We start from the raw sequence: 40,399 nt of genomic DNA on the forward strand, positions 1-40,399 counted from the left end.
TGCGTTCACTGTAGGCAAGACCCAAGTTGTTTTGAGTCATTGCCCAATCTTGAGGAAAAGCTTCACGGGTGCGAACTTGCAAGGCTTGCTTATAGGCATCAATAGCTTGTTCGAGGTTGTCTGCCTTATCTCCTTCGATGCGTTGACTGTAGGCATTACCCAAGTTATTTTGAGTCATTGCCCATTCATAGGGAAAAGCTTCACGGGTATAGACTTTTAAGGCTTCGGTACAGGCATCAATCGCTTGTTTGAGATTATCTGCCTTATCTTCTTTTATGCGTTCACTGTAGGCAAGACCCAAGTTGTTTTGAGTCATTGCCCAATCTTGAGGAAAAGCTTCACGGGTGCGAACTTGCAAGGCTTGCTTATAGGCATCAATAGCTTGTTCGAGGTTGTCTGCCTTGTCTCCTTTGATGCGTTCTCTGTAGGCATTACCCAAGTTGTTTTGAGTCATTGCCCAATCTTCGGGAAAAGCTTCACGGGTAGAGACTTGCAAGGCTTGGGTATAGGCATCTATGGCGAGTTCAAGGTTGTCTGCCTTGTCTCCTTGGATGCGTTCACTGTAGACAATACCCAAGTTGTTTTGAGTCATTGCCCATTCATAAGGAAAAGCTTCACGGGTGTACAGGCCAAGAATACTTTTATACCCAATAATTGCAATTTCTAAGTTATGTGATCGATTGCCCAAAGGAAACTCTGCTATTAAATGGCTAAATGTAAATAATATAACCGCAGGAACTTTATCAGCTTCTTGCAGTGGGAGATTAAATAAAGTTTTACTAGCCCAGTCTTTTAGAATATATCCTAGATTTTCATCCAGTTTATCTAGATTTTGTTGTAGCAAGGGATAAACAATATTCGGATCGCCATTACTATCTAACACAGCGTGTAATACCTGCATCAAAAAGTTGTAATAAACTTCGATTTGTTCTTCGTTCATTTGCTGTTCTCCAAAACTAATCTTTTAACATTTTTTCAACTGACCCAAACACTCAGCTATTTCTGGTGTAGCATAAAATTAGAGCGGTAAAAATAATTATGGTTAATGTCACGGTTAATTTCAACTCAATTATTCAGTTTACAGACGAACAGTTTTATCAACTCTGCCGGGATAACCCCGATGTCAAGTTTGAACGCAACGCCAAAGGAGAAATTATCATTCTGTCTGCAACGGTCGGAATTACCGGAAACCTAAACTCAGAAATTGCTGCCGATTTTGCCATTTGGAACCGTCAAACTAAACTCGGAGTTTGTTTTGATTCTTCCACCTGTTTTAAGTTATCCAATAGTGCCCAGCGATCGCCCGATGTCGCTTGGATAAAACAAGAACGTTGGGATGCACTTACCCCCGAACAAAAAGAAAAATTTCCACCCATTGCGCCCGACTTTGTATTAGAGTTGATGTCTCCGAGTGATCGCTTAGAAGATTTGCGAGAAAAAATGCAAGAATACATTGAGAATGGTGTGCGGCTTGGATGGTTAATTAACCGTCAAGATCGCCAAGTCGAAATTTATCGCCCCGAAAAAGCCGTCGAAGTCTTAAACGCCCCAGAAGCGTTATCTGGTGAAGACATTTTGCCGGGATTTGTATTAAACCTCAAAGCAATTTTATCCTCAAGTTCGTAGTTGCGCTTTAGCGCCAGTCAAGGGCTGAAGCCCAACTACAAACTTTTTTATACCACCTCAAACGATTGATAAAATAATCGCCAGTTCTTATTTTTTTCCAACTGTTCCCACAATTTGACTAAATGTTTAGGCTCAAATTGCAGGTTTTCCGATAGCTTTAACCATTCTAACTCCAAAGGCTGTTCGATTACAATGCCTAAAAATTCTTCTGTTCCAGTAGTAATAAACTCAATAGATCCTTCAGTAGGCATTGACCAGGGAGTTTCTTCAATTTTATTATTAGGTGCAAATACTTCCGTTGGACAAATCAAATGAAAACCTTTTAAATTCTGATTAAACAGTAATAAATGATAGTTACAGTAATCAGGATCAACCTTGATTTCCAAATCTAATGATTGATTGATCGGGATAGTCTTGGGTTCTTTTTTAGCGGTTTTTATAATGAATTCCCGTTCGCTGGATACCAAGCTATCATCAACAAAACGAATCCAATCTTGATTTTTTTCGTCCGCTTCTTTTCTCAACGCTTCCCAAAGATAGCGGGGAAATTGCTTATCCCACAGCCAGCTATAAACCCGCTTCCAAACATCATTCTCTCCTCGTTTAGCATTCAGAATACTCTCAATATCTAATTCATCGGCTTTCATCTGTTGTTCGTATTTCTTAACAATGGCTGGAATTACCTTTTCTTTTTGAAACCTCTGAATATTACTCGGAGAATAGCCCAACTTTTGATTCATTAAACTAACAATATCGTTGTTATTCTTGTTTTGGTTATCTAGCTTCTCATTCTCCGGGTCAAAGCGCAACTTAAAAAAGCATTTTTCCTCCGAATCTTTTCCGTTAACTGATTGTTGAAAGATAGAATCCGCAATTTCACGGATAAACTGCTGTTGGATTGATTCCTGTTCGCCCATGTTGTTCACCAAAACTCATTCAATTGTTTTTTATCATAACCCCAACTTTAGGAAATGTGAGCGAGTTTAACAAGTTTGTCATTTGCTGTCATTTGATTGTATTTAACGTTATTTCATGTAATCTGCGGTCATTTATATTGATTTTGCCCTGAAAAATTGTCACCTGAATTAATTTACAAACCGGAATTAATTCAATAGGATAGAACTCAGTTGTTTAAATACAAGAAAACATGACTTATCCAAAGCTTTATCAAAAAGCAAACCTTCCCAAACCCAGAAAACAGCCCTACGCTTGGGTAACTTGGTTAGCCCAACTGTTGGCGGGAGAAAAGAACTGTACCTATGCTATTCAACAACAAATTCATCATCAGTTTGAACGAAATTCGAGCGATTATGACGCTTCCGAACACGATGAAAAAGTGATCAAACGGGCGGCAAAATTGCAAGCCGAAGGGTTTACCGTTTATGTAGAAAATGCCAACTCGTTCAAAGTTCAGGGTAAAAGTTTTAATATTTGTGTAGCGGGTAGACCCGATATTATTGCCGTTAAAAATGATTGGGTTGTCGTCGAAGATATTAAAACGGGAAAACAGAAATTATCTCACGAAATGCAGGTAAAATTGTATATGTTGCTTTTGCCTTTAGCACCAGAAACTCAAGAAACCTGTCAGAATAAAGTTCCTCACGGACGGATTATTTATAATAATGAAATTGTCGAGATTCCCGCTTGGAAAATTGACCGCAACTTCAAGCGACGTTTGCGGGATTTGATTGGGATTCTTTGTACTTCAAAAACATTCAAACCCTGTCCGAGTTTAGAAGAATGCCGTTATTGTCGGATTTCAGATCAACACTGTTCCCAACGAATTAATTAATTATTAAGAACGGTTTGACAGTACCATGCTACTGATAACTGATAACTGCCTCTTGCCTCTTGCCTTTTGCCTTTTGCCTTTTGCCTCTTGCCTAATAACTGGTCACTGTTCACTGGTCACTGTTCACTGAAATGTTACCCTACATGAGAGTACATTTGGGGGACAAAGAATAAAATCCATGAATACTGCATTTCTCGGTTTAGGAGTCATGGGGGGTTATATGGCGGCGAACCTCGCCAAGAGTGGCTATGCTGTTAACGCTTGGAACCGCACTCCTAACCGCCCTGGAATTGAAATCGCTGCCTCTGGCGGTGCTAATATTGTCTCAACCATTAACGAGGCGATCGCATCCGCAGAAGTAATATTTATCTGCGTGGGGGATGTTCCCGATGTCGAAGAAGTTGTTTTAGGAAAAAATGGTATAGTGCGATCGGCCAAACCCGGCGCTATTATTGTAGACTTTAGTACAATCGGCCCGGAAGCAGTACGCCGGATTACCTCTCAAGTTCAATCTCGCCAACTTTCATTTCTAGATGCGCCTGTTTCTGGAGGAGATATTGGGGCGAAAAATGGAACTTTAACGATGATGGTGGGTGGCGATCGCAACGCTTTTGAAACCTGCAAACCCATTTTAGAAACGATGGGGAAACAAATTTTTTATTGTGGCCCCAGTGGGAGCGGTCAAGCGGTTAAACTGTGTAATCAAGTGTTATGTTCTCTACACATGGTTGGTTTATGTGAAGCAATGTTGTTAGCCAAACGACAAGGCATAGATCCCAATTTAATGATTGAAGTGTGTAGCACGGGTGCGGCGGGTTCTTGGGCGTTAGCAAATTTAGGCGAAAAAGTCGCTAATTCTGATTTTTCACCAGGGTTTATGATTAAACATATTCTCAAAGATTTGCGACTGGTTCACGATGTTTTACCTTCAGACAATCCTTTACCGGGTGTAGAACTCGCCGATAAACTGTTTAAAATTGTTAGTCATCTCGATGAGGAAGGCGCTTCTCAAGGGACTCAAGCGATGATTCGCGCTTATTTGCAGTCAGTGGTTGAAAATGCAGAATAATCTATTTTCCGTCTAAAATTCAGGGGTAGGCGAAGCCAAGTTGATTCTCAGCTTTGCCCCCAAACCTTCTATCAAGGCTGAATCTTATTGAATTGAAGTCATGGTTAACGACAAACTAAAGCCCTAAATCTAGCTTCCACTGTTTCAATTTTCCGGTATTTTCCGGGGCGCAGTCAATGACTAAAAGTTGCCAACTGCCTTGAGATGAAAGATTAAGAAACTGCCTCAAATAGGGTGTTGTTTGCAGAGAATAGGTCATTTTCAACTCAGTTTGACGACCAAGCATCCGATTTTGTAATAACACTTTCTCGCCGTTTGGTGCAATTAACCACACCTCAAGATCACCTAAAAAACTATGTTGAATTTCTAGGGTGACTTGAATATCTTGCAGAGAAGCAGCTTCGGAAATGATGATCGAACTTTTAATTCCTTCCGGCTTGTCATCGGGAATATCAATAGTCTGATTATTCGCTTGTACCACACGCCGAGACGGTTTTTGGAAAGTGGCTCGTTGACTTTGAGCCATTTTAACAGCTTTGTAGGCATTCACTTTCCCATAGCCGAACCATTGAGAATAACCATTGCGATCGTAAGTTCCCATGCGAATTCCTAACTGCGGATCGGCATTAGGATCAACAATTTTATCAGTGCTTTGCTCTAAAATTCGCCGCACGTCTTGGGCGGTGAGATCGGGGTTCGCTGACAAGATTAAAGCCGCGACTCCGGCGACTACAGGAGTTGCACTAGAAGTTCCGCCGAAATAGGGTGTATAATCCGATTGGTCATAACCTGCGGCACCCATGCGATCGGTTGTAAACACACCCAATCCCTGTAAAGAACTACGAACAGCCGGAGGAGTGCCAATATATCCGGTTTCCGGTAGCCACATTCCTGGCGGAGCGTTATTACTGGGCGCACAGACGCAAATTCCAGTTCCCCAGTTGCTATAAGCTGATTTTTGATTAAGACTGTTACAGGCCGAAACCGCAATCACATCGGGATGAACTGCAAATCCCGCTAACCATTTTACTTGACCTGTAATGACGTTATTCGGCCAGCCTTGTTCATTGAGAATCCCGTTAATCGGACGGTTGGCGTTTCCGGCAGCGAAGAGAATCACACAGCCTTTGCCCTTGCGACCTTGTTTGGCGGCTTTTGTGATCGCGGCGCTTTGTCGCAGTGAGAGGGGGAAATAAACGGCGCTCGCTCCCCAACTACAGGAAATCACCGAAGCCCCTTTTTGGATCGCCCAGTTAAAAATTTGTTCGACGGATTCATCATCAAGATAACCCGTTGTGCGAATTGCCATTAACGCGCAACCGGGAGCAACACCGACAATTCCCTGACCATTTTCTTCGGCAAGGGCGACTCCCGCACAGGCGGTACCATGATTATCCGAAGCAGCTTCGGGTAAAGGTAGCAGATCACGACCTTTTAAGTCCAGGGGGGCGACAATTTTACCCAAGCCTTGAAAGTCGGGATGGTTTAAATCAACGGAGTCATCGGCAATCGCAATCACGACTGAACGCACGCCTCGAGTAATATCCCAGGCGGCTTCAACATTGACATGAGAGTTGATGCCCAGTTGAGAGGAACCGCCATTATTATGGAGATACCATTGTTTGGTGTAGAGGGGATCGCGAGGATGGTAATAGGATTGAGAGCGAACGATAATATTGGGTTCAGCGACTAAAACTTCCGGATTCCACTTGAGATGGTTTGAGATCTTGATTGGATTTTCACTCGCTTTCGACGTGACTCGATAAACAAAGGCATTGTCAACACCGTCTATGGGTTTGAGGTATTCTAAGCCCACCGCAGAGGCAATTTGGTTGCGCCGAGCCTCCTCTACAGACTCCTCAAATTGAATTGTGACTTGATCACTGAGGTAAAAAATCATGCCCGGATCGTTTTCTACTCGGTAGACATGACTAGCAAACAGGACTTGATCTGATCGCCGAAGCAGTTCTAGGGCTTCATCGAGTTGCTCAGGGGCGACTTCGATTTCCTCGAGTTGGGGAGGAGATTTCCGGGTATAAACCATCGGAATGGGCGATCGCGATACGTCTATTTTGTCGTTGTCTGTTGAGAGTCGCACGGTGAGGCGATTGGGTAGTTTCTCTACCTTGAGTTCTTCGCCTCCTCGCTGTAGAATCAAACCAATTTTGTCTTGTGAAACCCCAATTCCCCGGTGTTCTCGGGTGGTGATGCTTGATGAGTTCTCCTGTGATGCCATAATGAAGTATCCATTTTTTAAACCTAAATTCTCATTCACCACCTAAACTGATTAAATCTGGATGGTTAGCTGTTGGTTTTGGAAAAAATTCTGAGCCAGTAAAAACTATAAGCCGTGCGAGTTGAGCGTAGGCCCTCGAAAAAAATCTTAAAATGGGAAGCAAAAATGATAAAATCCTTTAAGTTTATACACTTTCCGTTGCGCGATCGCGCCTTGTCAGACATGGAATTTTCCGCAACTGTCTACCCTCTCCGCCTGATCGCCCGTTTACCCCTGGTCATCTGGGCGGTCGGAATGGTGCTGATTCCGATGAATGGATCTGCTCAAGAGTTAATGCCGGAAGGCTTGAACGACGGTTCATCGACAACAGATGAGTCATTGGAATTGAACCCTCCTAGTCCCAGCCAAGGGGTTCAGCCTGTCGATCCGAATCAAATGCGTCCTCTGGCTCTCGGAGAGAGTTTTCTCAGTATACAGGGCGGGAAGCGTTTGCTTGAAGAGGCGAGTCAAGCCGTGACTCGGGAAAATTATACCGAAGCTGCATCTAAGCTGCAAGAAGCTCGCCAGGTTTTTAATCAGTTGTCTAACTTCTACCAACAGTTGGCAACGAGCTTTTCAGGAATTGATAACCGTGTTGCTGACTTGCATCGCAATAATGCCCGACAAACGGCTCAAATGCGAGATGATGCGACTTATCAACTGGCTCTGGTTCATCGCGCTCAAAATCAGCCCGAACTGGCAGTTCCTCTGTTGATTCAGATTATTCGTTCCCAAGCGCCAACTCGAGATTTGGGCAAGAAAGCTTATCAGCAGTTATTTGAGTTGGGATTTGTGGATTCTCCCATCCCCGATGGTCAATCAAGTGAACAATCGACGTCTTCTGCTCAGTAATTTCGGTAAAATAAAGAATACGGTCGTCTATTGAGAAATTTCATGATCGCTTTAGAGCAGGTCGAGGCAATGATTAAGTCCAAATTGCCCAATTCTACGGTTCAGGTTCAAGATTTGGGAGGTGGCGATCACCTTCAGGCTATTGTGATCTCTTCTGAGTTTGAAGGAAAAACGCTCGTTAAGCAGCATCAAATGGTTTACAGTGCTGTAAAAGAAGCGATGGATACAGAAGTTATCCATGCTTTAGCGTTAAAAACTTATACTCCTTTGGAGTGGGAGAAAGCCAATCAAGTTGCTTAATATTGAGCAGAATTGATTTTAGGGGTTAGGCATTGAGGAGAAAGAATTCCTAACCTCTATTGTTTGATCTTCTTTCTCGAAAACCATTGATCTTAAGCTACTTCAGGAAAAACCATGACACCAGAACTGCAAGCTAGAATTGATAACTTGGTCAATAGCCACAAAATTTTTGTGTTTATGAAAGGCACAAAGCTGATGCCCATGTGTGGCTTCTCTAACAATGTGGTGCAGATGTTAAACAGCTTAGGTGTTCCTTTTGAAACCCTTGATGTGTTAGAAGATCCTGAAATTCGTCAAGGGATTAAAGACTACTCAAGTTGGCCGACCATTCCCCAAGTTTATATCAATGGAGAATTTGTCGGCGGATCAGATGTGATGATCGAACTCTACCAAAAGGGCGAGTTACAGGAGATGGTTCAGGTCGCTTTGGCTTCCTAAACCCCACTGCTGTAAAATCTTAGTTACACTGGCTCTCTTTGCCGACTCCCACCCTTCAAGAGTCGGCACTGACGAGTCTAAGGGTCTATTAAAACTCACATCTTGCACCATTCTCAACAACACCTGAGAAACCGGGTTTCTCAAGAAAAAATATAGGCAAGCTCAGGGCAGTAGCAAGAAACCCTGTTTCTGACACGGGTGCAGGATATCAGTTCAAATAGTCTCAGACTCAACTAACCTGGCTAATAGTAGTCCACTTCCGGTTGGGGCATCGGCATCGCCATCTCGAAGTTAGAGGGGTCATTGAGATACCGAAACGTTTCTTCTTCTAGCCGATGAACCAAGTAGGGTTCTAAGGCGTTGGAATGTCTGAGAGCTGCTAAATAACCATCAATATACATTCTCAAATCATCATAGCGATAACCACGGTTCCACATTTCGACGAGGGCGTCGGTGAGGTTTTGATAGTGGCGAATAGTCAGAGCGTCTTGCAGCATAGTTACCAATTGAATTTAGAGTTTGGGCAGAGAGTCGATCATCGGAATGGACAACGAATCAGGAGATTTTCCTCGTATTGGGCCAATTTCCAGCATCCAAGCCATTTAGATTTTAGATTTTAGCTCAATCTTCCCAGTATCGGGGGGAATTACCCATAGATGTGCAGCTCTTCAATGGATTTATGTCCTCGACACCGAACCATCAACCTTGAGCCTCGATATTGATAGAATAGTTGTGCAGTAGGCTTTTGAGTTCAACTCAACTTCTCACAGAGAAAGCCATAAGAATTGGCAGTCCCTAATTACGGGTTTCACGAGATTCACAACTAGACTATTGGGACTAATAACGACCGACTCCGGTTGATTGAGTCTTCCTATTTTGATCATAACCTGCCTGTCAAGAGTCTCGTAACCCGATCAACGGGTTGATATTTTCTCGGCAATAAATGTCAGAATTAGCCAAACTTGAATGAGGGTAGCATGGGTTACAAAATCAATCGGATTGGCTCTGTTAACCTGTAATCCAATATCAATAAGGATAACTGGCACCTGTGGGATCAGCTTGCATTTCTATTATTGAAGGAAATCCTCATTTGCGATCGCTTTTGGGCTGGCATTTACAGCAAGTTGGCTACTCTGTCTGGCAGTCAGCCGATTTCCATCAAGCGAGAGAGGTATTCTATACCCATCAACCCAATTTAGTCATTCTAGATGCTGAATTGCCTGGGGGAAACGGTTTGGAATTTTGTCGCTGGCTACGACAGCAACAGTCGTTGATTTTAATGCTGTCTTCTCGTCAAACCGAAGCTGATATTGTACGCGGCTTAAAAGCTGGGGCTGATGACTATCTGACTAAACCGTTTGGAATGCAAGAGTTTTTAGCTCGAACTGAGGCTCTGATGCGACGTAACCGCACGCTTGCTCCTCCTGCCAGTCTAGATTACGGCATTCTCAAAATTGATTTAGTCCAGCGACGGGTACGACTACGCGGACAACTGATTGAATTAACCCCTCAAGAATATAGTTTACTTTATGTTTTAGCTCAAGCGGATGGAGAACCTCTGAGCCGTTCGGAACTGCTCCGTCGCGCTTGGCCAGATTCCATTGATAATCCTCGCACCATTGATACTCACGTTCTCTCCTTACGAAAAAAAGTTGAAGTCGATCCTCGCCAACCCATCCTCATCCAAACCGTGCGGAATGTTGGATATCGGCTAAATTTAGAGATGCTCAAGCCTGATTCTTGGACTCCCCGGCTGAATGAGCAACATCCCCCTCTATCTGTCAGAGTGAGCAGTTAAGCTTCTGATTCCCATTCTTGAATATCCTGTTGTTGAGCGGTGATGAATTGCTGTTTTAAGGCTTGCCAGTTTACCTGTTGAGTCAAATTATCCTGAACTAATTTTCCTTGGGATAAATGCCACAATCGATTTCCCCAATCTTGGATGAGATCGAGGTAATGAGTCGCTAAAATCACTGTTATTGAATCATCAACGACTGTCTGTAAACTGTTGAGGATCTGGGTTTGGCTCACAAAATCTAACGCGGTGATTGGTTCATCCAGGAGTAAAATTTGCGGTTGAATCATTAACGCCCGAGCGATCGCAATTTTTTGAAGTTGTCCCCTCGACAGTTGTACTTCTGTGCGGTTTAACCAATCCGTTGGAATCTCTAACCGTTCCGTCCATTCTGTTAACCGTTGAGTGATTTCAGTCTCCGATAAACCCCGCAACTTTAGAGGATAAATTAACGCCTCTTTAACGGTCATTCCTAATAACTTTGCCTCTGATAAAACTAAAGTAATTTGTTGTCGAAGCTGAACAATTGGAATTTTATGATAACTTTCCCCTTGAAAAAAAATCTCCCCGTTTGAGGGACTATTTAACCGATTGAGTAACCGCAAAAGTGACGTTTTTCCCGCACCCGAAATTCCGACTAAAGCAATGCGATCGCCTGTTTTGACTTCAACTGAAATCTCCTGCAAGATCGGCTGAAAACCGATTTTTGGTTGCAAAGAGACATTTTCTAAGCGCAGTTGCGGAGGGGGAGAAGGATGAGAATTCAAATCGGTGATTGAGAGTGAGGTAATATTCCCATTCTAAATGATCTCAAACGGGGAGGATTTTGTCGAGCCTAATCCGAAGATTGTTGAGCGTGGAACGGACAACCGCTTGTTAGTTTTTGCAGAAAGGCACTATTATCAAAAAAATGCTCTAAAGAGATGATTTTCAAATCTTCTGTCACCCGAGCAATACTCATCCCGACAATTTCTAGGGTTTCTCCGGTGGGTGCATGGTCTTTGAACGGGCCGTTAAAGGTTCCCCAATGGCGCCACTTAAACGTCACGTTCGGAGGCCCTGATAAGACTTCTGTGACTTCCCATAAAAAGCCTTTGGGAAAGGCTTTGTGAAACACTTGAAAGGAAGATTCAAAGTTTTCTGCGGCTGAACTATAATGTTCAGTTTCTCCCATAAATAAATTATAGGTTCCGGCTTGGGCGACATCTTCTGCGGTATATTCTGGCCCGCCATTCGCTCTCATTCTAAACTGATCTTGAACAATAGACAACCATTGTTGCGGGTTAACTTTATTCGTCGCTTCTAACTCAAAAGTACGGACTAAATTTTCTGCAATGGCTTCTAAAGATCCCTGGGGATGATTGTATTGACTTTCTTTGAAAAGAGATTGATTTGTATAGGAATAGTCTGGACGTGTTCCGCCTCGCCATTCAACTCCGGTATCGTTAGCAATGACAGTTTCTCGATCATGAACCCAAAGCGGAAGATCGGGAGATTGGTTAGAACTCATAGAATAATTTTAGTCTGATTTTTGCAAAATGTCTTTTTTATTTTGAGCAATTTCTGGTTCTATTTTTCGTTAAAATCATCACAATTTTAGATTAAAATAATCTTTGGATGACCTAGAAATCCCTACTCAGTTTGATAAACTGTCTCAATACAGGCGACAAACTGTAAAAACGTCCTTGTGGTTCTATGAGACAACGCCGCGATAAAGATTGCAATGCGTTCAATAAATCAGAGGATGAAATTATTTTATGTTCTAATAATATTGCCAAATTAACGGGTTCACTTTCTTTAGCGACTAACGAGAGAACTTGTTTTTCAATTGCTGATAAACGGTTAAACTGTTGTTGTAAAACATCCTTTAAATCTTCAGGTAACAATAAACTTTCATCGGCTAACAACTCAGTGACACAGCCTCCCAACTCTTGAACAAAAGTTCCAACGATTTTTAACCATAACGGGTTTCCTTGATAATAATCAATTATTGTTTCCCAACTTTCGATTTCTGCTAAACCGCAATCTCTGATAATTTCCCGTGCAGCTAACGGATCTAAACCCCTCAGTCGTAGTGTCTGAACAGGAGAACTTTTGTTTTTAATATCCGTGACTTCTCTCGGTTGTTCCCACCCGATTAACAGAAAGCAACTTGGGTGAGATAATGTTTCTATCTGTTTAAATAAATGGCGATAATCTTCATATCCGGGTTGATATTTTCCGGCTAATTCACCGCTCACAAAAAGATTGTGAATATCATCTAATATAATTAAACAGCGATATTGTTGTAAAAACTTAATCAGGGTTAACGGTTTTTGATGAATTGTAGAGGATTTTTGCGGTTCTGACTCCGAGAAAAATTCAATCAGTTTTGCTTGTAATTCTGTTAAAGTCTGAGACGGTTCTAAGCTACACCAAAATACATATTGAAACTCATGTTTAATCTGTTGAACGAGTTGTACTGCTAAGGCTGTTTTACCAATTCCACGAATACCTGTAATTGCAATCAGGCGACAATGTTGTTGTAAAATCCAGGTGGTGAGGGTGTCAAGTTCGGGAGTGCGATCGTAAAAATTCCCCAACTCCGGCATTTCGCTTAAATCTTGATAGAAGGTTTGAGTGAGGTTTGAATTCAACTTTTCTTGATTTGGTAAAGGTGTATTGGGTATATCTGGGGGGTGTCTACCTTCTCCACAAAGGTTAAAACTACTACTTACATTTTGTGCAAAGTTGAAAACATTGGATAAATTAAACCTTTCTATTGCAGATCGAAAATTGGATTTATTAACTTCTTCTTCTAACTCATCTGAAAGTATATGCCACAGCTTTGATCCGACATCTCTCACACGACTTTCCGAACAATCAAACTCCTTTGCAATTTGTTTGTACGTATCACGTTGTAGAGTTCCTTGCAGTATCGCTTGCTGTAAATCATCAAGATGTTGTCCCGTTTTAGCAAAGACTATTTCATCAGCGACTTTTAACACTTCTTTCAGGTTCATAGAAGTCTGTAGATTCCAGTTTTTGGTATTATAGCTCACTGTTGCCGACTTTTTAGTACATTTTTAGACGTTTTTGTACAAAATTAGATTAAAGAGTGTAAAGATTAAGAAAATAGGGTGGCAAAATTGTACGTTTTAGGGGTGGGCAAAGTTTTAGTTTTTAAGAGATGATAGAAACGTATTCAAAATTTTTGAATATTGAGCAACTGACCAAAATTTTTGCAAAAAATGAGTTAGATGTAAAGAATGATCGAAAATTTAAAAAGTAATGGAAATATTACCATTTTTCAACAAAAAACAGTTATTACTGTTACAAAAAGAACAGTTAGATTTGGAAAAGATGTTTATCAAACTCATAATATTACCGGGTTTAGTGAAGGAGAAATTGAAATTGGAAGTATTCCTTGGATAGTTGTAATACTTTTGTTCATTGGTGGTTTAGTAGTTTTATCTTTCAATGAGACAGTTGGTTGGTTAGTAACTTTAGCGGGAATTGCTGGAGGAGTTTGGAACTTCATTAAACCCAAGCACTATGGCTTATTAATCACTCTCAATTCTGGTGATAAAAAGCTATTTGTTACACCCGACACACAAGCACTGAAGCAGGTAATAATGGAAATTTATGAATTTATTGAACAAGAGCAAGAGAACGATGCAGCTTATCAGATAACTATTACCAATAGTAAGGTTTCAGGGAACTTTATTCAAGGAAATGTTGGAGGCGATGCTTTATATAGATAAATCTCAATAACCGAGTAGTTTTCGTACTGAATTTTTAAAAAGTAATTGAGGAGGAAAATTAGACATGAATGGTAAATCTATGAACATCAATAACAGTGATTGCAAAGGAAACTTTATTCAAGGAGATGTTGGACGTGACGCAGTATATGATGGGAGTAAAGAAGAGAAAACCCTTGCAGAAGCAGCGAAAGAAATTCAACAGCTTTTAGATCAACTCTCTCAAAGCTACCCAACAAAAACCACTCCTGAAAAAATAGTTGTTGCTCAGAAAGCAATGGAAGAAATAGATAAAAAATCTGATACAAAAGACAAAATTATAAAAGCATTAAAAGCAGGCGGAATAGCCAGCATCACAGAACTTACGAATCATCCCGTTGTGAGAATATTAACCCCAATGCTAGAAAGTCTGCTAGAAGATCATAAATGACAAGGTGATCAATTGAGCAGCATTAAGAATTCCTGTCCTTTTTGACTATTTCAATACTTTGATTGACGAGAGGCGATCGCATAACTTAAAAAGAGCGATCGCCTAAAATGCGGGGGCTTTACGCTTCGCCACCGTAACAGTAGGGGCGGGTTCCGAATTTATCTATGTTTTCCCACAGACAACCTCTGTAAACCCGCCCGTCTTGAAGTTTTTAGTTGAAATTTAGTCCTCTTAAGAGGACTTCAGACTTTTAGACGGGGATTAAAATCCCCGATCAAAATTGGGGGGCGGGTTTAGCTGGGTTGAGTGTGGGAAAATCGAGATTTCGACAGAACCTGCCCCTACAAAAACTTCACGACTTCGGGGCGGGTTTAGCTGGGTTGAGTGTGGGAAAATCGAGATTTGGACAGAACCCGCCCCTACAACAACTTTTTTCCTCAAGATTGATATTTAGAATTAGAAATAAATTTCAACTCGTTAAGGAATGCTAACCCCTGAAAATGCGGTTGAAATCGTCCAAATATCAACTAAAACGAGGAGTAATGTAAACCCAAATAGGATAAAATACATCCAGGGTTGGGCTAAAGGGCGAACATCAGTTGTATCAATCCCTGTTTTTTGCTGTACAATTCTCACCAGTTGAGCAAAGCCAGCAATTCGCATGGGGAGTAAATACCCTTGTCCTGACTGACTGAGGAAATAATAGACTAATCCTCCCTGTCCGGTTGTCCGAGGTTTAAGTGCTTTGACTTCGTTCCAATTTAAACACCAACCTCTGCGAAAAATAGGTTTTACCCAACGAGGATAAGTGACTTGAATGCTTTGATCGTCAACCACGACTCGTTCAGTTAAAGCCGCATAAAGAGCGATCGCACCTAAACTAATTCCAATCCATAAAATTGTAGGAGAGACAGGTGCATTTACGGCCTGGGATAAGAAGGGTAAAGGCAGCATTAACGCAGCATACAGTCCTAAAAGCGTGATCCGAATAATCGGAGAAATGCTAAAAACAGCGTTCAGAGATGGGGATAAATTCCCGACATTCGATGATACAACAACGTTAGATTTCATGTTCTGCTCGGTTCAATCCTTCGTTTTACACGATAATTGATTTTCTCCGACTGCACCCCTACTCCTATCGCTGTTTCCCAAATTGATGACACCGATCATGCTTCTCTTGAAAAACAGAAGTCATTCAAATTGAAGTGCGATCGGTGTCAAAGATGGTTTCAAGATTGTTGTTTTAAAACTGGAATTCTTCAGCTAGATAGGAGATTCTTAAAAAGATTTTTGTCCTTTCTCTAGTCAACGACACTTAATGCAGGTGTCGTTAAAGATTCAGGAACCGCTTGGCGTCGCGTCTGGGACATGATTCGCTGATGATAAGCTTGTGCGACTTTAGAAGGATGGGTCTCCTCAATAATACTACTGGGCGCCTCTTGGTCAATCTGAAGACGATCACAAGGAATCCGATCTGAGAGAATAGCACTAGCCATGCTACCCGTGTGAATTTCTAACAAAGCTTCTGGGAGAGCCTCTAGCAGCAAACGCTGTCCCGGAAACACAACTCGCTCAAAGTACCAGTTGGCAATGTTGGTAATCCGGGCTATCTGGATTTGGCTGGTGGCGTTGACGTAGCAGCACAAAATCCGCTTAGAGAAATTGGATGGTAGGGGATCGAGAATTTGAGCCATAACTGCTAAGGAGCTTTGCGATACAAGTTTTGGATATATCCACAACCTAACATTACCTGATCCCCACTAATTGTAAACGCGACTACCAATCCGTTTTGAGAGTCCTTCGTTGATCGCTGATTTCAGTGAAAATTCAAGGGTTCTGCCCTCGCTTGGGGGAAATTACCCAATAAATTCCCTCATCCTTTAAAATCAAGACAGATACGAGCAAATCCCCTTTTTACATCCCCGTAGCTCGTCTTCAGAAATTTTAAAGATTTTCAGAAAAATCCCGCCAAAAATTAAAAAACTCCAGTATATTGTTAAGTTATATATATAAACCGCCATTCAAGCTTGTCGTTAGAGTGTTGTTAGAGTAGAGTCCCCCTTTTAAAAATCATGGACAATAAAATCCTTTATGTTCGCCTTCCTTGCAACCCCATTTTCCCCATCGGGGTCGTTTATCTGTCTGACCACGTTCACAAGTTGTTTCCCGACGTACAACAACGAATCTTTGATCTCGGTGCCATTCCTCCGTTGGACTACAGTTCAGCTTTAGATGCTTGCGTTGATGAATTTAAACCGACATTATTGGTCTATTCTTGGCGAGATATTCAAATTTACGCACCCGTTGGCGGACGCGGCGGAAATCCCCTCCAAAACGCCTTTGAATTCTATTACGCTAAAAAGCCCCTAATTAAGCTTCGAGGTGCCTTGGGCGGGCTAAGACTGGCTGCTTCTTACTACACTGAACTCTGGCGCAACCTCGGTTTAATTAAACGCGGACTCAAACGCGCCCAAAATTATAACCCCCAAGCCCGTTGTGTGGTTGGTGGTGGTGCGGTGAGTGTCTTTTATGAACAGTTGGGGCGCAGTCTTCCCAAGGGAACGGTTGTTTCAGTCGGGGAAGGTGAAGCGTTACTGGAAAAACTGTTACGGGGAGAAAGTTTACAGGATGAACGCTGTTATATTGTCGGAGAAACGACACCCCGCGATCGCTTAATTCACGAAAAACCTGCACCGTTAGAAAAAACGGCTTGTAATTACAACTATATTGAGAGTATTTGGCCGGAGTTTGAATATTATTTCCAAGACCAAGATTTTTATATCGGAGTTCAAACGAAACGGGGTTGTCCTCACAATTGCTGTTATTGTATTTACACCGTAATTGAAGGAAAACAAGTTAGAATTAATCCCGCCGATGAAGTGGTTGCCGAGATTAAACAACTTTATGATCGCGGAATTCGTAATTTTTGGTTTACGGATGCTCAATTTATCCCGGCGCGTCGGTTTATTAATGATGCGGTGGAATTGTTGCAAAAAATCATTGATGCAGGGATGAATGATATTCACTGGGCGGCTTATATTCGAGCGGATAATTTAAACCCTGAATTATGTGATTTGATGGTCAAAACGGGGATGAATTATTTTGAAATCGGCATTACAAGCGGTTCTCAAGAACTCGTTCGTAAAATGCGAATGGGGTATAATTTACGGGTTGTTTTGGAAAATTGCCGGGATTTAAAAGCCGCAGGGTTTAATGATTTAGTTTCGGTGAATTATTCGTTTAATGTAATTGATGAAACCTTTGACACCATTCGTCAAACGTTAGCTTATCATCGAGAACTTGAAAAGATTTTCGGGGCGGATAAAGTTGAACCTGCGATTTTCTTTATTGGGTTACAACCCCATACCCATTTAGAAGAATATGCCTTTGAAAAAAATATGCTCAAACCGGATTATAATCCGATGAGTTTGATGCCTTGGACAGCCCGAAAACTGTTGTGGAACCCCGAACCGTTGGGATCGTTTTTTGGAGAAGTTTGTCTAGAAGCTTGGCAACGAAACCCCTATTATTTTGGCCGAGAAGTGATGAATATTCTCGAAGAAAGGTTAGGTTTAGCGCCGTTAGAAGAAGCGTTAAGCGCGCCTATTGAACCGGAAAAAACGAACGAAAAACAGCTTGTTAGTGCGAGTTAAACCCTAGCAGTAGGGTGGGTAACAGTTTGAAATTCACATGAGAATTAATACATCTTTGATGTCACCCACCCGACAAACTAAAAGTGATTCAATAATAACCGGAGTGAATCATTCATCTCGGTAAGATGAGTAGAAGGAAAAGTAAAGTAATCATCAGTTACCTCAGCCTTGAGATGCTGGTGATTACCAATTTGCCAACGAATGCGGGTAAGGTGATTTCGCTGAACTGCAACCAGATCCCGATGCCAATGTACGGGAATTTCAAACACAACTTGATTCCCGGGTTTTTCCGCCATTAAAATATATTCCGTATAATCATAGTTAGCATTCGGATGAATTATTGAAAAGAGATTTCGACCAATTTCATCTCGATTTTCATTTAAGGTTTTAGAGAGTTCGTAGGAAAAATTAACCTCATTTGGTTTTTTGAGAGACTGGGCAGAAGAACCGCCCAGAGAAGTTTGATTTCCGGCAATAAAAGACCATTCAAACCCCAATACGGGATAAATAGGATGGGCAAAAACCGGGGAGGAAAAACAGAACATCACCGCAATAATTAAAGCAAATCCCCAAAGACAGGCAAATTTTGTGCGTAACATTGAAAAAATCCTTAGTAGAAAAAGTGTTAACCTGGCGTTGAATTTTATTGACTTCGTTAAAGCGGGAATTTATAAACTACAGTACCCGTTTCACTAACTTCAAAATTCGCTTCAAACTGTTTCGCTTGCTGCTCTAAATATGCCTTAGAATCTTCTCCAGAAATTCCCGCAGCGATCGCCAACTGCATGACCGTGATCGAACCCTGATTTTTCTCGACCAGTTTATAGAAAATTGATTGTAGATCTAAAGTTGATTGTAGATCCTTAGTCCCCGTTTGTTGCTCAGATTTTACTTGTTGATTTCCTTCACCCGAAAGAGACGGGTTTTTCATTAACCACTGTCCTAGTTTGGCAGATCCCGCAGTAATTCCCAAACAAATTAAACAGACAAAGAAGTTAGAAGCTAAGTCGGAATCACTATCAAACAATACCACAATTGCTGACAATAGGAAGAACGCCGCAGTTCCGTAAGCAAAAATGCCAAAAATACCTTTGATGAATCTCATATTCAACTCTGATGATTTCAAGTGTTCAATTCTGCCTAAGTTCAACTTACACTGAAATCAAGGAAAGGTCATCAGTGGAATTACGGAAAAATAGATGTTCTTTTGTTTAAACTTTGATTAAGTGATTAAGGATGGGGCGATCTGGAGGGTTTACCGTAGATGCGTCGGGGCGGGTGTATTTGTTGCTGCCGGGGTGGGGAGGATGAGAAATGGTGAATGGGGCTTGTGATGTTGTTGCGATCGCTATATGATTATCAAACAACTTGAAGTGTTCTAGGTTCAGGAATTTGTTCGCCTTCTGCTTGCCAAGCCTCCAGATACATTTCAATCACTTCTTCACCGTTATGAATAGCTTCTTCACGGGTTTTTCCGTGAGTACAAGGCATCACAACTAAGTCAGCAAACTCTGGAATTGTAACGAGGAAAAGCTGATCTTCATCAGACCATTGAATTATCATGCTATATCGATTCATCAATCTTCATTAGTAGGGGCGCAAGCCTTGCGCCCAAAACCCCTATTGTACTGTATCATCATAGATGAGAATATCCTGGGTTTCGGACTCTACATTAAACTCAATACGACTCTGTAAAACGATTTCTTGAATAACTGCTCCTCCTTTCCCCTGTTCTAAAACAGAATTAAAACGTTCTATTAATTCTGGGATATTTATTACTTCTTCTATACATTCTAAATATCTGCTGACAATCGCTTTAATATTATATCTTGCTCTAGCTTGTTCTTCAACTTTAACTAAAATTTCTTCTGATCTCTGCTCGGTTTTAACAACAAAAGTAATCGGATATCTCTGCACCTTATCAATATCCAAGAAATATTTTCCCGCATCAATTGTTTCTGTCACTTGAAAGAATCGACCGAGAGGTTTCATCACAAAATCTATACCCCCATCATTCGCATTAGTACGACCAGTCTTATACAAAATTAAATATTCAGTATTTAGTTCGTCAGGCGACCATCCCCAATATATTTTTTGATCTCCATAATACTCTTTGAGAATTGCATAACTTACAATTTCAAAAACTCTTGCATCTATATTGGGTCTTAATAAACCCCGAATAAATTCAATGGATCGTAAAGGCTCTTGTTCTTGAATGTCTATCATCTGTTGACAATAGATCATAAACTCACTAAACGCTTCTCTGCGTGCGGCTACATAAGCATCAATTATATCTTTAATAGCCTCAGCAATATTGATTTGAGTACCGTTAATAGAAATCTTTATAAGATTTTCGTTAATCCAATATCGATTGGTTTTGGCATCTCTGATTACAGGTAGATAAGATAAGGTTGGGAAATATTTTTTAAACTCCTCATTGAGTCGATGATTGAGTGCATGATTTTGTAGCTTGTTACCAAATAGAAGCTCTCTTTGTCTGCGAAAAAGCTGAATAAACTGAGCGCCTTCATACTCATCATATCCACCCTTAAGGTGAAACTCATTATTCAGATAGTCTTCAACTAAAACATAGATAGCGTAGTGGTTTGCGAATCCTGCTCGTGACTTAGAACCTCGATTAGCAGCTTTTGTCTTAATATTGAGATATTGCAATAACTCACTACAGTTTAAAACTTTATCTCCCTGATTCGGGAAATAAGAATTGAGAATTTCGAGAATCTTGTTTGTAAACTCATGCTGTAGTATCAGCTTCTAAAAGACTCTTTTGTATAAAGTTTATATCTGGGCTATTTTTATTCCTTTTAGTATTATTTTTAAATGGGGGTAATAACTTTTCTCCTTTGTATTCTTTCCAACCTAAAACCCGTCTCAGACCAATTTGAAAATATTCTTCTTGAGATTCTATGCTAATAGAAATCCGCCCCAAGCGTTTTGCGACAGCAGCAGATGTAAAAGTTCCGGCAAAGGGATCGAGTACCAAGCTATTTTGATTGCTACTTGCAAGAATAATCCTTTCTAGTAATACTTCGGGTTTTTGTGAAGGATGATTTTCATATTCTTCCATTCGATAGCGAACACGAGGGAAATACCAGACATTACCGGGTACTTTTTCTGTATTGTATTGACAGGGAACGGATTTTCTGTAATCAATTAATTTTCGTTGGGCGCCTGTTTTTGCTTCAATCTTAATATCATCTGAATTAAAGATATAATTATTTTTGTTTTTAACACAGTGAAGTATTGGTTCATACATCGATCCGAAGTATTTTTTGGCTTGAACTCCCGAACTATCATAATGCCAAACAATTCGACTCAGAATTACCGTTTTTTGCCTTAAGTAAAGGTCAAAGTAGGGCATTGCTTGAGTGCTTGTCATCACATATAACGTTCCGTTGGGCTTCAAGACTCGCAGACATTCATCGAGCATTTTATAAGCCCAATTTGCATAGTCTTCTTCTGATTCCCATTTGTCATAGAAATCAGAAAAACGCTTTCCAATATTGTAGGGAGGATCGATAAAAATAAGATCTACAGAATTAGAAGAAATCTCACTCGACAAAATATGAAGGGCATCGCCGTGAAATAGAGTATGCCTATCATCTTTATATCGTTCAAACATTACTCTTGATTTAATAAACTGTGCATCAACTCACAATATTGACTTTAGGTATTATACACTGTTAAACGGTTTATGACTAAATTGGATGAACGATATTTAGGCAGTCTTCCAGATCATCTCCCTGCCAAGTTGCGGCAAATTTTAGTAAATCTTATGAGAAACCAGATTAGCTATGCTTTAATTTTTGACGGTTGAGGAGGAGGGCTACTCTTTTTAGGGGTGGTTGAACCTGTTTCTTTTAACTGGTTTTTCCACCCAAGCTACCTGAGAAACCGGGTTTCTGGGGCATGGATGGGACGAGAAACAGGCTTTCTGACTAAAATTTTTGCTAGTATGCAGACATTATCATAGAAACCCCGTTTCTGGAGAAAGCCATGCAAATCACTTTAAACGAGCAACAACAGAAGTTTATTGCTGCACAGTTAGCCAGTGGCAACTTCACCCATCCCGATGAAGTCGTCAATATCGCCTTTCGTTTGCTGGAGAAATTACAAGCCGAGTATCAAGACTGGCTCACAGAAACCCGTACCAAAGTCGAAGCAGCCGCTTTAGAACTAGAACGGGGCGAAGGTTTAGATGGCGAGATGTTCGTTTCAGAAATTCTGGAGCGGTTTCAACAGGCGAAAGGAGTACAAGCAGAGTGAGTCAGTATCGGATATCGCCATCTGCTAGTTATGATTTGAATGAGATTGCGGACTATTTCTTAGAGCGGAATATCATAGCTGGAGAGCAGTTTTTTCAAGAGTTTAACCGCAAATGTCAATATTTAACACAGTTTCCCTACATGGGGAAAAGCTATCGGCATTTATTAACAGATTTGCGCGGATTACCCCTAGACGGGTACATCATTCTTTATCACGCAGTCGGAGAAACTGTTGAAATTTTGCGGGTTGTGCATGGGCGGCAGAACTTAGAAGAATTATTTAGAGATTGAGTGGATGCGGTAAGAAACCTGGCTAATATTCTTTCTATGAATATCACTTTAAGAATGGGGTTCTCCAAATAATACAATAGAACAATTGAGTTTTTTAATCGCCTCAGTGGTTACATCACTCACCGCTAAACCGCCAGCAGTACGACGACGCATTGAACGCAAAACGACGAGATCAAAAGACTTCGCCGCTCTGATGATCACTTTAGCGACATCATCATAAGCGACTGTTTTAATTCTAGCCTGAACTTGAGGGCCGCCTTGGGCTAAAACCTCTGCCATTTCTGATTCAAATTGAGTAATTTGTTCAGGAGATGTACGGCGATCGCAAATATGTAATAAAACAATTCTCCCCTGATTGGCATCAGCAAACAGTTGAGCGAAACGGACTGTTCTAATGGCTTGAGGCGTAATATTTTTAACGGGAACTAAAATGCTGCGAATATTAACGGGTTCATCTAATAGCTTGACCATTGCTACCGGACAATGAGAAGACCAAAAAACATTATCCACTAAACTGCCAAATAACCGCGCCCGTAAACTGGCTGTCGAAGCACTCCAACCCATGACAATTAAGTTAGCATTTTGTTCACGAGCGGCGCGACTAATCCCTTCTGCAACATCATCATCGATCCGAACTTTGGGTTTAGCTTCTACCTGAAATTCTTGGGCGACTTCGACACATCGTTCTAACAGGCGATCGCTTTGTTCAAGTGCCAAATTTAACTGCGGTGCGTCCATGTGAGCATGGGCTTGAGTAATCGATAGAGGAACAACGATACCCGACTCGTGACGGGCGAATAAAGCTGACATTTCTATTAAATATCGTTGGGAGAGGGGGTTGTAGACAGGAACTAAAACTGTAAATTTATTTTTGAGTTTGCATCCGGTCAATTGACTTCCTGTTCTAGGAGGAGAGTAAGGTTCAACAGGTTCAATTCCTAATACCCAATCTTCCGATTTTGGTTGTAAATTCTCTTTGGGTATGGTTAAATTTCTGGCGTTACGGGCTGTTAGAATAGGGCCTAAAATGGAAGTAACCAGCATTAATACAATCACACTATTAAAGAGTTCTTGACTGAGAAGACCTGCATTTACCCCAACTAAAGCGGCTGCTAAGGTAGCTGCAACTTGGGGAAGGGAAAGTGACCACATGGTTAGGGTTTCATTCCAGTTGTATTTGTAGAGCAGTTTGGCAGAAAAAGCCGCTAGAAATTTACTGCCGATTAATCCTAAAACGATAGCCAGTGTTAAGCCTAATCCCGTAGTTAGACTGGTTACAAATGCTGGAATATCTATCAGTAATCCCATGTCAATGAAGAAAAAGGGAATAAACAAGGTACTGCCCAAAAATTCCACCTTTTCTTCAACGGGACTGTGACCTAAAACATCATTAACAGCAAGTCCGGTGAGAAACGCCCCAACAATTTTATCAATATTAATGACTTGTGCGCCGACAGAAGCCAGAAAAACGGCTAATAAAACAAACAAAAACTGATTTCCTTGTTCATCTCCCGTGCGGCGAAAATATTCTTTTCCTGCCCAGTCTAAACCCAATAAAACGATAGCAGAATAAAGAGCTAATGCTATAAGTTGAATAATCAGAGAAAGGGCTGAAAATTCTCCACCATGAATAGAGATACAAATTGCTAAAACGAGAAGTGCAGAAACATCCGTAATAATTGTTGCCCCAATACTAACCGTTACTGCTTCATTTCTGACTACTCCTAAACGATTAACAATCGGATATCCGAGTAGGGTATGGGAAGCAAGCAGAGAACCAATTAAAATCGAAGCATTCAGACCAAAACCAAACATTAACCCGATGGATGTTCCTGTTGTGAGAGGAATTGCAAAAGTGGCTATTCCAAAGCATAATGAGCGATTTTTTGTGCGTCTAAATTCTTCTAAATCAATTTCTAAACCTGCCACAAACATCAGATAAATTTTACCAATGTCTGCAAAAAGTTTCATGGTTTCAGAGTCAGAATCCAGCAGTTGAAATCCGTTTTTTCCGAGAACAACTCCGGCAACCAGTAACCCAACTAATCCCGGAAGTTTCAATCTTTCAAAGATTGGGGGAATCGTTAAACAGACCAGAATCAGAATTGTAAAGGTAACAACTGGACTATTTGGAATTGCTTGTAAAAAATTATCCATTTTTATTCTTGATGGGATTGGCTTTCAAGAGCATTAATGACCTTTAAGAAGACATAAAATAACAATTAGATTAGGGGCAAATTCAGAAACTTAAATTTTCAATAGCTTACCTCTAACAGACTTAATTTTCAGTATTCTATCAAGCGAAACACCAAAACCAGAGAACAGTTGTCAATATACAACAGACCGTTCTCTGGTTTATGAATTCAAATCAATTGATACAATGAGGGATGAGTCTAAAGCTTCAACCAACCTGATCTGAGGTTCCAGGATGAAAACGGCCTAGAGGTTTCCCTTGTACTCTACAGCAGATTCGTCTGATTGTACAGACTTTTTAAAGGCAAACCGCAAAAAGGGCGGTGCAAGGAACGTCGTCAGAATCACCATGATAATGATAGCGGCTTCTAGGGGTTTACTGAGTACACCACTAGCCGAACCGATTCCCGCAAATACTAAACCGACTTCACCCCGAGGAATCATTCCGACACCAATGGCTAAACGGTTAATTTGGGGTTGACCAAAAACCGCCCAGCCTGTAACCATTTTACCAATGATGGCAACAACAATTAAGAAAGTGGCAATAATTAAACCTTCACGGTTAGCGGGAACTGCGGGATTTAATACGCCTAAATCTGCTTTAGCGCCAACGGTTACAAAGAAAATGGGAACTAAAATGTCAGCAATGGGAATCACTTGTTTATCAAGTTCTTTGCGTTTGTCAGTTTCATCGAGAACTAACCCCGCAGCAAACGCCCCTAAAATGGCTTCAAGATGAATCGCATTGGCTAAAAATGCCATCAAAAAGGCAAAGGTAAACGCCGGAATCACTAACTGTCCTCTCGTTTGTAGACGATCTGCGATCGCCACAAAAGAGGTATTAAAGAATTTGCCCAGTAAAATGGAACCGAGTAGAAAAGCGGTGGCACTAATAATCAGATAAACAACGTTGAGAATGTCTATCTCGCCTGTTTTGGCTAAACTTGCAACAACTGCTAAAACAATAATACCGAGAACGTCATCAATGACAGCCGCGCCAACAATAATTTGACCTTCTTTTGACTTGAGATGTCCTATTTCTGAGAGAACTTTTGAGGTAATTCCGATGCTAGTTGCTGTTAATGCAGCCCCGGCAAAAATAGCAGGAATTGATGGAACGCCAAAGAAATACATCAGTCCTATAGTACCTGCGGCAAAGGGTACGGCAACACCAACAACCGCCACAACTGCCGCTTGATAACCGACTTTTTGCAGTTCTCTAAGCTCTGATTCTAAACCGATTTCAAACAGGAGAATAATTACCCCTAATTCGGCTAAAACGGAAACCACTTCACTTTGACTGGCAAAAATTGAGGTGACTGACTCAGGACTCAAATCACTAATTGACTGCAAAAATGTCATTAATAAAGAATCTGAAGCCGTTGCACCACTTTCAGGAAAAACTAACAGATGAAGTGCCGAAGTTCCAACGATAACGCCGCCAATCAGTTCACCTAAAACGGGCGGTAAATCTAAACGTTTTGATAACTCTCCGCCGAGTTTGCTGGCAATATAAACGATAACCAAACTGAGGAGAACAGCCGTTAACACTACGGTAGAATTTTCAGCTTCTGTGGTGGTTGCAAAGATAGGAAAAGTGAGAGGAAATCCTAAATTTTCTAGCATGATTCTGAATGAAATTACTTAGTGAGCAAAATCAGTTGGGTTAACAATATTGATTTCCAATTGGGGAAAATATCACACCCAGAATTATTGGAAAAACAGAAGGGGCAGAAACATTTGAGTTGTGAAGGGATTTCTGCCCCCGATTGTTGAGATCGATCTCAAGAGGATTAGGAAAAAGCCCCGATATAGGGAGAATATTAGGAGTTAAAAATCGGGGCTAGACAATCAAGATTTTTGCAGTGCTGTGGTATCAGGTGGAGTGATGGGATAGTCATTCATTCCTTGACCATCATCGCTTTCAGGTTGAAAGTTTTCACCATTGATAATAGCCATAGCACGCCGTACAGCAGCAACCCGGGTTGCAACTCGATTTTGTTGAGGTAAACGATCCAAGATATTAAAGCGTTGGAGGCGGTTTGTCACCTTATCTTCACCACCGACAATATAAACATCAATCGACTTGTTATAGGCGGTGTCGATCATTTTTTCTAACGCCAATGTTGCGGTTACACCGAGAAGCGGCACCTTACTTAAGTCAATGATGATCGCTTGATAATTATCTAAAATGGTTTGACGTTGAGTAATGGCTTTTGCTGCACCAAAGCTCATCGGGCCACCGAGATCAAGTAAGAGAATACGACCATTGGCTTGTTTCATTAACTGTTTGACTTCTTCATTGACGAGAACTTCATCGTTGTGTGTATCAACAGCTTTTACCTGTTCGGCTTGAATATCTGCTAGACGTTTGATGGTCAGCATATTTGCCACGAAAACCCCAACGCCAACCGCGATAATTAAGTCATAGAAGACCGTCAGCAACACCACACCATACATGATGGCAGCCGCTTTAATTGACAGTTTGTGAGCGCGTTTGAGGAATTTCCAGTCGATAATATCGATACCGACTTTCAGGGCAATTCCCGCTAGAACCGCCATCGGAATACTTTGAGTTAAAGGTGCCGCAACTAAGACAATGACTAATAAAATTAAGGCGCGAGTTAAACCGGAAACCGCCGTGCGACCCCCCGCTTGGATATTAACAACGGTTCCCATTGTTGCACCAGCACCTGGTAAACCGCCACACAGTCCAGAGACGAAGTTACCAAGACCTTGACCAATCAGTTCTTTATCTGAGTCGTGTTGAGTTTGAGTTAAACTATCGGCGATTACAGAAGTTAACAAAGAGTCAATACAACCCAGCATCCCCAGAACTAAACCATCAATTAACATCCGATTTATCTGTTCTAGGGAGAAAGTGGGCAGATTAATAGCAGGTAAGCCCATCGGAATTTCGCCAATGCGACGAATTTCCACATTTGAAAATAACAGCAGAGAAATCAGAGTTCCTGCAATTAAAGCAATTAATTGAGGGGGGATCAACTTCTTCAGTTTTTGGGGCATGAAGAAGATAATCCCAATGGTTAGCGCACCCAAAAGGGTTTCTACGGGATTGATATTGGCAATTAGGTTGGGTAGGTTTTGCAACGTTCCCAGTACCCCGCCTTTGGGGTTCGCTTGTCCGAGAAACGGCCCAATTTGAAGAATAATCAGGATGATCCCGATTCCAGACATGAACCCGGAAATCACGGTGTAGGGCATCAGGGTAATGTATTTACCCAATTTCAACACCCCAAACACGATTTGAAAAATCCCCGCTAGCATCACAACGGTAAACGCCATTGCCATCCCGTTTTCGGGGTCTGATGCCATGAAACTTGCAACAACAGCCGTAAACACAACGGTCATCGGGCCAGTGGGTTCAGAGATGAGAGTGGGTGTTCCTCCAAATAAAGCGGCAAAGAAACCGATTAGAACTGCACCCCAAAGGCCTGCTGCTGCTCCTGCACCAGAAGCGACCCCGAAGGCTAGAGCCATTGGCAGGGCAATGACTGCGGCGGTGACTCCTCCAAAAATGTCACCTTGTAGATTCCTGAAATGGATTCGATTTGTAATCTGCATGGGTTTGTGAAATCTGAGTAAATGCTTAAATAGACACCAGTCTATCGTTATTTTATTATTGATTGACTTACGTCTATGGTTAGCATACCATTAAAATCGAAATAGAACGCAACCTTCTTCATATTTCAATTGCTTATAGCGATCGCAAACCGTATCTAATCAAAGGAGGAGTTCTTGATCCAGGCAACCCTACATCAGCTTAAAGTATTTGAGACTGTGGCTCGTCACGGCAGTTTTACCAAAGCCGCCGAAGAGTTGTATATCACTCAGCCCACAGTTTCTAGCCAAGTCAAGCAACTAACTCAGGCGGTTGGCTTACCTTTGTTTGAACAAATTGGTAAGCAACTCTATCTCACAGCAGCCGGCCGGGAGTTATCCGCAACCTGTCACGACATCTTTGAGCAACTCGACAACTTTGAGATGAAAGTGGCAGACTTGAAAGGCATGAAGCAAGGAAAACTTCGTTTGGCGGTTGTGACGACGGCTAAATATTTTGTTCCTCGAGTTCTCGGTTCGTTTTGTCAAAAGTATCCTGGAATTGATGTTTCCCTTCAGGTGAACAACCATCAGGAAATCATCTGTCGTATGCAAGATAACCTCGATGATCTTTATATTCTCAGTCAACCTCCAGAAGATCTCGATCTCTGTGCCGAGCCTTTTCTCGATAACCCCTTAGTTGTGGTGGCTCGTCGCGATCATCCTCTTGCTAAACAGAGAAATATCCCCATTAAACAACTCACAGGTGAAGCGTTCATCATGCGAGAACCGGGTTCAGGAACTCGAAAAGCTGTACAAAACTTGTTGGACAAACACAAAGTTAAAGTACACGTTCGTTTGGAACTCGGAAGCAATGAAGCCATTAAACACGCGATCGCTGGCGGCTTGGGAATTTCCGTTCTTTCTAAGCACACGCTTGTTTGGGAAAATGTGTCTGGAGAATTAACCATTTTAGATGTTCAGCACTTCCCCATTCAACGTCGTTGGTATGTGGTTTATCTCGGTGGAAAACATCTCTCTGTCGTCGCTCAGACGTTCTTAGAATATCTCATCCAAGAAACTCAACACACTCCTGAGTTAGCAATGCTAGCCTAGTTCAGTTTACAGTCACCAGTGACAGGCTTTGCCTATTCCCTGTTCCCTCTCTAAATAATTCCCACTTTTTTTAAGGCTGCTTCTGCGGCTTTTTTTTGAGCATCTTGTTTTCGACGCCCTTTTCCTGAACCATAGACTTGATCTCTAACCCGTACTTCTGCGATAAATTCTTTGGCATGATCAGGGCCGAATTGATCAATAATAACATATTTGGGATTTTCACCAAATTCTGCTAACGCCCATTGCTGAAATCGATTTTTTGAATCAATTAAACTTTCAGAATCTTTTTCTTCGGCGTTTATGCCAATAATTTGATCCGCAACTTTTTTAAACAAAGGCGTAATAAATTCTCTGACTTTCTCTATTCCAGCATCTAGATAATAAGCACCAATATAGGCTTCAAACGTATCACTGAGTAATGCAGGGTTTTGGTAGCCCCCATCTCGAATGGCTCCTTTTCCTAGTCGCATGATTTCTCCCATCCCCAATTGAGCCGCAAATTTTCCCAGTTGTTGTTCATCAACTAATGCGGCTCTTAAACGAGTCATTTTGGCTTCGCTGAGTTCTTCTGAATTATAATGATAAAGTAATTCACCGACAATAAATCCTAAAACTGCATCTCCTAAAAATTCTAAGCGCTCGTTATCTTTTCCGTCTCCTGGATGTTCGTTAACATAGGAACGATGGGTTAAAGCCCGTAAGCGGAGTTTTTGATCTTTTATTATGGGAAGTTTATCCATTTTCAATATCTTCTGATCGTTCAAAAATTCACCCTATAGATTTTTGGTGAATGTCCTCACTTTGGAGAGTTGATGATTCCAATCTTATATTCTACAACAAAGTGAGGATTTTTAACATCGTTAATTCGTTGAGAGGATTGATCGAGTTTTATCTAGCATTAGCCAAAAGAATACTCTGATAGACTTTCGGAATCATTTCCTCTTGAATTGCTTTCGCAAGGAATTGACTAAATTTTGAAAATTTTGTTCCATCCGGTTTGCGGATCGATGAAACATTTTGATAGTTTGGAAACTTGGGATTATCGTGCATTAGTTGACTGAAATTACCAGGGGTAAAATCTATTTTGTTTTTGATAGCAGTTTTAATTGCTTCAAGAAGACATTGCACAGTATCTTCATAATTTATATAAGATTCGGTGACAATAACTTCAGAAGCAATATTTTTTACTAATTCAGGAAGTTGGGCTGTATAATAGAACTTATCAAATACTTCTAGAACAAAAGACTGACAAGCACTATTATTTCGTGCAATTCCAATTAGTTTTCCTTTGTCTTGCTTTAACTTTTTGTGAATACCACAATCTCCTGAGACTACTATTTTAATGTCGGCTGAACAATTTAAACAATCTTGTACTAGCTGAAAATCTGCTGCATTTTTAATTTTACCAGGGTTTTCTACCTGAATACACTCGAAACCTTGCTTTTCTAAGTGCTTTTTAGCCTTGTCATTCCACTGACAACTGTAAGCTTTCAAAATCAAAAAATCTCCTCGCTGACGAGCAAATTTGAACAAATCTGAGGCGATATCACCTTGAGGAATATTTTCATAATCCCAAAAAATTGCTACTGACTTTTCTGAGTTGTTCGACTGATTTTTGTTGGTATTCATTGCTTTAGTCTCAGTGAAGTTATTTTTTGTTAACTCACCTAGCACTAACGAAGTATTCTGTTATGAACTTCTCGAAAATTAATGGCTTCTTTCCAAAAAATAGAAGTCATTATCAAGGTTGCTTCAATGGAATGCTATGTAAAACTTTGATCTAGCATTTCCATTTGAAACTAATAAATTCAAATCCAGAACACTTTACATCAATATGTCAGCTAATGTCTCACGACCCGCAATATGTATCCGTAAGTATGTGTATGTACATTGGTAGTAACGCTAAGTCTGACCTTAAAAACTAGGTTTTGCAGAAGATTAAAGCTTTTAGCTAACTTGCAATCTAAGCTTTCGGCTGACCTGACGTAACAACCAATCGACACACCTATACCAGCAATACAGAAATTTTCCGGACGGTGAGACAGCAGCCCACAATAGTGCTAACTGATGACCAGTATTATACTATTAAGGATGGCGATCGCGCAACCCCCTAATTTTTTTGACAGCTATCACAACTGGGGTAAGCTGAATTATAGGTACTCGAACGCTGACCAAACCACTGATAACGATTATCGCGGACTTGTTCATAAATGCGATCGCCTGTCCATTTTAGCCCCGGTAAAGCCCGATAGGCACTCACAAATAGATTTCCTGCGGGTAATAAATTCCCAATTTCTTCGGCTGCATCACTACCTTGCCAACGACGCTCGGGGTTGTTAGCATCTATTAAAATCATCCCCTGTTCACAGTCTGTTGATGTAATCCCAAAGCGCTTAAGTTCTGCTTCGTTTTGCATGGGGATATATTGAAATTGCTGACCTTGATCTAAGTTTTCTAAAAATTGTACTAAGGTGACACACAAATTGCAATTACCATCGTAAATTACATGATAAGTCATGGCTTGATTATTCCTAAGATGTTGATTGGATTCTTGTCAGATTTCTGTCTTTGATTGAAGTGAATCTTCACTTCCCATTATTCTACCAAATGGGTGGCTTTTTGTTTGAGCTGTTCGAGCAGTTCCAAGGACAAATTAAATTGATTTAAAGTTGTTCCTCCTGAACCATGATAGTCACTGCCACCCGTTTTCAGTAAATGATACTCAGTAGATAGGAATTCTAAATGCTGAATTTGTTCGGGTGTATGACTGGGATGATAAACTTCAATTCCCATTAATCCGGCTTGAACCAATTCTTTTAACACCGTTTCGACTTCTCCTCCCCGAAACAAATAAGGATGCGCCCAAACGGGAATTGCATCACAATCTAGCAAAAGTTTAATGCCTTCTTCTGAAGAAAATTTTTCATATTGAACAAAGGCGCTTTGATCGTCACCCAACCATTTGTCAAAGGCTTCTTTTTGAGATTCAACGTAACCCGCTTTCACCAAAGCTTTAGCAATATGAGGACGAGAGGCAGCGATTCCTTCTCCCATCGGGGGTAATTCAATGGGATAACCGAGTGAGGCTAATTTATTAATAATTTGTTGAGCGCGTCTTTTGCGTCCTTCTAAGCGTTCTTTGAGGGGATTGTAGAGTTTATTTTTATTCGGGTAAAATCCGAGAATATGCAAAGATCGCTCATTATAAACTGTAGACAATTCGACTCCGGGAACAATTTCGAGATCAAAACCCTGGGCAGCAGTAAAGGCTTCTTGCCAACCGGAAAGCGTATCATGGTCGGTGATAGCGATCGCTTTGACTCCGGCTTGTATCGCTGCTTCCACTAATTCGCTGGGAGTCAGTGTGCCATCGGAATAGGTGGTGTGACAGTGAAGTTCTAGCATTTTGACGCTGTTGCAGGGAAGACAGTTTGATTTTAAACGAGTTTTAGAGGATTGACCGAAATTGTTAGGCTTGGTGGTATCCTCTCAAGAGGGTTAGTTGACAGCAACGGCCGGAAAACGAAAAAATTGCTTTACCAGTCGATTGGTTTTATGGTAGCTTTAGTTTAACTACATCTAGATATCCGTAAATTAACGGAATTTAGTGAACTTACAATTGCCATCTGGGTCTTGAAGTGCTGAATTGTTAGTGAATTGGTGTAAATTTTTTTATCAATTGTGGAGCAATTGATGCAAGTTTCAGTATTGAGCAAGGCAGTTGGTGCAAAGAATGATTCACTTTTCTACCGATAGTTACTTAAGGGTTGTATAATTTAAGGATGATCAGCTTAAATCAACTTCGGGTTTATTGAGATTCCAGTAAAAATGGACACTTATGGAACCACCCGTTGACCGAATTCGGATTTCCTTGGTGGCGAAGGAACAGCTAACGGAGCTAAAACAGACAACTGAAATTGAGCAGTGGAATATTCTCTGTCGGTGGGCTTTTTGTCTATCACTTGCAGAACCAGCTGAACCGTCTCCTGTTCCATTGCCTGCTGATAGTAACGTTGAAATGAGCTGGCGAGTCTTTGGGGGTGAAATGTCAGCCTTGCTTCTCGTAGCCCTCAAGCAGCGATGTTGGCAGGATGGGTTGGGAACAGATCGCAAAACTCTGGCAGAACAATTTCGCCTTCACCTGCATCGCGGTATTGGTTATTTAGGGGGTGAGCAGCAGGTCGATGCAATTGAGGATTTGATCGAAATAGCCCGCTCATCAAGTCGGTAAAGTCTTTTTTCCTTAACATCGTGATCACCTACTTCGGTGCTGGTGGATCATTTCAAACTATCAGCTCGAATTCAGTATAAACACTAGATACATCAAGGTTTTCGGTGGCAACTATGTCAGTGAAGCAACGCAGAAAATACCACAATATCATGGAAGACTTGGTGGCAGAGGAAGTGAGAAGCCAAATGGCACTCCTTTCTCCTCGGTTAACCCAGTATATTCAGCGAACCGAGGTTGAAACCTACGCCCTTAACCGTCTGCCCACCCTGTATGCCTCTAGCCAAGAAGGTTGGTTGCATCAGCAGAAACGGGCAAGAGAAGAACACCAAGCCACGATCAGAACGGCAGTTCGTCAAGCCTTAGCGGCTGTACAACGAGATCCCCTCCGCAGTTCGACTCCTCTATTTCAAGACAAAGAGGAAGTGATGGCGGAAGCCGGAAGCCGCACTAATACGCCTGAACTGGAAAACACAAAGGATATACCCGCTCATCCCTATTACTGGCAGCAGAAACGTTCTCCTCGCTATAGCCAGAAAGCCCGATAAAATTAGATGAACTCAACGCGAAGAAGAAGGGTTTTGCAGTAGAAGGGGAAAGAAATGTCCGACAGGCCCTTGACCCTGACCGATAGTCAGGGAAAACTGTAAAGCTTGAGTGACATAGGCCTTAGCCTTTTCGATAGCGGAAAATAACTCTTCTCCTTTAGCCAGATTAGCAGCGATCGCCGCCGAAAGGGTACAACCAGTGCCATGAGTGTGGGGTGTTTCTATGATTTGAGTTTGCAAGGTCTGTAGCTGTTTGCCATCAAACCAAACATCTATTCCCCGTAAACAGCCTTGTAAGCTACCCCCTTTGACTAAGACAGCTCTGACTCCGAGTTGATCATAAATCTGTTGAGCGGCAGTGTACATCTGCTCAAGCGTCTGAATTTTCAGTCCCGTGAGAATCTCAGCCTCGTAGCGGTTCGGTGTAATCACAGTAGCATGGGGAAATAAACTCTCCCGCAGGGCAGTAATCGCCTGATCATCAATCAATTGCGCTCCTGTGCGAGAAACCATGACTGGATCAACCACTAAAGGCTGTAAGTGTAACGCTTCAACCTGAGTGGCAACCTGCCTAATAATCTCTGAGTTGAGCAACATTCCCGTTTTTGTTGCTTGTACCCCAATATCTTCAACAACTGCTGTAATTTGCGCTGCAACGGCTTGGGGCGAGAGTGCATCGACTCGGGTAACTCCCAAAGTATTTTGTGCGGTTACACAAGTGATGGCACTGGTACCGTGAACGCAATGAAAGGCAAAGGTTCGCAAATCGGCTTGAATGCCAGCACCCCCGCCACTATCAGATCCAGCAATAGTCAGAGCCACCGGAATCAACTGTTGTGAATTTGCCATACTGATGACTTAAAGTATAATCGCACACCAGAATTAACCCCCCAATGAGAACAATCTCGTCTTCTGTGAGAGTTAAAAGTTTCCCGAGCCTCTCTAACGTGTAGGCCGCCGCCGCCTGAGAAAATCAGGAATATCCAGTCCAGGCTGTTGAGGCTGTTGTTCGGAAGGGTCTTTCGGAGGTTGTTGGCCGAGAGGGGGCGGTGGGGGTGGATTAAACGGTTTGGGAGTTGTTTCTCGATTGCTGGGAAGCGTTTGTTGTTTTTCGCTAGAAAATCCCGTCGCAATCACCGTAATTTTGACTTCTCCCTGTAACCGCTCATCAATCACAGCCCCAAAGATAATATTGGCATTGGGATCAACAACTTCATAAATCGTCTCGGCGGCGGCATTCACTTCATGGAGAGTTAAGTCCGTTCCGCCTGTAATATTAAAGACAACGCCTTTAGCGCCCTCAATCGAAGATTCGAGTAACGGGGAAGAAATCGCTCCCGTTGCCGCTTCTCTGGCTCTTGATTTTCCCGAACCCAAACCAATTCCGAGCAAAGCTGAACCCGCATCCGCCATCACAGCCCGAACATCGGCAAAATCCACATTCACCAAGCCAGGAATCGTAATAATATCAGAAATCCCTTGAACACCCTGGCGCAGCACATCATCTGCATAGCGAAACGCTTCTTGTACAGGGGTTTGTTCGTTAATCACCGATAATAACTTGTTATTGGGGATAATAATCAGCGTATCGACCCGACTTTGTAAAGCCGCTACCCCGTCATCAGCTTGAGAAATGCGTCGTCTGCCTTCAAATGTAAACGGCCTCGTCACTACACCCACCGTTAACGCACCCACTTCTTTAGCGATTTCAGCCACAACCGGAGCGCCACCCGTTCCCGTTCCCCCCCCTAAGCCTGCGGTAATAAAGACTAAATCAGCCCCTTCTAGAGCATGAGCGATTTCGTCACGGGACTCTTCTGCTGCTTTTTGTCCAATCGCCGGATTGCCACCTGCTCCCAGTCCTCGGGTTAACTTCTGTCCGACTTGTAAACGTTTGAGTGCTCTTGACTGAGCCAAGGCTTGAGCATCTGTATTGACGGCCCAAAATTCCACACCCGATACCTCGCTCTCAATCATGCGATTGACGGCATTTCCCCCACTGCCGCCCACACCAATGACTTTAATCTTCGCTGCATTACTGGGTATAATATCGCTACTCCAAGACTCTTCGTGAGGCATAGAATTACTGTCGCTATTGGGGTTTACCATACGCTCATTTTTGCGGAATGGATTTGTTGACTCTGCTGCGAACCTCTGGTTCGTTTGGTAATCAGGTTGTTCATTATTATTATTCTTTTGGGTAGACCCCAGGTTAGTCTTAGAATTCATTTTAATCGATAGGGGTAGTGAATAACGTTTCAAATTAAGGACGCAACCCACTTTCAACTATAGGGTAAGTTGCGATCTAAACCAAGAGCAACGAACAAAGCAATCCGTTTATCCAAGGGACTTTCACCCCAACCTGTGAGAAAGCCATAGTTCTACGCCTTCAACAAGTTATTACCCCTCAACTCAAGTTAGTCATTACCCTTGAGCCGAGAAAGCTTCTGAGACCGACTTGTGAAAGCAGATGGTGACGCTCTTAACTATACATCAGTGATCGCTTTTGCGAATGACAAACCTTCCCCAGGGTGAACAAAAGGATGGCTCGGCAATTATGTTGTGGGATAGACCCCAGGGCAGCCAGAACAGATTAAGCGAGGGGTTTGGGTCTGTTGGTCAGAAGGGTCGAAATATCAGCAACGTTTTAGGGTTCTGGCAACATTTGAATCAGTGGAGAAGAGGGATTTTGTAAATCAATATAGTCAACTAAAGCCAAATCCACTTGTTCCGGTAAATTTCTCATCTGATCTAAGACTCGAAGCTGTTGAGTAAATTGTGGACTATAGGCACCGAGATGCACTACTCCAATTTCAGTTGTGATCATCAAATTTGCCGGATTTTGCCAGTTGATTTCATAAACGACCACTGGAGATCGACTTAACGTTTCATACATTTGGGTCCAATGAGGACGATATTGGTCGGGGTTGCCAATCACTTTCAAGCTGGGCAACTGTCGCGATCGCTCTAACTTAGCATAACTCTCTAACGGAATCCAGCCTCCATTGGCATCTAACCAGCCTACCCCAGAGGCATCTGAGCGTCGTGTTAAAGTGGGACTCGGTTGAGCGATCGCCACTGGACGACGTTCTTGAATTTTAATGGTTAAGCGAGGGGGAAACAACTCTCGGGTGACGGTCGCCTCGGCAATTTGGCCTTGAGATTCTAAAGTCTGTGCCAGCTCTTGCGGTTGAATTTGCCAGAGGGACTGAGGATAGGATAACGGTAGTAGGTCGCGAATTCGTGCATCTGAGAGTAACTGATTTCCCTCAATGGTGACTTGTTCGGGCTGACGAATCAACCAAATCGGCTGATTGAGCGCCCAAAAGACTCCCCCGGTCAGACTACTCACCGCTAGGCCTTGCCAAAGGATTTGGACTAAGCGCTGACGACGCTGACGCCGTAATTGCTGACGCCGATTTCCTAATTCATTAGAAGAAACAGATACAATATTGGCCATAAGTTCCTCTTGCAGCTACTGTTGTGATAGCTCAAAATCATGGAGTTCGTCTCAATAAAAGATTGGGGATCAACAGGGGTCAGTGAAGCCCGACATACAGATTTCAACTTTAGCAACTCTCTACAGGCTCCTGTGTAAGAATTAATGCCCCAGGGTTGAACCCCTCCCTCAGTGTGGTCATCCCGTCTGTCCGCCTCTCCTGCCTCGTGTGAGTCTACACCTCAGTAGGGAAGTGTCAATCTATACTTTGAGTACAGAATTGTCACGAAAGAGAGTCTGCTGTGGTGAGCTTAGATTTGATCCAATTTTACAAAGCCTGCAATCCTAGTAAAACCATTGACATGGCAAATCCAGAGGATCGGCAGTATTATATCGATTTTTCCTCGGTTCGGGGTAGCGATCTAGTGCGAGAACTCTCGGGGGATGAACCCACCTGTCAACTCTTCTCTGGACACATCGGTTGTGGCAAATCGACGGAGCTATTTCGGCTCAAAGACACCTTAGAACAATTTGGATACCATGTCGTTTATTTTGAGTCTTCCCAAGATTTAGACATGGCAGATGTAGATGTCAGTGATATTTTACTCGCAATCGCTCATCGCCGTCAGTGAAAATCTTGAAGCGGCTCAAATTCGGATCAAAGCGGGATACTTCGCAAACCTGTTTACTGAAAATTGCCTTATATCCCCATATCTAAAGATAGGGGGGTGTGCGGCAATTTTTGGTAAATAGGCAACAGGCAAGAGGTGATGACTGGTCACTGATCACTGTTTTCTGATAAAATTCTATGCTAAAGTTAACAATTGTAAAGAAATATAAGATTTCGATTATCTCCTGGTTAACAAAATCCTTTATCGTTGACGATTTAGACCTTTACAGAAAATCCCATGAAACCGACTTGGCTTCCTAGACTGCTTGTATCTTTAGTCGCCTGCTGTCTGAGCTTATCGACTTGGATAATTGCTCCGGTTGCTCTGGCTTACGATAATCCCGAGTTACTCCCCAAGATTCAAACGCCGATTATTGACTTAGCAGAAGTTCTCTCCGATACTCAAGAAGAACTGCTCGCTTCAGATATTCAACAGTTTGAGTCAGAGACAGGCTGGAAATTAAGAGTTCTGACTCAATTTGATCGAAGTCCAGGTCGTGCCGTTAAAGGCTATTGGGGACTTGATGACAAAAGTGTTCTGCTCGTCGCAGACCAACGGGGTGGAAATATTCTTAACTTTAATGTCGGTCGTGACCTCTATGCTTTACTTTCTCGGACTTTTTGGGTAGAACTACAAACCCGTTACGGAAATCAATACTTTGTGCGGGACAATGGTGAGGATCAATCGATTATCCAATCTCTGGGTGCGATTAAATCTTGTTTAAGCCAAGGCGGTTGTCGAGTTGTACCCGGACTTCCCCGTGAACAGTGGATTTTAACGCTGATTACCTCGGCTTTGGGAGGTGTGATTTGTGGAATTGCTGCTATTCCTCGCAAACCCGGACAAATTTTCGCTTGGCAATGGGCTTTAATTTTCTCTCCTTTGTGGGGGATTTTGTTTATTGCTTTCGGTATCGGCCCGGTTGTCTCTCGGACTTCTGACTGGGTGCCGTTAGTTCGTAATATTGCGGCGTTTCTCATTGGAGTGTTGGCGGCTTATCTGACTCCGGCTTTTAACCAAGCTTCTGCTTCGGAGAGTGAACTTTAAATTAATCAACTGACCCATTTAACAGCAGGATTGAGGGTTAACGCTCTCGATCCTGTTTGTTTTGAGAAGACTTGTGAACTACCTACGCCGACGCTTCGCTTTCTGACGTGGGCTTCCAGTTTCTTGAACAGTCTAGGTCGAAGCATCAACAGATTGTTCATTGATCGGAAGTTGCCCTACAGAAGATTTACGCCCTCTGACTGGTATTCGTTCTCTCGGATGCAAGCTCCGAGAGCTGCGAAGACTTCGTCTTACACTCCCTCCACTGGCAGTCGCCTCCGTCCCAGAGGCTTCGGGGCTGTCTGCGTGGGTCTCCCGCGCAGTTTATACGCCCCGCGATGACTCGTAATCCCTCGTCTCGAATGTTAATAGCTGCGTTAATATCACGATCATGTTGGGCGTGACAATTATTGCATTCCCATTGACGAATATCAAGTGGCAAACTTTCTACAACATTCAGACAAACATTACAAGTCTTTGAGGATGGGAAAAACCGATAGATCTCCAGAAAAGTCTTTCCGTCCCGTTTAGCTTTGTAGTCAACAAAGTTTAAGAACATTCCCCAACCACAATCGCTTATTGCTTTGGCTAGATTGTGGTTGCGTACCATGCCCTTTACGTTGAGATTTTCAGCAATTATCACTTGGTTCTCGTTGACAATTTGGCGAGACAATTTATGCAAAAAATCTTGCCTTGCGTTGCTGACTTTCTCGTGCGCTCTTGCTACTAACCTACGTGCTTTATTCCTAGAGTTAGATGCTTTTTGCTTGCTGGATAACTTCTGTTGTTTCCGTTTTAAGTTGTGTGAGTGTTTTTTGAAGTGTCGAGGGTTATCATATTTAGACCCCTCACTTGTAATTAGGAAGTGAGTCAATCCCAAGTCTAACCCTATAGCTTTACCCTGAGCAGAAGTCTGGGGTTCAATATCCTCATTCTCAAACACAATAGAAGCATAATACTTCTCGGTTTGAGTCTTAGTTATTGTAACTGTTTTAATGTTCCCGTCAAAGGTTCTGTGAATATTTGCTTTAATCTTGCCAATCACAGGGAAA

41 protein-coding genes and 1 pseudogene are annotated in these 40,399 nt (G+C 42.0%); 17 read left to right on the top strand and 25 right to left on the bottom strand.

Annotated elements, in window-relative coordinates; all coding sequences use genetic code 11:
- On the bottom strand, positions 1–940 hold a 940-nt coding region (locus VB836_RS10640), incomplete at its 3' end, for a tetratricopeptide repeat protein (protein WP_323219330.1).
- 98 nt (positions 941–1,038) lie between these two features.
- Here VB836_RS10640 and VB836_RS10645 point away from each other — a divergent pair.
- A complete protein-coding gene (locus tag VB836_RS10645; RefSeq protein ID WP_323219331.1) occupies positions 1,039–1,626 on the top strand; it encodes a Uma2 family endonuclease in 588 nt (195 codons plus the stop codon).
- Positions 1,627–1,673: 47 nt separating this feature from the next.
- Here the strand turns inward: VB836_RS10645 and VB836_RS10650 are convergent, their stop codons facing one another.
- Positions 1,674–2,543: a hypothetical protein gene (locus tag VB836_RS10650; protein ID WP_323219332.1), complete on the bottom strand. Its 870-nt coding sequence runs from the start codon at positions 2,541–2,543 to the stop codon at positions 1,674–1,676.
- 230 nt (positions 2,544–2,773) lie between these two features.
- Between VB836_RS10650 and VB836_RS10655 the strand changes: the two genes are divergently transcribed.
- Both VB836_RS10655 and VB836_RS10660 read left to right on the top strand, forming a co-directional pair.
- Positions 2,774–3,418: a PD-(D/E)XK nuclease family protein gene (locus VB836_RS10655; protein ID WP_323219333.1), complete on the top strand. Its 645-nt coding sequence runs from the start codon at positions 2,774–2,776 to the stop codon at positions 3,416–3,418.
- Positions 3,419–3,596: 178 nt separating this feature from the next.
- A complete protein-coding gene (locus VB836_RS10660) occupies positions 3,597–4,487 on the top strand; it encodes an NAD(P)-dependent oxidoreductase (RefSeq protein ID WP_323219334.1) in 891 nt (296 codons plus the stop codon).
- Between the two features lie 115 nt (positions 4,488–4,602).
- Here the strand turns inward: VB836_RS10660 and VB836_RS10665 are convergent, their stop codons facing one another.
- Positions 4,603–6,723: a S8 family serine peptidase gene (locus VB836_RS10665; RefSeq protein WP_323219335.1), complete on the bottom strand. Its 2,121-nt coding sequence runs from the start codon at positions 6,721–6,723 to the stop codon at positions 4,603–4,605.
- Positions 6,724–6,945: 222 nt separating this feature from the next.
- On the opposite strand from VB836_RS10665, the gene VB836_RS10670 reads away from it, so the two are divergent.
- From VB836_RS10670 to grxD, 3 genes are all read left to right on the top strand, one after another.
- Positions 6,946–7,614: a hypothetical protein gene (locus VB836_RS10670; RefSeq protein ID WP_407659636.1), complete on the top strand. Its 669-nt coding sequence runs from the start codon at positions 6,946–6,948 to the stop codon at positions 7,612–7,614.
- A 42-nt stretch (positions 7,615–7,656) separates the two neighbouring features.
- Positions 7,657–7,914 (top strand): BolA family protein, encoded by a 258-nt coding sequence (locus VB836_RS10675; protein ID WP_046278239.1) that lies wholly within the window; start codon positions 7,657–7,659, stop codon positions 7,912–7,914.
- A 114-nt stretch (positions 7,915–8,028) separates the two neighbouring features.
- A complete protein-coding gene (grxD, locus tag VB836_RS10680; protein WP_046278240.1) occupies positions 8,029–8,352 on the top strand; it encodes a Grx4 family monothiol glutaredoxin in 324 nt (107 codons plus the stop codon).
- 242 nt (positions 8,353–8,594) lie between these two features.
- On the opposite strand, the gene VB836_RS10685 is transcribed toward grxD, so the two are convergent.
- Positions 8,595–8,849: a DUF6761 family protein gene (locus tag VB836_RS10685; RefSeq protein WP_046278241.1), complete on the bottom strand. Its 255-nt coding sequence runs from the start codon at positions 8,847–8,849 to the stop codon at positions 8,595–8,597.
- 551 nt (positions 8,850–9,400) lie between these two features.
- Here VB836_RS10685 and VB836_RS10690 point away from each other — a divergent pair.
- Positions 9,401–10,150, top strand: a complete 750-nt coding sequence (locus VB836_RS10690) for a response regulator transcription factor (RefSeq protein ID WP_323219337.1) — start codon at positions 9,401–9,403, stop codon at positions 10,148–10,150.
- On the opposite strand, the gene VB836_RS10695 is transcribed toward VB836_RS10690, so the two are convergent.
- The 3 genes from VB836_RS10695 to VB836_RS10705 all read right to left on the bottom strand — a co-directional run bounded on the left by VB836_RS10695 (position 10,147) and on the right by VB836_RS10705 (position 13,149).
- Positions 10,147–10,914 (bottom strand): ABC transporter ATP-binding protein, encoded by a 768-nt coding sequence (locus tag VB836_RS10695; RefSeq protein WP_323219338.1) that lies wholly within the window; start codon positions 10,912–10,914, stop codon positions 10,147–10,149. The two genes, VB836_RS10690 and VB836_RS10695, sit on opposite strands and share 4 nt — an antisense overlap.
- A 68-nt stretch (positions 10,915–10,982) precedes the next feature.
- The gene (locus VB836_RS10700; RefSeq protein ID WP_323219339.1) at positions 10,983–11,657 is read right to left on the bottom strand and encodes an ester cyclase; all 675 of its coding nucleotides are present in this window, start codon (positions 11,655–11,657) and stop codon (positions 10,983–10,985) included.
- Between the two features lie 112 nt (positions 11,658–11,769).
- Positions 11,770–13,149: an NB-ARC domain-containing protein gene (locus VB836_RS10705; RefSeq protein WP_323219340.1), complete on the bottom strand. Its 1,380-nt coding sequence runs from the start codon at positions 13,147–13,149 to the stop codon at positions 11,770–11,772.
- A gap of 246 nt (positions 13,150–13,395) precedes the next feature.
- Between VB836_RS10705 and VB836_RS10710 the strand changes: the two genes are divergently transcribed.
- Entirely contained in the window at positions 13,396–13,890 is a 495-nt protein-coding gene (locus VB836_RS10710) for a DUF6232 family protein (RefSeq protein WP_323219341.1), read from the top strand.
- 64 nt (positions 13,891–13,954) lie between these two features.
- Positions 13,955–14,317, top strand: coding sequence for a hypothetical protein (locus VB836_RS10715; RefSeq protein WP_323219342.1), 363 nt, complete (start codon positions 13,955–13,957; stop codon positions 14,315–14,317).
- Between the two features lie 477 nt (positions 14,318–14,794).
- Here VB836_RS10715 and VB836_RS10720 read toward each other — a convergent pair whose 3' ends face one another.
- Positions 14,795–15,388 (bottom strand): hypothetical protein, encoded by a 594-nt coding sequence (locus VB836_RS10720; protein WP_323219343.1) that lies wholly within the window; start codon positions 15,386–15,388, stop codon positions 14,795–14,797.
- A 230-nt stretch (positions 15,389–15,618) separates the two neighbouring features.
- Positions 15,619–16,011, bottom strand: a complete 393-nt coding sequence (locus VB836_RS10725) for a DUF1830 domain-containing protein (protein ID WP_046279509.1) — start codon at positions 16,009–16,011, stop codon at positions 15,619–15,621.
- A 378-nt stretch (positions 16,012–16,389) separates the two neighbouring features.
- Here VB836_RS10725 and VB836_RS10730 point away from each other — a divergent pair, with 378 nt between their 5' ends.
- Positions 16,390–17,970, top strand: a complete 1,581-nt coding sequence (locus VB836_RS10730) for a photosystem II high light acclimation radical SAM protein (RefSeq protein ID WP_323219344.1) — start codon at positions 16,390–16,392, stop codon at positions 17,968–17,970.
- Between the two features lie 77 nt (positions 17,971–18,047).
- Here the strand turns inward: VB836_RS10730 and VB836_RS10735 are convergent, their stop codons facing one another.
- The 5 genes from VB836_RS10735 to yhdJ all read right to left on the bottom strand — a co-directional run bounded on the left by VB836_RS10735 (position 18,048) and on the right by yhdJ (position 21,610).
- Positions 18,048–18,569: a UreE family protein gene (locus VB836_RS10735; RefSeq protein WP_323219345.1), complete on the bottom strand. Its 522-nt coding sequence runs from the start codon at positions 18,567–18,569 to the stop codon at positions 18,048–18,050.
- A gap of 56 nt (positions 18,570–18,625) precedes the next feature.
- Positions 18,626–19,075: a hypothetical protein gene (locus VB836_RS10740; RefSeq protein WP_323219346.1), complete on the bottom strand. Its 450-nt coding sequence runs from the start codon at positions 19,073–19,075 to the stop codon at positions 18,626–18,628.
- Positions 19,076–19,329: 254 nt separating this feature from the next.
- Positions 19,330–19,548, bottom strand: a complete 219-nt coding sequence (locus VB836_RS10745) for a type II toxin-antitoxin system HicB family antitoxin (protein WP_323219347.1) — start codon at positions 19,546–19,548, stop codon at positions 19,330–19,332.
- Positions 19,549–19,590: 42 nt separating this feature from the next.
- Complete coding sequence (locus VB836_RS10750) at positions 19,591–20,643, bottom strand: restriction endonuclease (protein ID WP_323219348.1); 1,053 nt, start codon at positions 20,641–20,643, stop codon at positions 19,591–19,593.
- 79 nt (positions 20,644–20,722) lie between these two features.
- Positions 20,723–21,610, bottom strand: a complete 888-nt coding sequence (gene yhdJ, locus VB836_RS10755) for an adenine-specific DNA-methyltransferase (RefSeq protein WP_323219349.1) — start codon at positions 21,608–21,610, stop codon at positions 20,723–20,725.
- Between the two features lie 374 nt (positions 21,611–21,984).
- On the opposite strand from yhdJ, the gene VB836_RS10760 reads away from it, so the two are divergent.
- Both VB836_RS10760 and VB836_RS10765 read left to right on the top strand, forming a co-directional pair.
- Entirely contained in the window at positions 21,985–22,254 is a 270-nt protein-coding gene (locus tag VB836_RS10760) for a ribbon-helix-helix domain-containing protein (protein ID WP_323219350.1), read from the top strand.
- On the top strand, positions 22,251–22,544 hold the full coding sequence (locus VB836_RS10765; RefSeq protein WP_323219351.1) for a type II toxin-antitoxin system RelE/ParE family toxin: 294 nt from the start codon (positions 22,251–22,253) through the stop codon (positions 22,542–22,544). The genes VB836_RS10760 and VB836_RS10765 overlap by 4 nt, the downstream gene beginning before the upstream one ends.
- Positions 22,545–22,592: 48 nt before the next feature.
- On the opposite strand, the gene VB836_RS10770 is transcribed toward VB836_RS10765, so the two are convergent.
- The 3 genes from VB836_RS10770 to bicA all read right to left on the bottom strand — a co-directional run bounded on the left by VB836_RS10770 (position 22,593) and on the right by bicA (position 28,322).
- Positions 22,593–24,701, bottom strand: a complete 2,109-nt coding sequence (locus tag VB836_RS10770; RefSeq protein ID WP_323219352.1) for a cation:proton antiporter — start codon at positions 24,699–24,701, stop codon at positions 22,593–22,595.
- A gap of 282 nt (positions 24,702–24,983) precedes the next feature.
- Complete coding sequence (locus tag VB836_RS10775; protein WP_323219353.1) at positions 24,984–26,363, bottom strand: cation:proton antiporter; 1,380 nt, start codon at positions 26,361–26,363, stop codon at positions 24,984–24,986.
- 225 nt (positions 26,364–26,588) lie between these two features.
- Positions 26,589–28,322: a bicarbonate transporter BicA gene (gene bicA / locus VB836_RS10780; RefSeq protein WP_046280149.1), complete on the bottom strand. Its 1,734-nt coding sequence runs from the start codon at positions 28,320–28,322 to the stop codon at positions 26,589–26,591.
- Between the two features lie 174 nt (positions 28,323–28,496).
- On the opposite strand from bicA, the gene VB836_RS10785 reads away from it, so the two are divergent.
- On the top strand, positions 28,497–29,414 hold the full coding sequence (locus VB836_RS10785; protein ID WP_046280150.1) for a LysR family transcriptional regulator: 918 nt from the start codon (positions 28,497–28,499) through the stop codon (positions 29,412–29,414).
- Positions 29,415–29,464: 50 nt separating this feature from the next.
- Here the strand turns inward: VB836_RS10785 and rnc are convergent, their stop codons facing one another.
- The 4 genes from rnc to VB836_RS10805 all read right to left on the bottom strand — a co-directional run bounded on the left by rnc (position 29,465) and on the right by VB836_RS10805 (position 32,819).
- Complete coding sequence (gene rnc / locus VB836_RS10790) at positions 29,465–30,154, bottom strand: ribonuclease III (RefSeq protein ID WP_323219354.1); 690 nt, start codon at positions 30,152–30,154, stop codon at positions 29,465–29,467.
- Between the two features lie 148 nt (positions 30,155–30,302).
- Positions 30,303–31,043 carry an NYN domain-containing protein gene (locus VB836_RS10795; RefSeq protein ID WP_323219355.1) on the bottom strand — a complete coding sequence of 247 codons (741 nt, stop codon included), beginning with the start codon at positions 31,041–31,043 and terminating at the stop codon, positions 30,303–30,305.
- A 481-nt stretch (positions 31,044–31,524) separates the two neighbouring features.
- Positions 31,525–31,932 (bottom strand): thiol-disulfide oxidoreductase DCC family protein, encoded by a 408-nt coding sequence (locus tag VB836_RS10800; RefSeq protein ID WP_323219356.1) that lies wholly within the window; start codon positions 31,930–31,932, stop codon positions 31,525–31,527.
- Between the two features lie 77 nt (positions 31,933–32,009).
- On the bottom strand, positions 32,010–32,819 hold the full coding sequence (locus VB836_RS10805; protein ID WP_323219357.1) for a PHP domain-containing protein: 810 nt from the start codon (positions 32,817–32,819) through the stop codon (positions 32,010–32,012).
- A 433-nt stretch (positions 32,820–33,252) separates the two neighbouring features.
- Between VB836_RS10805 and dndE the strand changes: the two genes are divergently transcribed.
- Positions 33,253–33,645, top strand: a complete 393-nt coding sequence (gene dndE / locus VB836_RS10810) for a DNA sulfur modification protein DndE (RefSeq protein ID WP_323219358.1) — start codon at positions 33,253–33,255, stop codon at positions 33,643–33,645.
- Between the two features lie 113 nt (positions 33,646–33,758).
- Positions 33,759–34,190: a late competence development ComFB family protein gene (locus VB836_RS10815; RefSeq protein ID WP_323219362.1), complete on the top strand. Its 432-nt coding sequence runs from the start codon at positions 33,759–33,761 to the stop codon at positions 34,188–34,190.
- Between the two features lie 12 nt (positions 34,191–34,202).
- Here VB836_RS10815 and thiD read toward each other — a convergent pair whose 3' ends face one another.
- From thiD to VB836_RS10830, 3 genes are all read right to left on the bottom strand, one after another.
- Positions 34,203–35,039, bottom strand: a complete 837-nt coding sequence (gene thiD / locus VB836_RS10820; protein WP_323219359.1) for a bifunctional hydroxymethylpyrimidine kinase/phosphomethylpyrimidine kinase — start codon at positions 35,037–35,039, stop codon at positions 34,203–34,205.
- Between the two features lie 93 nt (positions 35,040–35,132).
- On the bottom strand, positions 35,133–36,419 hold the full coding sequence (gene ftsZ / locus VB836_RS10825; RefSeq protein WP_046280017.1) for a cell division protein FtsZ: 1,287 nt from the start codon (positions 36,417–36,419) through the stop codon (positions 35,133–35,135).
- 418 nt (positions 36,420–36,837) lie between these two features.
- The gene (locus VB836_RS10830) at positions 36,838–37,650 is read right to left on the bottom strand and encodes a cell division protein FtsQ/DivIB (protein ID WP_323219360.1); all 813 of its coding nucleotides are present in this window, start codon (positions 37,648–37,650) and stop codon (positions 36,838–36,840) included.
- A gap of 281 nt (positions 37,651–37,931) precedes the next feature.
- Here VB836_RS10830 and VB836_RS10835 point away from each other — a divergent pair.
- Both VB836_RS10835 and VB836_RS10840 read left to right on the top strand, forming a co-directional pair.
- A pseudogene (locus VB836_RS10835) lies at positions 37,932–38,322 on the top strand (ATP-binding protein); the annotation flags it as partial.
- Between the two features lie 215 nt (positions 38,323–38,537).
- Positions 38,538–39,347: a TPM domain-containing protein gene (locus VB836_RS10840; protein ID WP_046280014.1), complete on the top strand. Its 810-nt coding sequence runs from the start codon at positions 38,538–38,540 to the stop codon at positions 39,345–39,347.
- A 187-nt stretch (positions 39,348–39,534) separates the two neighbouring features.
- Here the strand turns inward: VB836_RS10840 and VB836_RS10845 are convergent.
- Positions 39,535–40,399: RNA-guided endonuclease InsQ/TnpB family protein (locus VB836_RS10845; RefSeq protein ID WP_323219361.1), on the bottom strand; the 865-nt coding region annotated here is incomplete at its 5' end.

This window comes from Limnoraphis robusta BA-68 BA1 (genome assembly GCF_034932365.1).
Classification (GTDB): Bacteria; Cyanobacteriota; Cyanobacteriia; order Cyanobacteriales; family Microcoleaceae; genus Capilliphycus; species Capilliphycus robustus.

What these genes read in the sequence shown, in the direction of transcription:
- VB836_RS10800 (WP_323219356.1), bottom strand. Translation starts at nt 31,932, where the DNA reads ATGACTTATCATGTAATTTACGATGGTAATTGCAATTTGTGTGTCACC.
- VB836_RS10645 (WP_323219331.1), top strand. Translation starts at nt 1,039, where the DNA reads ATGGTTAATGTCACGGTTAATTTCAACTCAATTATTCAGTTTACAGAC.
- VB836_RS10685 (WP_046278241.1), bottom strand. Translation starts at nt 8,849, where the DNA reads ATGCTGCAAGACGCTCTGACTATTCGCCACTATCAAAACCTCACCGAC.
- VB836_RS10665 (WP_323219335.1), bottom strand. Translation starts at nt 6,723, where the DNA reads ATGGCATCACAGGAGAACTCATCAAGCATCACCACCCGAGAACACCGG.
- VB836_RS10670 (WP_407659636.1), top strand. Translation starts at nt 6,946, where the DNA reads ATGGAATTTTCCGCAACTGTCTACCCTCTCCGCCTGATCGCCCGTTTA.
- rnc (WP_323219354.1), bottom strand. Translation starts at nt 30,154, where the DNA reads ATGGATAAACTTCCCATAATAAAAGATCAAAAACTCCGCTTACGGGCT.
- VB836_RS10740 (WP_323219346.1), bottom strand. Translation starts at nt 19,075, where the DNA reads ATGAGATTCATCAAAGGTATTTTTGGCATTTTTGCTTACGGAACTGCG.
- VB836_RS10735 (WP_323219345.1), bottom strand. Translation starts at nt 18,569, where the DNA reads ATGTTACGCACAAAATTTGCCTGTCTTTGGGGATTTGCTTTAATTATT.
- VB836_RS10730 (WP_323219344.1), top strand. Translation starts at nt 16,390, where the DNA reads ATGGACAATAAAATCCTTTATGTTCGCCTTCCTTGCAACCCCATTTTC.
- VB836_RS10655 (WP_323219333.1), top strand. Translation starts at nt 2,774, where the DNA reads ATGACTTATCCAAAGCTTTATCAAAAAGCAAACCTTCCCAAACCCAGA.
- VB836_RS10725 (WP_046279509.1), bottom strand. Translation starts at nt 16,011, where the DNA reads ATGGCTCAAATTCTCGATCCCCTACCATCCAATTTCTCTAAGCGGATT.
- VB836_RS10830 (WP_323219360.1), bottom strand. Translation starts at nt 37,650, where the DNA reads ATGGCCAATATTGTATCTGTTTCTTCTAATGAATTAGGAAATCGGCGT.
- thiD (WP_323219359.1), bottom strand. Translation starts at nt 35,039, where the DNA reads ATGGCAAATTCACAACAGTTGATTCCGGTGGCTCTGACTATTGCTGGA.
- bicA (WP_046280149.1), bottom strand. Translation starts at nt 28,322, where the DNA reads ATGCAGATTACAAATCGAATCCATTTCAGGAATCTACAAGGTGACATT.
- VB836_RS10840 (WP_046280014.1), top strand. Translation starts at nt 38,538, where the DNA reads ATGAAACCGACTTGGCTTCCTAGACTGCTTGTATCTTTAGTCGCCTGC.
- VB836_RS10720 (WP_323219343.1), bottom strand. Translation starts at nt 15,388, where the DNA reads ATGAAATCTAACGTTGTTGTATCATCGAATGTCGGGAATTTATCCCCA.
- VB836_RS10715 (WP_323219342.1), top strand. Translation starts at nt 13,955, where the DNA reads ATGAATGGTAAATCTATGAACATCAATAACAGTGATTGCAAAGGAAAC.
- VB836_RS10700 (WP_323219339.1), bottom strand. Translation starts at nt 11,657, where the DNA reads ATGAGTTCTAACCAATCTCCCGATCTTCCGCTTTGGGTTCATGATCGA.
- VB836_RS10775 (WP_323219353.1), bottom strand. Translation starts at nt 26,363, where the DNA reads ATGCTAGAAAATTTAGGATTTCCTCTCACTTTTCCTATCTTTGCAACC.
- VB836_RS10675 (WP_046278239.1), top strand. Translation starts at nt 7,657, where the DNA reads ATGATCGCTTTAGAGCAGGTCGAGGCAATGATTAAGTCCAAATTGCCC.
- VB836_RS10795 (WP_323219355.1), bottom strand. Translation starts at nt 31,043, where the DNA reads ATGAATACCAACAAAAATCAGTCGAACAACTCAGAAAAGTCAGTAGCA.
- dndE (WP_323219358.1), top strand. Translation starts at nt 33,253, where the DNA reads ATGGAACCACCCGTTGACCGAATTCGGATTTCCTTGGTGGCGAAGGAA.
- VB836_RS10760 (WP_323219350.1), top strand. Translation starts at nt 21,985, where the DNA reads ATGCAAATCACTTTAAACGAGCAACAACAGAAGTTTATTGCTGCACAG.
- ftsZ (WP_046280017.1), bottom strand. Translation starts at nt 36,419, where the DNA reads ATGAATTCTAAGACTAACCTGGGGTCTACCCAAAAGAATAATAATAAT.
- VB836_RS10745 (WP_323219347.1), bottom strand. Translation starts at nt 19,548, where the DNA reads ATGAATCGATATAGCATGATAATTCAATGGTCTGATGAAGATCAGCTT.
- VB836_RS10705 (WP_323219340.1), bottom strand. Translation starts at nt 13,149, where the DNA reads ATGAACCTGAAAGAAGTGTTAAAAGTCGCTGATGAAATAGTCTTTGCT.
- yhdJ (WP_323219349.1), bottom strand. Translation starts at nt 21,610, where the DNA reads ATGTTTGAACGATATAAAGATGATAGGCATACTCTATTTCACGGCGAT.
- VB836_RS10710 (WP_323219341.1), top strand. Translation starts at nt 13,396, where the DNA reads ATGATCGAAAATTTAAAAAGTAATGGAAATATTACCATTTTTCAACAA.
- grxD (WP_046278240.1), top strand. Translation starts at nt 8,029, where the DNA reads ATGACACCAGAACTGCAAGCTAGAATTGATAACTTGGTCAATAGCCAC.
- VB836_RS10805 (WP_323219357.1), bottom strand. Translation starts at nt 32,819, where the DNA reads ATGCTAGAACTTCACTGTCACACCACCTATTCCGATGGCACACTGACT.
- VB836_RS10770 (WP_323219352.1), bottom strand. Translation starts at nt 24,701, where the DNA reads ATGGATAATTTTTTACAAGCAATTCCAAATAGTCCAGTTGTTACCTTT.
- VB836_RS10815 (WP_323219362.1), top strand. Translation starts at nt 33,759, where the DNA reads ATGTCAGTGAAGCAACGCAGAAAATACCACAATATCATGGAAGACTTG.
- VB836_RS10660 (WP_323219334.1), top strand. Translation starts at nt 3,597, where the DNA reads ATGAATACTGCATTTCTCGGTTTAGGAGTCATGGGGGGTTATATGGCG.
- VB836_RS10650 (WP_323219332.1), bottom strand. Translation starts at nt 2,543, where the DNA reads ATGGGCGAACAGGAATCAATCCAACAGCAGTTTATCCGTGAAATTGCG.